This window comes from Neobacillus sp. (assembly GCF_031988165.1).
GTDB classification, from domain to species: Bacteria; Bacillota; Bacilli; order Bacillales; family Cytobacillaceae; genus Neobacillus; species Neobacillus rhizosphaerae.
Window position 1 is genome coordinate 1 of record NZ_DALZYO010000031.1, and the last position, 57,671, is coordinate 57,671.

The 57,671-nt window shown below is 38.7% G+C and carries 60 protein-coding genes (1 of these 60 running past the window's edge); 49 read left to right on the forward strand and 11 right to left on the reverse strand.

What is annotated here, in order from left to right:
• Positions 1-83 precede the first annotated feature (83 nt).
• Positions 84-728 carry an HAD family hydrolase gene (locus RTR43_RS17620; protein WP_312473534.1) on the reverse strand — a complete coding sequence of 215 codons (645 nt, stop codon included), beginning with the start codon at positions 726-728 and terminating at the stop codon, positions 84-86.
• Between the two features lie 176 nt (positions 729-904).
• Here RTR43_RS17620 and recQ point away from each other — a divergent pair, with 176 nt between their 5' ends.
• The 3 genes from recQ to RTR43_RS17635 all read left to right on the forward strand — a co-directional run bounded on the left by recQ (position 905) and on the right by RTR43_RS17635 (position 5,587).
• Positions 905-3,034 (forward strand): DNA helicase RecQ, encoded by a 2,130-nt coding sequence (gene recQ / locus RTR43_RS17625; protein WP_312473535.1) that lies wholly within the window; start codon positions 905-907, stop codon positions 3,032-3,034.
• 107 nt (positions 3,035-3,141) lie between these two features.
• Positions 3,142-3,927: an ABC transporter ATP-binding protein gene (locus RTR43_RS17630; RefSeq protein WP_312473536.1), complete on the forward strand. Its 786-nt coding sequence runs from the start codon at positions 3,142-3,144 to the stop codon at positions 3,925-3,927.
• Positions 3,928-3,931: 4 nt separating this feature from the next.
• Positions 3,932-5,587: a hypothetical protein gene (locus RTR43_RS17635; protein WP_312473537.1), complete on the forward strand. Its 1,656-nt coding sequence runs from the start codon at positions 3,932-3,934 to the stop codon at positions 5,585-5,587.
• Positions 5,588-5,853: 266 nt separating this feature from the next.
• Here RTR43_RS17635 and RTR43_RS17640 read toward each other — a convergent pair whose 3' ends face one another.
• The gene (locus RTR43_RS17640) at positions 5,854-6,642 is read right to left on the reverse strand and encodes a formate/nitrite transporter family protein (protein ID WP_312473538.1); all 789 of its coding nucleotides are present in this window, start codon (positions 6,640-6,642) and stop codon (positions 5,854-5,856) included.
• Between the two features lie 217 nt (positions 6,643-6,859).
• On the opposite strand from RTR43_RS17640, the gene yfkAB reads away from it, so the two are divergent.
• The 22 genes from yfkAB (at position 6,860) to RTR43_RS17750 (ending at position 27,954) form a co-directional block, all read left to right on the forward strand.
• The gene (gene yfkAB / locus RTR43_RS17645; protein ID WP_312473596.1) at positions 6,860-7,969 is read left to right on the forward strand and encodes a radical SAM/CxCxxxxC motif protein YfkAB; all 1,110 of its coding nucleotides are present in this window, start codon (positions 6,860-6,862) and stop codon (positions 7,967-7,969) included.
• Between the two features lie 429 nt (positions 7,970-8,398).
• Complete coding sequence (locus RTR43_RS17650; protein ID WP_312473539.1) at positions 8,399-8,923, forward strand: PadR family transcriptional regulator; 525 nt, start codon at positions 8,399-8,401, stop codon at positions 8,921-8,923.
• Positions 8,924-8,927: 4 nt separating this feature from the next.
• Complete coding sequence (locus RTR43_RS17655) at positions 8,928-10,658, forward strand: MFS transporter (RefSeq protein WP_312473540.1); 1,731 nt, start codon at positions 8,928-8,930, stop codon at positions 10,656-10,658.
• Between the two features lie 40 nt (positions 10,659-10,698).
• Positions 10,699-11,037, forward strand: a complete 339-nt coding sequence (locus tag RTR43_RS17660; RefSeq protein ID WP_312473541.1) for a YrdB family protein — start codon at positions 10,699-10,701, stop codon at positions 11,035-11,037.
• A 117-nt stretch (positions 11,038-11,154) separates the two neighbouring features.
• Positions 11,155-11,922, forward strand: coding sequence for a threonine/serine exporter family protein (locus RTR43_RS17665; RefSeq protein ID WP_312473542.1), 768 nt, complete (start codon positions 11,155-11,157; stop codon positions 11,920-11,922).
• 9 nt (positions 11,923-11,931) lie between these two features.
• The gene (locus RTR43_RS17670; protein ID WP_312473543.1) at positions 11,932-12,378 is read left to right on the forward strand and encodes a threonine/serine exporter family protein; all 447 of its coding nucleotides are present in this window, start codon (positions 11,932-11,934) and stop codon (positions 12,376-12,378) included.
• A gap of 184 nt (positions 12,379-12,562) precedes the next feature.
• A complete protein-coding gene (locus RTR43_RS17675) occupies positions 12,563-13,312 on the forward strand; it encodes a C39 family peptidase (protein WP_312473544.1) in 750 nt (249 codons plus the stop codon).
• 967 nt (positions 13,313-14,279) lie between these two features.
• A complete protein-coding gene (gene bcaP / locus RTR43_RS17680) occupies positions 14,280-15,695 on the forward strand; it encodes a branched-chain amino acid transporter BcaP (protein WP_312473545.1) in 1,416 nt (471 codons plus the stop codon).
• Between the two features lie 214 nt (positions 15,696-15,909).
• The gene (locus tag RTR43_RS17685; protein ID WP_312473546.1) at positions 15,910-17,151 is read left to right on the forward strand and encodes an ATP-binding protein; all 1,242 of its coding nucleotides are present in this window, start codon (positions 15,910-15,912) and stop codon (positions 17,149-17,151) included.
• Positions 17,152-17,333: 182 nt separating this feature from the next.
• Positions 17,334-18,494, forward strand: a complete 1,161-nt coding sequence (locus RTR43_RS17690) for an HD-GYP domain-containing protein (RefSeq protein WP_312473547.1) — start codon at positions 17,334-17,336, stop codon at positions 18,492-18,494.
• 149 nt (positions 18,495-18,643) lie between these two features.
• Positions 18,644-19,825, forward strand: a complete 1,182-nt coding sequence (locus RTR43_RS17695) for a hypothetical protein (protein ID WP_312473548.1) — start codon at positions 18,644-18,646, stop codon at positions 19,823-19,825.
• Positions 19,826-19,974: 149 nt separating this feature from the next.
• Positions 19,975-21,057, forward strand: coding sequence for a hypothetical protein (locus RTR43_RS17700; RefSeq protein WP_312473549.1), 1,083 nt, complete (start codon positions 19,975-19,977; stop codon positions 21,055-21,057).
• A complete protein-coding gene (locus RTR43_RS17705; protein ID WP_312473550.1) occupies positions 21,044-23,233 on the forward strand; it encodes a molybdopterin oxidoreductase family protein in 2,190 nt (729 codons plus the stop codon). The genes RTR43_RS17700 and RTR43_RS17705 overlap by 14 nt, the downstream gene beginning before the upstream one ends.
• On the forward strand, positions 23,234-23,794 hold the full coding sequence (locus RTR43_RS17710) for a 4Fe-4S dicluster domain-containing protein (RefSeq protein ID WP_312473551.1): 561 nt from the start codon (positions 23,234-23,236) through the stop codon (positions 23,792-23,794).
• Positions 23,795-23,806: 12 nt separating this feature from the next.
• Positions 23,807-24,331 carry a Rieske 2Fe-2S domain-containing protein gene (locus tag RTR43_RS17715; RefSeq protein WP_312473552.1) on the forward strand — a complete coding sequence of 175 codons (525 nt, stop codon included), beginning with the start codon at positions 23,807-23,809 and terminating at the stop codon, positions 24,329-24,331.
• A complete protein-coding gene (locus RTR43_RS17720) occupies positions 24,321-24,512 on the forward strand; it encodes a hypothetical protein (protein ID WP_312473553.1) in 192 nt (63 codons plus the stop codon). Before RTR43_RS17715 ends, RTR43_RS17720 begins: the two co-directional genes overlap by 11 nt.
• Positions 24,505-24,816, forward strand: coding sequence for a hypothetical protein (locus tag RTR43_RS17725; RefSeq protein WP_248736416.1), 312 nt, complete (start codon positions 24,505-24,507; stop codon positions 24,814-24,816). The genes RTR43_RS17720 and RTR43_RS17725 overlap by 8 nt, the downstream gene beginning before the upstream one ends.
• Positions 24,803-25,084 carry a hypothetical protein gene (locus RTR43_RS17730; protein WP_312473554.1) on the forward strand — a complete coding sequence of 94 codons (282 nt, stop codon included), beginning with the start codon at positions 24,803-24,805 and terminating at the stop codon, positions 25,082-25,084. Before RTR43_RS17725 ends, RTR43_RS17730 begins: the two co-directional genes overlap by 14 nt.
• A gap of 43 nt (positions 25,085-25,127) precedes the next feature.
• Entirely contained in the window at positions 25,128-25,781 is a 654-nt protein-coding gene (locus RTR43_RS17735) for a sensor histidine kinase (protein ID WP_312473555.1), read from the forward strand.
• A 20-nt stretch (positions 25,782-25,801) separates the two neighbouring features.
• Positions 25,802-26,455 (forward strand): response regulator, encoded by a 654-nt coding sequence (locus tag RTR43_RS17740; protein WP_312473556.1) that lies wholly within the window; start codon positions 25,802-25,804, stop codon positions 26,453-26,455.
• Between the two features lie 15 nt (positions 26,456-26,470).
• On the forward strand, positions 26,471-26,920 hold the full coding sequence (locus RTR43_RS17745) for a GAF domain-containing protein (RefSeq protein ID WP_312473557.1): 450 nt from the start codon (positions 26,471-26,473) through the stop codon (positions 26,918-26,920).
• Positions 26,921-26,934: 14 nt separating this feature from the next.
• Positions 26,935-27,954, forward strand: a complete 1,020-nt coding sequence (locus RTR43_RS17750; RefSeq protein ID WP_312473558.1) for a PAS domain-containing sensor histidine kinase — start codon at positions 26,935-26,937, stop codon at positions 27,952-27,954.
• A 124-nt stretch (positions 27,955-28,078) separates the two neighbouring features.
• Here RTR43_RS17750 and RTR43_RS17755 read toward each other — a convergent pair whose 3' ends face one another.
• Positions 28,079-29,734 (reverse strand): glutamine--tRNA ligase/YqeY domain fusion protein, encoded by a 1,656-nt coding sequence (locus RTR43_RS17755; protein WP_312473559.1) that lies wholly within the window; start codon positions 29,732-29,734, stop codon positions 28,079-28,081.
• Between the two features lie 197 nt (positions 29,735-29,931).
• Here RTR43_RS17755 and RTR43_RS17760 point away from each other — a divergent pair, with 197 nt between their 5' ends.
• From RTR43_RS17760 to RTR43_RS17770, 3 genes are all read left to right on the forward strand, one after another.
• A complete protein-coding gene (locus RTR43_RS17760) occupies positions 29,932-30,918 on the forward strand; it encodes a Gfo/Idh/MocA family protein (RefSeq protein ID WP_312473560.1) in 987 nt (328 codons plus the stop codon).
• A gap of 209 nt (positions 30,919-31,127) precedes the next feature.
• Entirely contained in the window at positions 31,128-32,144 is a 1,017-nt protein-coding gene (locus RTR43_RS17765; protein WP_312473561.1) for a 4Fe-4S binding protein, read from the forward strand.
• Between the two features lie 270 nt (positions 32,145-32,414).
• The gene (locus tag RTR43_RS17770) at positions 32,415-32,780 is read left to right on the forward strand and encodes an SCP2 sterol-binding domain-containing protein (protein ID WP_248736408.1); all 366 of its coding nucleotides are present in this window, start codon (positions 32,415-32,417) and stop codon (positions 32,778-32,780) included.
• 210 nt (positions 32,781-32,990) lie between these two features.
• Here RTR43_RS17770 and RTR43_RS17775 read toward each other — a convergent pair whose 3' ends face one another.
• On the reverse strand, positions 32,991-33,347 hold the full coding sequence (locus RTR43_RS17775; RefSeq protein WP_312473562.1) for a hypothetical protein: 357 nt from the start codon (positions 33,345-33,347) through the stop codon (positions 32,991-32,993).
• A 270-nt stretch (positions 33,348-33,617) separates the two neighbouring features.
• Between RTR43_RS17775 and RTR43_RS17780 the strand changes: the two genes are divergently transcribed.
• Positions 33,618-33,866 carry an amino acid decarboxylase gene (locus RTR43_RS17780; RefSeq protein WP_312473563.1) on the forward strand — a complete coding sequence of 83 codons (249 nt, stop codon included), beginning with the start codon at positions 33,618-33,620 and terminating at the stop codon, positions 33,864-33,866.
• On the opposite strand, the gene RTR43_RS17785 is transcribed toward RTR43_RS17780, so the two are convergent.
• Entirely contained in the window at positions 33,863-34,567 is a 705-nt protein-coding gene (locus RTR43_RS17785) for a Crp/Fnr family transcriptional regulator (protein ID WP_312473564.1), read from the reverse strand. The genes RTR43_RS17780 and RTR43_RS17785 overlap by 4 nt on opposite strands.
• 160 nt (positions 34,568-34,727) lie before the next feature.
• On the opposite strand from RTR43_RS17785, the gene RTR43_RS17790 reads away from it, so the two are divergent.
• From RTR43_RS17790 to RTR43_RS17815, 6 genes are all read left to right on the forward strand, one after another.
• The gene (locus RTR43_RS17790) at positions 34,728-35,174 is read left to right on the forward strand and encodes a flavodoxin (RefSeq protein ID WP_312473565.1); all 447 of its coding nucleotides are present in this window, start codon (positions 34,728-34,730) and stop codon (positions 35,172-35,174) included.
• 23 nt (positions 35,175-35,197) lie between these two features.
• Positions 35,198-35,407: a heavy metal-associated domain-containing protein gene (locus tag RTR43_RS17795; protein WP_312473566.1), complete on the forward strand. Its 210-nt coding sequence runs from the start codon at positions 35,198-35,200 to the stop codon at positions 35,405-35,407.
• Positions 35,408-35,618: 211 nt separating this feature from the next.
• Positions 35,619-35,918: a DUF5658 family protein gene (locus RTR43_RS17800; protein WP_312473567.1), complete on the forward strand. Its 300-nt coding sequence runs from the start codon at positions 35,619-35,621 to the stop codon at positions 35,916-35,918.
• A gap of 101 nt (positions 35,919-36,019) precedes the next feature.
• Entirely contained in the window at positions 36,020-37,165 is a 1,146-nt protein-coding gene (locus RTR43_RS17805) for a DEAD/DEAH box helicase (RefSeq protein ID WP_312473568.1), read from the forward strand.
• Between the two features lie 279 nt (positions 37,166-37,444).
• Positions 37,445-38,908, forward strand: a complete 1,464-nt coding sequence (locus RTR43_RS17810) for an amidase family protein (protein WP_312473597.1) — start codon at positions 37,445-37,447, stop codon at positions 38,906-38,908.
• A gap of 56 nt (positions 38,909-38,964) precedes the next feature.
• On the forward strand, positions 38,965-39,099 hold the full coding sequence (locus tag RTR43_RS17815; RefSeq protein ID WP_312473569.1) for a hypothetical protein: 135 nt from the start codon (positions 38,965-38,967) through the stop codon (positions 39,097-39,099).
• Between the two features lie 126 nt (positions 39,100-39,225).
• Here the strand turns inward: RTR43_RS17815 and RTR43_RS17820 are convergent, their stop codons facing one another.
• The 3 genes from RTR43_RS17820 to RTR43_RS17830 form a co-directional block, all read right to left on the reverse strand.
• Positions 39,226-40,755 (reverse strand): FAD-dependent oxidoreductase, encoded by a 1,530-nt coding sequence (locus tag RTR43_RS17820; protein WP_312473570.1) that lies wholly within the window; start codon positions 40,753-40,755, stop codon positions 39,226-39,228.
• Positions 40,756-40,883: 128 nt separating this feature from the next.
• Complete coding sequence (locus RTR43_RS17825) at positions 40,884-41,030, reverse strand: hypothetical protein (protein WP_312473571.1); 147 nt, start codon at positions 41,028-41,030, stop codon at positions 40,884-40,886.
• A gap of 99 nt (positions 41,031-41,129) precedes the next feature.
• Positions 41,130-41,504: a DUF1360 domain-containing protein gene (locus tag RTR43_RS17830; protein WP_312473572.1), complete on the reverse strand. Its 375-nt coding sequence runs from the start codon at positions 41,502-41,504 to the stop codon at positions 41,130-41,132.
• Between the two features lie 109 nt (positions 41,505-41,613).
• On the opposite strand from RTR43_RS17830, the gene safA reads away from it, so the two are divergent.
• From safA to RTR43_RS17900, 14 genes are all read left to right on the forward strand, one after another.
• Positions 41,614-42,228: a SafA/ExsA family spore coat assembly protein gene (gene safA, locus RTR43_RS17835; protein WP_312473573.1), complete on the forward strand. Its 615-nt coding sequence runs from the start codon at positions 41,614-41,616 to the stop codon at positions 42,226-42,228.
• 151 nt (positions 42,229-42,379) lie between these two features.
• Positions 42,380-42,727, forward strand: a complete 348-nt coding sequence (locus RTR43_RS17840) for a lmo0954 family membrane protein (protein ID WP_312473574.1) — start codon at positions 42,380-42,382, stop codon at positions 42,725-42,727.
• A gap of 20 nt (positions 42,728-42,747) precedes the next feature.
• Positions 42,748-43,392: a PspA/IM30 family protein gene (locus RTR43_RS17845; protein ID WP_312473575.1), complete on the forward strand. Its 645-nt coding sequence runs from the start codon at positions 42,748-42,750 to the stop codon at positions 43,390-43,392.
• 108 nt (positions 43,393-43,500) lie between these two features.
• On the forward strand, positions 43,501-44,235 hold the full coding sequence (gene liaF / locus RTR43_RS17850; protein WP_312473576.1) for a cell wall-active antibiotics response protein LiaF: 735 nt from the start codon (positions 43,501-43,503) through the stop codon (positions 44,233-44,235).
• Positions 44,232-45,278: a sensor histidine kinase gene (locus tag RTR43_RS17855; RefSeq protein WP_312473577.1), complete on the forward strand. Its 1,047-nt coding sequence runs from the start codon at positions 44,232-44,234 to the stop codon at positions 45,276-45,278. Before liaF ends, RTR43_RS17855 begins: the two co-directional genes overlap by 4 nt.
• The gene (locus tag RTR43_RS17860; protein WP_312473578.1) at positions 45,271-45,903 is read left to right on the forward strand and encodes a response regulator; all 633 of its coding nucleotides are present in this window, start codon (positions 45,271-45,273) and stop codon (positions 45,901-45,903) included. Before RTR43_RS17855 ends, RTR43_RS17860 begins: the two co-directional genes overlap by 8 nt.
• A 149-nt stretch (positions 45,904-46,052) precedes the next feature.
• A complete protein-coding gene (gene efeO / locus RTR43_RS17865; protein WP_312473579.1) occupies positions 46,053-46,901 on the forward strand; it encodes an iron uptake system protein EfeO in 849 nt (282 codons plus the stop codon).
• Between the two features lies 1 nt (position 46,902).
• Complete coding sequence (gene efeB / locus RTR43_RS17870) at positions 46,903-48,183, forward strand: iron uptake transporter deferrochelatase/peroxidase subunit (protein ID WP_312473580.1); 1,281 nt, start codon at positions 46,903-46,905, stop codon at positions 48,181-48,183.
• A 30-nt stretch (positions 48,184-48,213) separates the two neighbouring features.
• Positions 48,214-49,989 (forward strand): FTR1 family iron permease, encoded by a 1,776-nt coding sequence (locus tag RTR43_RS17875; RefSeq protein ID WP_312473581.1) that lies wholly within the window; start codon positions 48,214-48,216, stop codon positions 49,987-49,989.
• Between the two features lie 99 nt (positions 49,990-50,088).
• On the forward strand, positions 50,089-51,420 hold the full coding sequence (locus RTR43_RS17880) for a polysaccharide biosynthesis protein (RefSeq protein ID WP_312473582.1): 1,332 nt from the start codon (positions 50,089-50,091) through the stop codon (positions 51,418-51,420).
• Positions 51,421-51,518: 98 nt separating this feature from the next.
• Positions 51,519-52,037: an RNA polymerase sigma factor gene (locus RTR43_RS17885; RefSeq protein WP_312473583.1), complete on the forward strand. Its 519-nt coding sequence runs from the start codon at positions 51,519-51,521 to the stop codon at positions 52,035-52,037.
• A gap of 40 nt (positions 52,038-52,077) precedes the next feature.
• Positions 52,078-53,817, forward strand: a complete 1,740-nt coding sequence (locus tag RTR43_RS17890; protein ID WP_312473584.1) for an aromatic amino acid hydroxylase — start codon at positions 52,078-52,080, stop codon at positions 53,815-53,817.
• A gap of 548 nt (positions 53,818-54,365) precedes the next feature.
• Positions 54,366-54,689, forward strand: a complete 324-nt coding sequence (locus RTR43_RS17895) for a PadR family transcriptional regulator (RefSeq protein ID WP_312473585.1) — start codon at positions 54,366-54,368, stop codon at positions 54,687-54,689.
• Between the two features lie 5 nt (positions 54,690-54,694).
• Complete coding sequence (locus RTR43_RS17900) at positions 54,695-55,534, forward strand: DUF1129 domain-containing protein (RefSeq protein ID WP_312473586.1); 840 nt, start codon at positions 54,695-54,697, stop codon at positions 55,532-55,534.
• 200 nt (positions 55,535-55,734) lie between these two features.
• On the opposite strand, the gene RTR43_RS17905 is transcribed toward RTR43_RS17900, so the two are convergent.
• From RTR43_RS17905 to RTR43_RS17915, 3 genes are all read right to left on the reverse strand, one after another.
• Positions 55,735-56,370: a Bax inhibitor-1/YccA family protein gene (locus RTR43_RS17905; protein WP_248737604.1), complete on the reverse strand. Its 636-nt coding sequence runs from the start codon at positions 56,368-56,370 to the stop codon at positions 55,735-55,737.
• 50 nt (positions 56,371-56,420) lie between these two features.
• Positions 56,421-56,810, reverse strand: coding sequence for a large-conductance mechanosensitive channel protein MscL (gene mscL / locus RTR43_RS17910; RefSeq protein ID WP_312473587.1), 390 nt, complete (start codon positions 56,808-56,810; stop codon positions 56,421-56,423).
• Between the two features lie 132 nt (positions 56,811-56,942).
• On the reverse strand, positions 56,943-57,671 hold the 3' portion of the coding sequence (locus RTR43_RS17915; RefSeq protein ID WP_312473588.1) for an aminopeptidase. The gene runs 504 nt beyond the window's last position; the window shows 729 of its 1,233 coding nt (coding positions 505-1,233); the start codon falls outside the window, past its right edge; its stop codon occupies positions 56,943-56,945.

A 57,671-nucleotide genomic window follows, 5' to 3' on the forward strand; every position in this document is an offset into this window, starting at 1 on the left:
TGCCAGTCGGCGAGTTTACATTTATCTCAGTCGAAGCGCTCCAGTCCATACGCCGCTAAACGGACGCTTGCGCCTCTTGTTCCTTATTTGCTTTTTTTAAAGCTAAAATCAAAAAATGATTCAGAACGAACAGCCTTTTCATGAAAGTTTAAAAAGGATGTAACCTGATTGGGGATAACAATGCATTCCATCCCAGCCTCAATTGCTGCAAGTGCTCCATTAAGCGAATCTTCAATTGCCAATGCCTCTTGTGGTTCCACTTGTAATTCTGCTAAAGCCTGTATATAAAGTGCGGGATCGGGTTTAACTTTAGCTACATCTTCTTTTGTTTTTATCACCGAGAAATAATCCCAAAGATCAAATTGTCTAAGGAATCCTTCCACCCATTCCCTAGATGAGCTAGAAGCAAGTCCAATCTTATATCCAAGTTCCATAGCTTCATCTAGTTTTTCTTTTACTCCTTCACGAACCTCTAAGATTCCCTTTTTTGCTAAAAAGCGATCAGTTGCTAAATTCTCTATTTCTTGTTTATCAATCTTCCTGCTGGTTTGGTTTTCAATGTATTGAAAAAAACCTTCATCTGTGGTTCCGATACATTTTGCAAATTCCTCAAGCGGCAATTCAATTTCATATGTTTCTTTCAGGATTTCCTGATAAACTTCAAACCAAATCGTCTCCGTATCAATAATGGTTCCATCAAAATCAAAAATCACTGCTTTAATTGTCATATTTTCCTCCATTCTATAACACTCTTAATCTTTCAGAGGTATCTTTAATAATAAGAGTTACAACACAATAATCTTTAACAAAACCTAAAAAATCGAGGTATAATATAGTTAAGTTTACTAAAGCTATCTTAGCACAATTACATACATTTATCCCTAAATTGAAAGGAGAAACCATCTTGTTTGAAAAAGCACTCCCCTTACTAGAATCCTATTTTGGCTATAGTGTCTTCCGGAAGGGCCAAGAGCAGGCCATCCATTCGGTAGTAGCTGGCCAAAATACCATTTGTGTCATGCCGACTGGCGGCGGAAAATCGATTTGCTATCAAATTCCAGCCCTTATCCTTCCAGGTACCACAATTGTCATATCCCCTCTCATCTCATTAATGAAGGACCAAGTAGATGCCCTCACTCAAATTGGTATCCCAGCGACATTTATCAATAGCTCCCTAAATTTTAATGAGGCAACTGAAAGGATGCGTGAGGCAAAGCGGGGAAAATATAAATTACTCTACATTGCACCGGAACGTTTGGAATCGTACGACTTTCTTGAAGATCTTAATCAGATGGAAATCCCCTTAGTCGCTGTCGATGAAGCTCATTGTATTTCACAATGGGGCCATGATTTCCGTCCAAGTTATCGCCATATCCAACAAATGATCGATAGCTTGCCGCAAAGGCCGAATGTGCTTGCTCTAACGGCGACCGCGACGCCAAGAGTCCGTGAGGATATTTGTCATCTGCTAAATATTGATGAAAGAAATACGATTATCACTGGATTTGAACGGGAAAACCTTTCTTTTTCAGTCATTAAAGGACAGGACCGGGTGAAGTATCTTCAAGATTATCTTAAAAAGAATGACAAAGAAGCAGGGATTATTTACGCGGCAACTAGGAAAAACGTTGACCAGCTCTATGAAAGGCTCCGGAAGGAAAACATCAATGTTGCTAGGTATCATGCGGGGATGGGGGATGTGGACCGTGCTCGTGAGCAGGAACGATTTTTAGAAGATAAAGCTTCAGTCATGGTCGCAACCTCTGCCTTCGGGATGGGGATTGATAAATCCAATATCCGCTATGTTCTTCACTACCAACTACCGAAAAATATGGAGAGCTATTACCAGGAAGCCGGCCGTGCCGGTCGTGATGGACTAAAAAGTGAATGCATTCTGCTTTATTCCCCTCAAGATGTGCAAATTCAACGTTTCTTAATTGATCAATCGATAGATAGAAGCCGGATCACACAAGAGTTGGAAAAACTGCAGCAGATGGTGGATTATTGCCATACGGAAAACTGTCTACAGGAATTTATTTTAAACTATTTTGGTGAAGAAGAAACTGAGCCTTGTGAAAGATGTGGAAATTGCACGGATTCCAGGACAAGGATTGATGTAACAAAGGAAGCACAAATGACAATGTCCTGTGTCATTAGGATGGGACAGAGATTTGGAAAAACACTCATAGCCCAGGTGCTGACCGGCTCAAAAAATAAAAAAGTAACCGAGCTAGGATTTGATCGGCTTTCAACCTATGGAATCATGAAGGACCAAGGGGCGAAGGAGGTCAGTGATTTTATTGAATTTTTAATTTCTCAGGAGTTAATCGCGATTGAACAGGGGCAGTTTCCTACTCTTTATGTTTCCCAAAAAGGAAAAGATATTTTACTTGGCAAGGAGCAAGTCTTTCGTAGAGAGACAGTCCAGGTTAAACAGGTTTCGAAGAATGATCCATTGTTTGAAGAATTAAGAGAAGTGCGGAAGCGGATTGCAGAAACAGAAAAAGTGCCACCATTTGTAATTTTCTCTGATGCGGCGCTTAAGGATATGTGTGCCAAGCAGCCGAAAACAAATGAAGAGTTTTTACAGGTCAGCGGTGTTGGGGAACATAAGCTGAATAAATATGGACTTGAATTTATTCAAGCTATCCGTGCTTTTTTAGAAGGTCACCCAGATTATCAGAGCGAAATCCAAATAGAACCGGCAATACCGAAAAAGACAGCCAAAAAAGCGGTAACTGATTCCCATTTGGAGACATTTGTCTTCCATCAAAAGCACTTATCTATAAAGGAAATTGCTGAACAACGTGAACTCGCTATCAGCACCGTGGAAAGCCATTTGCTCCAATGTGCCCAGCAAGGATTAGATGTCAACTTCTCTAGCCTTGTTCCAAGTGAGTATATTCCTCTTTTAGAAAAGGCGGTGGAAGAAGCTGGGCGTGAACGCTTAAAACCAATTAAGGAACTTCTTCCAGAGGAAGTCAGCTATTTTATTGTTAAAGTTTATCTGTATTATTTGAGTAAAAATAAATAAAGCGGAAAATGGCTGGACAAAACGTCTAGCCATTTTTATCGACATACTTTTATTAGTAATCTAGGTAAAATATGCTAATATTAAACTATCAAATAAGATAGAAGGTGATGGTCATCAAAGAGGTAGTTCTATGTCTACGGGATTTAAAAAAGAATTACGGGACCAAAAATGTATTAAAAGGGATTGATTTGACGGTCCATCGCGGACAAATAATCGGTTATATTGGACCGAATGGTGCCGGTAAAAGTACAACGATTAAAATTTTGCTTGGGCTTGAGGGGGACTATTCCGGCAAGGTTGAGATTTTTGGCGAGGAAGTCACTGAAAAGAATATCGACTATAAAAGAAAAATCGGCTATGTACCGGAAATTGCCGAACTCTATGATAATCTCACCGCAATGGAGTATTTAACCTTTATTGGGGAATTGTATGGACTTGACCTTCAAGAGGCGGATGAAAAGGCTCAAAGGCTGATGAAAGTTTTTGGCTTAGAAGAGGTGTACCACTCGCGAATCGCTTCGTATTCCAAAGGGATGCGGCAAAAAGTCCTCATTATCTCCAGTTTATTACATAACCCAGACCTGTTATTTTTAGATGAGCCGTTGAGCGGACTTGATGCCAATAGTGTCATGGTCTTTAAAGAAATCCTAGCTGTTCTCGCTGCGCAGGGAAAAACGATATTCTATTCTTCACATATCATGGACGTCGTCGAGAAAATTAGTAATCGGATCATCTTAATCAATGATGGAAAAATTGTCGCCGACGGCAGCTTCAATGAGTTGAAGGAGCAAAATAAAGAAGGTACATTGGAACAAATCTTTAATCAGCTAACTGGTTTTGATGAATATAAGGCGCTGGCAGAGGAATTCGTCGCCATTGTTCAAGAGGTATAAATGGATGAAAAACTTTCAAACGCTTCGATTCCTAGATCTATTTCGTCGACTTTTTGAGAGCTTCGGCATCAATTACGCCGTGATGAGAAAAATTTTAGCGGTTAAACTTACGATGGATGGGCGGAGAACCCCAACAATATTTAATCAGCAGGGCAAGAAAAAGAAGAAACCAGAAGAAAATGGGTTTATCAAGTCGTTAGGAATGTATGTATTGATCAGTTTGTTTCTTATCCCGATAGTGATCTTTGGTGAGAACTATCTATATCAGATGAGTATCTTTTTTGGAATTGTGATGTTTATGGTGATGACGTCCATGATTTCCGACTTTTCCAATGTTCTTCTCGATATCAAAGATAAGGGAATACTTCAGACAAAGCCCGTTGATAAAAAAACAATCAGTGTAGCAAAGACGGTTCATATTTCAATTTATTTATTTTTTCTTACTGCGGCTATTTCTGGAGTTCCGATTATTGCAGGGACCCTTAAACATGGCATTTTATTCTTAGTTCTAGCATTGTTAAGTCTTATTTTTGTCAATTTATTTATTGTTGTTGTAACGGCGCTTATTTATTTTTTCATCCTTCGTTACTTTGACGGTGAAAAACTGAAGGATATTATCAACTATGTCCAAATTGGTCTATCCGTTTCAATCGCAATCGGTTATCAGATTTTGGGGAGAGCCTTTAGTTTTGTCGATATGAACATTACTTTTTCTCCAAGCTGGTGGCAATTCTTTATTCCACCCATTTGGTTTGGTGCGCCATTTGAACTATTTTTAGGTCACAATACAAGCGTGTATCTAGTGAACTTTTCACTATTAGCATTGATTGTCCCAGTCATTGCCACTTTGGTCTATATTCGAATGATGCCTTCATTTGAAAGAAACCTGCAAAAACTAACGAATAATAGCGGGAAAAGCAAACGTAAGGACCGTAAGTGGAAATCCTGGCTCACTAGTGTTATTTGCCGAAGTAACGAGGAAAAGGTATTCTTTCGCTTCGCTGATAACATGATGCGAAACGAAAGAGAATTCCGGTTAAAGGTTTATCCTGCTCTAGGATTGTCGCTAGTTTTTCCGTTTGTCTTTATGTTTAACGCTATTCAAATGAATTCCTATGCTCATATGGTTTCGAGCAAATGGTATCTAGCGATATATTTTAGTAGTTTGATGATTCCGAATGCGATTACGATGCTGAAATACTCCGGGAAATATAAAGGGGCTTGGATATATAAAACCTCGCCAATACAAAACTTAGCACCGGTTTATAGTGCTGTGTTAAAGGTATTTATTGTTAACCTTTTTTTACCTGTCTATCTCATCTTAAGCATGATCTTTGTCGGTATCTTCGGGATAAAAATTATCGACGATCTATTGGTTGTTTTTGTGACTGCCATTCTTTACACCGTTATTTGCTCGAACTATCTTAAAGGGACATTGCCATTTTCTGAATCATTTGAGGATGCCCAGCAGAGTGGGGGACTAAAAGTACTCCTTGCCTCACTTTGCATCGCCGTTTTCACAGGGATCCATTTTGCAGTCACGTTTATTCCATATGGAGTGACCATTTATTTAGTCCTGGTTCTTGTCGCTACCATTTTTGCTTGGAAACTGGCCTATAAGACGGTGTGGAATTATAAAAATAATGAAATGGAATATTAGGATGGCTCTTATTCGGTGAAAATCTCAATGTGACTGCTATTTAGATGGAACGCGTGGTAGGGCATCACACATCTGAAATATTTTTATTTTTAGGATATTCATAGTATTTGTCGATATTCTGCTGGATTTGTTGATATTTCCCAGGGAATTTGTCGATAACCTCGTAATAAATATTGAGAGATAGCATTTCGACACAGATGTTACAATTACAAAGAACAAAACGCATGGGAAAACTTAACCATGCGTTTTGTTTGTGTTAAAAATTGTTATTCATGATCGTCCTCCAAAAACGGCTTATTTACATAATAGTACATCATTCCCATAAAAACTGAGCCACCAATCAGGTTGCCAATCGTAACAGGGATAAGGTTATGGATCACGCCACCCCAGGAAATCGTTCCAGGATGGTTTAAGACTAAGGCGATGGCGAAGGTACACATATTTGCGATGCTGTGCTCATACCCGGAAATAAAGAAACAAAACACAAACAACATCATCGCAAACATTTTTGGGCCATCTCCTTTTAATCCCATAGGAAGAAAGAAAGCCATACAAACAAGCCAATTACAAAGGATTGCTCGGAAAAAGAGTTCCGTCGTTGGAACTTGCATTTTCTTTTCCACAACACTTAACAAAAAGCCGTTAACGGATGATTCAGCGAAAAGACCGGTTGTAAAAATAATAAAAGCAAAGACTGCAGCCCCTAATATGTTCCCTGCATAACTAGTAACCCATAGCTTAAAAACCTCGGTCCAGGTTAATTTCTTACGAAGGGCGGCATACGTGTAATAGAAGGTATTTCCGGTAAACAAATCTCCGCCGCCGTAAGCGATTAAAATAATGGCAGCCCCAAAGGTAATTGCCGCCATCGGATAGGCGAGCGGGGAGTGGACAAGATAAAAGAAATTACCAGTTTTAAATGCGACAATGACACCAAACCCAATAAACATACTCGCAAGCATCGATCGTAATAGATAACGGAGGATGCTTTGCCGAAATATTTTCACTTTTTTTGCAGCTAATTTTTCTACTTCACCTAAGGATTGCATTTCCATCTTGTTTAACCACCATTCATCGTATAATCAATTATCTTACTATCAGTAGGGGATGAACAAACACCCTTAGGTGAAAGTTTCCCTTTATCCCCTTTGAATAATCATGTTGTTGTTTTCATATGTTGTTTATATAACAGTTGAAATTAGCGAATACTTCCTAAATCAGCTATAATAAAAAGGTTTTTATTACTGAGTTTAAGGAGTTTTGAAGTTGAAAATGGAAAAAATCACCCCTTCATTTGATCCCTGGGAAGCATATTTGGATATTGAGCAATATGGAATGTCCAAGCTTACCAATATTGAATTCACCACAACCACACTTTGTAATATGCGCTGTGAGCATTGTGCAGTAGGCTATACGCTGCAGACTAAGGATCCGACGGCGCTCCCACTACATCTCCTATTACAAAGACTAGAAGAAATTCCTACTCTTCGTTCACTAAGCATTACCGGAGGAGAACCAATGCTATCCTTATCCTCCGTGAAAAACTATGTAGTGCCGATTTTAAAATATGCTCATGAACGAGGCATTCGGACGCAGATTAACTCCAATTTAACCCTTGATTTAACTCGTTATGAGTTAATTGTTCCATATTTAGATGTTTTACATATATCACACAATTGGGGAACAGTCGATGATTTTGTCGAGGGTGGCTTTGCCAGAATGGAAAAGAAACCTGATATCGCACAACGAGAAAAATATTTTACTAGAATGATAGAGAATAGCCGCGAGCTTGTTAAAGCAGGGGTGATGGTGTCGGCTGAAACAATGTTAAACAAACGAACATTTCCTCATTTAGAGAAAATTCACCGTCAGATTGTGGATGAAATGAATTGTCAGCGCCATGAGGTTCACCCGATGTATCCTAGCGACTTTGCCAGCAATTTGGAAGTTTTGACATTAGAGGAAATTCGCGAAGCCATTCACCACTTGATGGATATAAGGAATGAAAATGTATGGATGCTGTTTGGAACACTACCATTCTATCCTTGTAACAGTAAACAAGAAGACTTAGCCCTGTTAAAACGGCTTTATGAGAGTAAAAATGTAACCGTAAGAAATGATCCAGATGGGCGTTCCCGGTTGAATGTGAATATTTTTAATGGTGACATTATCGTGACTGATTTCGGTGATGCACCACCACTAGGAAACATTCAAACTACCAATCTTTTATCTGCCTATGATACTTGGCAATCATCAGCGCTAGCAAAAGAATTAAGTTGTCACTGTCCAGCTGTTTCTTGTCTGGGACCGAATATATTAGTGAAAAACAGCTATTATCAAGATGTTGATTTTAGCAAACGACAAAACAAGATTAAAAAATAGAAAAAGCAGGGCCCACCTGCTCAGATTGTCGAGAAAGTGTATATTTCTCGGCAATTTTTTTATAATGGATTGGACCTGCTAACTGGCCTGTTGATTTCCGCTCTGGGCACTCGCTTTCCGCGGGGAGGTCCCGCAGGAGTCGAGTGCCCTCCGCTCCAATCAACAGGGTGGCAAATCAACCTAAAGAATTGCAACACACTTTTTCAAACCTGGCTAAGTGTGTCGCAATCTTTTTTATATTTTGGCATGCTGCTGTAAGGAGAGCCTGTTCACAATGTGAATAGGTCTTTTTTTTTCCTGAATAAAGAGATGGATTCTTGCCTCCATCATTGCGCATTTGGAAGACTGAAAAAAATATCCAAATTTATATTGACAATGTTTATATTAACAATGATAATATAAACATAAATGATATGAGGTGATGATGTAATGAATATCCAGGATGTAATCCTTGGCTTTTTATATGAGGAGCCGATGAGCGGCTATGATATTAAACAAATGATGGAGAACTCCGTGTCATACTTTTTTGATGCTTCCTTTGGAGCTATATACCCCGCTTTAAGAAAGATGGAAAAGGAAGGGCTAGTGGAAAAGAAGGTCATCCAGCAAGAAGGAAAACCGAACAAAAATTTATTTGTGATTACGGAAAGTGGAAAAGAGCAATTTCAACAATATCTATACAGTCCAGTTAACCCAACCGTAACAAGATCTGATGTCCTCATCCGCATCTTTTTTGGTCGGTTTACCACCAAAGAAAATATTGTGAAGTGGTTAGAAGGGGAACGCGAAAAAAGCCAGTCCATGTACGATAACTTAATAAGTGTCGCGGAAACGTATCCCAATATGGAAACATTCAAAAGGTTTACACTGGAGTTTGGCATTCGCCAAGCCAAAATGATCTTAGGGTTGATCGATGACGAATTAGAAAAATTAAACAAACAAGCAGAGGGGTAATACAATGAAGGGGATAGGCGGAATGAAAGTTGTATTGTTAATGTGCTTAGGGATTTTTGTTTGTATGCTCGACTCGACGATAATGAATATTACGTTGCCAGCCATTCAAGACAACCTGCATACATCATTGGAAACGAGCTCGTGGATGTTGAATGTATACACGATGACGATTGCCGTGTTAGCAATTCCGATGGCAAGGTTTGCGGAGATGTTTGGCAGACATAAGTTTTATATCGTTGGATTGTTTATTTTTGGCCTAGGGTCTGCCCTATGCGGGTTGGCGACCAGCGGGGATTTTTTAATCGCTGCCCGGTTCATTCAAAGCTTTGGTGCAGCGATTTTAATTCCATGCAGCATGGTCATCGGAATTGCCGCGATGCCGCTTGAAAAAAGAACAATCCCCTTAACACTGCTAGGTGCAACACAAGGTTTAGCTACAGCATTAGGGCCGACGGTTGGAGGAATCATAACAGAAAAACTAAGCTGGCATTGGGTTTTCTATGTCAATGTTCCAATTTGTTTACTAGCTATTGTCGGTGCTTTCCTTATTCTAACGATCAAGAAAGAAAGTCGAGTAAAATCAAAAATAGACTGGTTTGGCTTGCTTTTCTCAATATCGGCCATTTTTCCACTTAACCTTGTGTTAATCAAAGGGAATACCTGGGGCTGGGTAAGCAGTCAAGCCATTATTTGTTATCTTGTGACTGCTGCTTCCATCGTTCTCTTTATTGTAGCTGAGAAAAAGTCTCTAGCGCCAATGGTTAACTTAAGTCTCTTTAAAGATCGCTTGTTTACAGGCTCTGTTGTAACAGTGACAACAGGTTTTATCTTTCTCATCGGTGTAATGGTCCTGCTCCCTCAGTTTTTAACTAACTTCCAGCATAAGACGGAGCTTCAAGCTGCTCTGCTTGTTACACCGGTATCCGCATCTATCTTTATATTTTCCAATTTTGCCGGGTTACTTTCGAGAAAGATTGGCTATACAATTCCGGTTATGATGGGCTTTGGAATTATGGGAATTGCCTATTACTTGTTACACAATTTAAATATTCATAGTACTTCAAAAGAAATTATCCTCTTGTGCAGTTTGCTTGGCTTGGGCTTTAGCTTTGTGATTTCTTCGGCTACGATGGCGAGTACTTCCTCATTTGAAGGGGAGATGCTTACAGCCTCCCAAGGAGTTTTTTCGATGTTAAGGCAAGTTGGTGTCGTCTTAGCTGTTGCCATCTTTGTTGCAGGACTAACCAATAATATTAAGGATAGAAAACAAGAGGTGATCCATTTCGCCGCCCAAAAGCTTGAGAAGCTGGATGTCCCACAATCTGCAAAACAGACAATTCTTGCTGAAACGAAAAAATCAATAAATAAAGAAAAACAGTCCGCCAATGCTCATTCACCGCTAATCACAAATGCCGAACGCCAGCAAATTATTGATAGAAACTTTCAAACAGCACTTGCCGCTATCCCCGAAGGACAAAGGGATACTGTCAAAGAACAAATCCATCAAAAGGTTGAAAAGCAAGTGCAAGAGGACATTGCCAAAAAAGGACAATTGGTTAAGACTTATGGAAACCAGGTCGCAACCTATGCCGAAAAAACCATTTCCGCTAGTTTTGCTGACCTCTATAAAGCAAGTATTCCCTTTCTAATCATTTGCTGCTTTACTGGAATCATTTTTAGAGAAAGAAAAAGGAAGTCTGGTGTACCTTTTGTGTATACTTCCGTTGTAGAATGAATAAAGAAAATATAGACGAATGATTAAGGATGAGGGGCTAATGGAAGCTATAAAAATGATTAACTTGGGTGTTCGCTTTCTTTTAGAAATTCTCGCACTTGTGATTTTCGGATATTGGGGTTTTCGCATTTCACAGGGAACGATGATGAAGATAGGATTAGGTATCGGAACCCCTTTATTAGCAGCTGTCGTATGGGGAATGTTTGGGTCTCCGAAGGCTCCATATTTATTAAGTGGAATCCCGTTTCTTTTATTAGAAATCATCATTTTTGGATTACCTGCTATAGCCTTGTATTTTACCGGGAAACATGGGCTGGCCTTTATTTATGGCCTGATTACAATTATTAATCTGGTGCTATTGAAGGTATGGAAGCAATAAAAATAAACAGCTTGCATCCGTTAAGGATGAAGCTGTTTATTTTTTTCATAATTGCTTTACCCCTTTGTTTTGATTTAAACTAAGTATCAAATGTAGAATTAATGTGGTGAGGTATAGATGGGAAACCAAGTTGAACAAACATATGATATCATGGAGATTTGCCTGCTAGCTGGGAAAATTATGCTGCAATGCGGCGGGGAGACCTATCGGGTTGAAGATACGATGATGCGGATTGCCGCTTCCTATGGTATTGAAAAAACACATAGTTATGTTACACCGACTGGAATTATTTTTTCAGCGGAGAGTAATGAGCCGACGAAGACCAAGCTAATTAGAATTTCGGAGCGCTCAACTGATTTGAAAAAGGTTGCTATGGTAAATAGCATATCAAGAAGTATCAGCAGCGGTGAAATCAAACTTAAACAAGCAATGGAGCAATTGAAAGAGATTGATTCCATGAATCTAACTTTTCCCTTTAGGATTCAAGTGGCAGCTGCATCCTTAGCAAGCGGCTGCTTTATGATTATGTTTAAAGGCGGATGGAATGATTTTATTCCAGCGATGATTTCCGGAGGAGTTGGCTTTCTTAGCTTTGTTTACTTTCATCGCTTTATCCCGATTAAGTTTTTCTCGGAGTTTTTGGCATCGTTTGTGATTGGGCTGCTGTCGTTTATTTTTGTAAAAACGGGAGTGGGTCATCAAGTAGATAAAATTATCATCGGTTCGGTAATGACCTTAGTTCCTGGTCTATTAGTGACTAATGCTATCAGGGATTTAATGGCGGGGCATTTAGTCTCAGGGTTATCTAAAGGTGCGGAAGCCTTTTTAACGGCCTTTGCAATCGGGGCAGGAATTGCCGTCGTGGTATCATTTTTGTGGAAATGAGGTGGAATTGTGGCTCTTATTGCACAAGCAATAACTAGCTTCCTTGCTACCGGTGCCTTTGGAATTATTTTTAACGCACCGAAAGAAACATTGGTTAAATGTGGGCTGATTGGAATGGGCGGCTGGGTAATCTATTATCTTCTCGAAGGCTATACAAATAATGCCGTGTTTGCCACATTGTCTGCCACGGTTTTTATTGCGGTTCTTAGTCAAGAATTAGCGAAATTTTATAAAACGCCTGTGATTATTTTTAGTGTCGCAGGCATCATTCCGCTTGTTCCGGGCGGATTGGCATATGATTCAATGCGTAATTTTGTAGAGAACGATTATAATACTGCAATTGGACTAGCAGCAAAAGTACTTATGATTGCAGGAGCAATTGCCTTTGGACTGGTCTTTTCAGAGGTCATTAATCAAGTGATTCGAAAAATTACACAAAATAAGGTACGAACATAACCATTTCCCCTCTTAGATAAGGGGATTTTTTGTTAAGCAAAACTTAAGGAAAAACAGTTATCATCTAAATGGAAATGGTTTACCTTTCGTGTGCTGCTATTTTTTGATATGGTTAATAAAGTGGTAGATTATTATTACTCATGAACATTAAATTCAAGTATTTAACAAAGAGGTATATATTCAAATGAAAAAATTGTTAATGATCATCATTATTCTTATATTAACGGTTATTAATGCGAAATTGTTTTTAGAGTCGAAGGTCGATCAATCGAATCCTCTAAAAATGTTTAAAGCAGCACTATTAAAAACGCGAGAAGTATCAATCGTACATAAGGAAAATCCAAGTTTGCCTGATCATATATTGCTTGATGTTCCGTTGCTAAATCAAATGGATGATCCATTGCTTTACAATGGCTGTGAGGTTACCAGTTTGGCGATGATTCTCAACTACCATGGGGTAAAAGTAACAAAGAACGAGTTGGCTAATTATATTAAAACCGTTCCGTTAACCTATAGTGACGGAAAAAAGGGAAATCCAAATGCCGGCTTTGTAGGGGATATGGCTCAAGGACCGGGGTTAGGTGTCTACAATGGTCCAGTATTTTCACTGGCACAGAAATATGTCGGGGATAGAGTAGTCAATTTAACGAATCATCCGTTTTCCGATTTATTAAAAGAAGTGGGTCAAGGGCTTCCAGTATGGATTATTACTACAACCAGCTATACTCCTGTTTCTGCTTTTCAAACGTGGGATACCCCACAAGGAAAAATAGACGTGACCTTCAGTGTACATAGTGTGGCAATTACCGGCTACGATGAAGACTATATTTATGTAAACGATCCGTATGGGACGAAAAATAAGAAATTGAACAAGGAAAGTTTCATTAAAGCGTGGGAGCAAATGGGCAAACAAGCGATCGTAATAAAAAAATAAGAAGACGACACGCTTTGGGATTTAAAAGATTTTTTCGGCAAAAATGGGCGAAGGCAGAGGAATGAATATCCCTCTGCCTTCTTAGCTTCTCGATTCAATTTTAGAATCCTTATAGTAACTTGTGAATGGTTGGATTGCTACATGACAAGGAAGTAACCTTTTAACATTGATTCCTGTCTAGCTTCAGCGCCCAACGACTAATGTAGGTCGCTACACGGGTGCTTACACAATTCCTGTCAGCCATCGCAAGGTAAAAACTTATATATTGTAATTGTTATAAAAACAAGTTTGCCGCGGTTATTCTTCCACCTGATGGTTTTATACCTAAACGACGTAAGCCCTACCTCTCTTACATCCTAACGGCTCCGAAGCCGATCCAGTGTGAATAAGTTTTTATTTTAAAACATAAGCAGAATGCCAGAAAAAATTCTTACATTGCGTTATCTCTCTAATTACAAGTTACATATTGTAAAGCAAATACTTATATTACAGGACATTGGAAATTTTGTCAACTATTATTTGGAAAATATTTATTGGTTTGTGATAAGTTAATTTTCAGAAAGCCAACCTATTTCGGCTTAATTTGTGCTGTCTATATTTCGTAGGTTCAGCAGCACCAATGTTTTAAGTTCCATTTAGATTCAAAATTGTAGTGAGTGATCGTTAATTTATTGTAAATACCTGTGGATTTTGTCGTTGTTACCAATGATTTTGGTTAGTCTGAATAACATTTCGAAAAGCGAAATTATTTTTCTAAAATAATATTATGGTGATGATAATTAAATAGGTCGTTGTATCTAGAACAGTTCTTTAATTTTGAATCTAATTTGTTTGGGTATATGTTGAAATAATTTTATTTTTGAAAAAATTGTTGCTTTTTTTCGAAAATGATTATATTATTTCGATATAGAATTTATAGTTTTTATTTTCAGAATATTTTGATTTTACCTCTAGGGAGGATTACACAATGAACCTATTTAGAAAGAAATCGATTCAGGCACTCATTCAAGAAGCAGGGCAAAAAGATGTTACCTTGAAGAAAGAGTTAGGTGCCTTTGATTTATCCATGCTTGGTATTGGAGCGATTATTGGAACGGGTATTTTCGTTCTCACCGGAGTGGCGGCAGCGGAACATGCAGGACCTGCACTTATTTTATCCTTTATTATATCTGGTTTAGCCTGTGTATTTGCAGCCCTTTGTTACGCTGAATTCGCCTCGACTGTTCCAGTTTCGGGAAGTGCTTATACCTACAGTTATGCTACATTTGGGGAATTGATTGCCTGGATATTGGGATGGGATCTAATTCTCGAATATGGACTGGCTTCATCTGCTGTTGCTAGTGGCTGGTCAGGTTATTTTCAAGGACTACTTGCAGGCTTCGGTATTCATTTACCACAAGCGATAACAAGCGCCTATGATCCTGCGAAGGGAACGTTCATTGATGTTCCGGCCATCATTATTGTCTTTATCATTACCTTCCTTTTAACCCAAGGTGTGAAAAAATCAGCACGGTTTAACACAATCATGGTACTTATTAAGTTGGCCGTTGTTGTATTATTTATCGGTGTTGGTGTTTGGTATGTGAAGCCTGGAAACTGGACTCCCTTTATGCCATTTGGTTTTTCAGGTGTGACAACCGGTGCTGCGACAGTATTCTTTGCTTATATTGGCTTTGATGCCGTATCCACTGCAGCGGAGGAAGTAAAGAACCCGCAAAAAAATATGCCCATCGGCATCATTGCTTCACTGCTTGTGTGTACAATCTTATATATTGTCGTTTCGGGTATTTTAACTGGAATTGTTCCTTACCAACAGCTTGATGTGAAGAACCCAGTAGCCTTCGCCCTTAACTATATTCATCAGGATTGGGTTGCTGGTTTAATCTCACTAGGGGCAATTGCCGGTATCACAACGGTATTACTTGTGATGATTTATGGACAAACTAGACTTTTTTATGCCATTAGCCGTGATGGGTTATTGCCAAAGGTTTTTTCAAAAGTAAATAAAGAAAAGCAAACTCCAATGGTAAACTCGTGGATTACTTGTTTGCTAGTCTCAATCTTTGCTGGATTAGTACCGTTAGGTAGGTTAGCTGAACTAGTAAACATTGGTACACTGTTTGCGTTCATGACGGTTGCCATCGGAATTTTGTTTCTTCGGAAAAACAATCAAGCACCAAAAACAGGCTTTCGAGTTCCGTTTGTCCCATATATTCCGATTCTTGCTTTCTTATTCTGCGGCTATTTAGCTTTACAGCTCCCGGCTGCATCATGGATTAGCTTTTCAGTGTGGCTCGTAATTGGGCTGTTCGTGTACTTCGGTTATGGCCGTAAGCATTCAACGTTGAATACACAATTAGATCAGTTTAAAAATGTTAGCTAAAACTCGTGTAGTTTAAAATATCTAACATTAAATGTAAAAGACTTGCCTCAAGCAAGTCTTTTTCTGTGGGAATTTATCGAAATATGTCGAAAATCACAGGTTTTTCTTTTTTATTGTCAATTTTTATGAAGAAAAATGATAAGATAGTAGGAGGATGTTTTGTGAATATTTTCAGATAATTCGTCATTAGAACTAGGCCAAGGGAGCAATTAATATGAAAGTAAGCAGCAATAGCCCTAAATTAATCTTTGAAGAGAAAAAGGCGATTAAACTATTTTTATGGTTATTTTATGTCCTTTTTTTCACCTACGATATATATTTTTATAATATTTTGCCTAAATATACAGATTATGGGGGTAGTAAAATTCCTAATGGTGGTTTGGGCATATGGATATATATTTTGATACTATGCTTATTGCCAGTGTCAATATATTATATCAAAAAGGGAAACCCATATTTTGTTAAATATTTTATCCTATTTAGCTTTATCTTTATAGATGTAATAGATAATATTATTAAATATTTTGGAACAACAACTATTTTTGCTTCAGGGAATATTGTCGAGCTTTTATTTGTCTTTTTTTCACCCGTATTTGTTAATAAAAAATATTTTTGGACCGTTACATTAGGGATTATTGGAAAGTACATGCTTTTAGGGATTGTACTGCATGATCCGGATGTTTTACCACCTATAGTAATAACTGTCATCTTATCTGCCATTGCATCGATTCTTTTAACCCGATTTTTCTCGTATATTAATTCCTTAACATCTGTCTATGAAGAGCTTCACCAAAAAGAGAAGCTAGTTGTTATTGGGCAAATGGCCGCAGCGATTGGCCATGAAATACGTAATCCTCTTTCTTCATTAAAAGGTTTTACACAGCTACAGCAGGAGCGAAATCCAAATGGCAATAATTTTTATCCAATCATGATTCAGGAAATTGATCGGATCAATAGCATAGTTAACGATTTGATGTACCTTGGGAAACCAAGGGATATCAAATTTGAAAAAGCGAGTATTGAAGAAATAATTGCCTATACACTTTCTATAACGCAACAACAGGTTGATCGGGAAGGGGTCACAGTCGAAACCATAATCGCTGGTCCATTACCACCTATAGATTGCGAAGAAAAACAACTAAAGCAAGTATTTATTAACTTGATAAAAAATGCAATCGAAGCAATGCCAAACGGTGGACAAATAAGGATAAAGGTTGAGGTTTCAGCAGAGGGCAAACTATCAATCTCTATCGAGGATGAAGGGTATGGGATTTCTGAGGAGAATATCGCCAATCTAGTAGAACCATTTTTTACTACAAAAAAAGATGGAACAGGACTGGGATTAATGGTTACCAGTCAAATTATTAAGGACCACAATGGTGAGTTGAAAATAGATAGTAATATTGGAAAAGGAACAAAAGTCCATGTTACCTTACCATTAACACAAAAAATATAAGCAATAATTTTAATCTACAAATCTACAAAATTCATCAAAATAAAGGGTTTCCTGGGCATTCTAGATGATATATAATGTAGAAGAATAAGGAAATTTATAGAATTTTGTTTAAAATGATGAAATACTGTATAAAAAAGACCAATTTTTGTTTGGAAAATTGTTAGATGCACCTGGAGGATTATATGATACCACATGAAGAGCAGCGAACTGTCAAATGGTTTCTTTTGTTTTTTTATATTATTTTGTTAGGCTATGATGCTTTTTATTATTACATTGCACCAGGATATATAACGCACAGAAAGATTGGTTTACCCAGCAATTTTTGGTATCTAAATTACATTATATTAATCATATTGATACCGGTTATCTATTATTTTAATAAGGTGAATAAGCAGTCTTGGATAAAATATGTATTTTTTATCAGTTATTTATTTACTGCTTTCACTGTTGATATTTTATCCTATTATGGAAGTGAAACTACCTACACCAGTGGGAATTTGGTAGAAGTATTTTTGATCTTATCATTACCTCTTTTTTTAAATACTAGATACTTTTGGATAGTGAGTATAGGAGTTGCTACAAAATACCTTTTTACTGGAATAATTTTGAATACTTCCTATGTGATCATGCCAATTTTATTGATTGCTATTTTATCAAGTATGTCCTTCTTTTTATTAGTTCGTTTTCAAGGTTATGTCCGGGCGATTAGCATCTCCTATGATAAACAATTGGAGGGAATAGTAAAAGGGGTTATTGCCACACTGGAACTGAAAGATACGTATACAAGGGGTCACAGTGAAAGGGTAGCCAAGTATGCTTTGTTATTGTCTCAAGAAATTGGAAGATCTTCAAAAGAAGAACAAAAATCATTTTATTATGCTTGTTTACTACATGATGTTGGTAAAGTTCATATTCCTGATTCAATATTAATGAAGCCTGGTAAACTGACTAAAGAGGAATTTGAAATCATTAAATCTCATCCAGTTGTTGGTGCTGAGGCAGTTGAAAATGTGGAAGGGATAAAGGATTATATTTGTGTCATTCGCTCCCATCATGAGCGTTGGGATGGAAAAGGCTATCCTGATCAATTAAAGGGTGAAGAAATTCCCCTACTTGCCAGAGTGACTTCTATTGCTGATGCATTCGATGCAATGACCTCTTCCCGCTCCTATCGAGCAGCAATGCCAGTTGACGAAGCCTATCAACATATTATTGAAGGTCAGGGTTCCCAATTTGATCCTATGTTAGTAGAAGACTTTAAGAAGGTTTTCCCAACATGGGTAAAATTTCATGAAAAATATTCAATGACAAAAAAATGGGAAATGCTTAAGGAGGTGGAATAATGAAAATCCGTAAGTTAAAGACAGTAAAAACAACTTGCTGGTGGTGTCCTTGGTTAGGAATAAAAGAATAATAGAGTAAAAGATAAGGATGCTAGCGTGATGCTGGGCATCCTTTATTAATCTAAAATAATAAATTAAAGGGTGTTGAAATGAGTATAACACTTGATTCACGTCTTTCTTTGGTGCAAACTGAGATTCGCAAGGATAAAAAACATTATATTGTAGAAGAAAAAGCTTCTGGTGAGTTCTATGAGATGCCTGTGGTTTGTATTGATGCCATCCATTTAATCAACAATGGGAATTCATTGGGTAAAATTGAAGAGCTATTGAAAGAAAAATATCCCAATGAAGAAGTTGACCTTATCGATTTTGCGGAGCAACTTCTTGAGATGCAAATGATTGCTGAAATAGATGGGGTGAAAATTGAAATGAAGGAACAAGCTAAGGAAACCTTGGGCTTTTTATGGATATCTCCGAAACTCGGAAAATTCTTTTTTAATAAGTTTGCTTATATAGTTTATTGTGCGTTCTTTATTGTGAATTTGTTACTTCTCATATCCCATCCGTCATTATTTCCAAATTATAAGGATATATTTATCTTTGATCTTATGGTGTTGAACATTCCAACATGGTTTGTTTTGACTATTTGTTTAATATTAATCCATGAATTTGGACATGTTTTAGCGATGAGAGCGCAAAATCTCCCAACTAAATTGGAAGTTGGCCACCGTTTACTCCTTGTTGTTTTTGAAACGGATATGTCGACTGTGTGGAAACTTCCTTCAAAGGATCGAAATATATTATATCTGGCCGGACTTTGTTTTGATACAGTTATTCTCTCACTTGCCTTAATTAGTCAGCTAATCTTTGCTGATGGCTCAGGAATATTACTGAGTATCATGAATGTGGTGGTGTTAGATACATTCATTCGCATGTTATATCAACTTTGTATGTATATGAAAACAGATTTCTATTACGTGTTTGAAAATGTATCTGGTTGCTATAATTTGATGGAAAATGCCCAGCAAATGATTAGAAAATGGCTTCCGTTTCGACCATCCGTTTCAAAGAGCGAGGTTGTTTTCGCTGAAGAAAGAAAGACAGTCATCCTCTATTCTATTTTCTATTTTGTTGGTGTATTTTTGACCATGGGACTATTTGTAATATATTATATCCCGCAAGTATTGTTTGCTTGGAAAATGGTTCTCCCAGGTTTTTCAGAAGGATCGGCATCTATTCCTTTTTGGGATGCTCTGCTTTTCTCCATGCAAATCCTAATTGGATTGCTGCTTTTACTCTACTCTTGGCGGAAAAAATATATCCATGGTTAGCTTTGTGACGGAACTTTGTCTAAATATGAATTTCTAAGGGTTTTTCCCCCCGATGATAGGGGAGTTCCCCTATATAGATAACACTACTGTTTTTCTTACAATGAAGATAAGAAAACGGAAGTGTTATTTTTTTTAAGGAGGAGCAGGAAATGCAGGCTAATACTTCAACAACTAAAAAAACTGGAAACTCAGTCAATGATGCCTTTGCTTCACATTTTGCTAAATCAATGTTTCTAACGGTTGCTGGACTAGTGATTCTAACTTTTATCGGTACAAGAATGTTCACCCACGTCGACTTGAATTTGTACGGATATATGATCGGAACAATCGTTTTTATCGGTGGATTTTTCTATAGGTTTATCGCATGGGGCGAAAGACCGCCAACCAAAGTTTTTATCAAAAAGGGCTTAAAACTGCTGTTTAAAAAAAGCACGCCAAAAACAGCAGTCAACCATTTAGCAATTTACGATTTCATCCGCAATCGCGGAGTTTACCGCTGGGTTCAGCATATCTTAATCGGCTGGGGCTGCGTCCTTGCCTGCTTAGTAACGTTCCCATTAGTGTTTAGCTGGATGTACTTTACAATGGAAGACAATGGCTACTATACCATCGTGTTATTTGGAATGAACGTCATGCACGTAAAAGCAGAAGGAATAATCGCCTGGCTATCCTATAATGCCTTAAATATTGCAGCAATCATGGTTACGGCGGGTGTTTGTATGGCACTATATCGCCGCTTGAAAAACATGCAGGCAAGAGCGGAGCAAAAATTTATGTACGATTTTCTTCCGCTTTATCTACTATTATTCATTTCGATAACTGGACTTTTACTTACCTTCCAGAACGTTGTGCTACATGGTTGGATGCAGCCGCAAATGTCGTTAATTCACCAATTTTCAGTAATTGTAACGTTAATCTACTTACCATTCGGAAAGCTTGCTCACATTCCTTTCCGCCCAATGAGCGTCCTTGCAAGAAATTACCGCGAACATTACGGAGAAAAACATATGAAGGAATGTAAGGTGTGCGGTGAGCACTTTGTATCATTGGAACAATCAAACGATGTCATTCAAGTATTGGGTGTCAACGAGATCGAATTTAATATGAATGATGGCTTTAATCTTGCTGAATTGTGCCTGCCATGCCGCAGAAAATATCGAATTGCTAGATTCTCAGGATTCGCAACCCACCAAGTGAAGGTTAAGGAGGCAAACCAGAATGCAAAGGGATAATTATAAGAACGAAAGAGATAAATATTTTAAAGAAATCGAAAACTTAAACCATCCCAATGAAACTTTAGTCAAGACGCACTGTAGTTATTGTGCCATGCAATGTGGGATGAACCTAAGGGTAAATACAAAGACAAACAAGATTATTGGGGTTGAGCCTCGATATGATTGGCCGGTCACGTTAGGAAAGATGTGCCCAAAAGGAGTTACTGCTTACCAACAAGTAAATAATAAAGATCGGTTATTAAAACCGTTAATTCGTGATGATCAATCATTAAAAGGTACGAAAAATGGCTTCCGTGAAGCGAGCTGGGATGAGGCATACGAGCTTATCGTAAAAAAATTCACCGAGCTTCAAAAGAATTATGGGAAAGATTCATTATCAGTATATAGCGGTGTTTCAATGACAAATGAAAAGTGTTACTTAACGGGGAAATTTGCTCGTGTTGGACTCCAAACACGCTACATTGATTATAATGGCCGATTCTGTATGGCAAGTGCAGCAGGTGGTTTAAATCGCTCATTAGGTATAGATAGAGGTTCAACAATTCCATGGACGGATGTACATGAAACCGATTGTATTTTTCTTGCAGGAAGTAATACCGCGGATTGCCATCCGACGATGATGTTCCGGGTTTGGGGAATTCAAGAACGGGGCGGCTATGTGATTGTTGCTGACCCAAGGGAAACGCCAGTTGCCAGAAGAGCTGATCTCCATCTTGATTTAAAGCCTGGTACAGACCTTGCACTTGCCAATGGGATTGTAAATTTACTAATCCAAAATGGCTATGCTGATGAAGAATTTGTAAAAAATCACACAAATGGCTTTGAAGAAACAAAGGAGCTAGTAAAAGAATTCACGCCAGAATATACAAGTGAGATCACAGGTGTGGCACCAGAAAAAATTATCCGCGCGGCCGAATTGTACGGAAAAGCACCGAATGCGATTGTTATGTTTGCCAGAGGGATTGAGCAACAAATTAAAGGGGTAGATAACGTTTCTGCCTATACCAATATGGCACTTGTTACTGGGAAAATTGGTCGTGCTAAATCGGGTGTTGCGACCATTACTGGACAAGGAAACGGTCAAGGGGGACGTGAGCATGGACAAAAAGCTGATGCACTTCCCGGATACCGTAAAATAGCGAATCCTGATCATGTAAAATATGTTTCAAAGGTTTGGGGCATCGAACCGGAAGAAATGCCAAAAGAGGGTGTGTCTGCATTCGAAATGTTCGGATTAATGGAGCAAAAGACCATTCGTGCTTTATACCTATTATGTTCAAATCCTGCTGTTTCTGCACCTGATCAGAATTATGTGCGTGAACAGATGAAAAACTTAGACTTCATGGTATGCGTTGATTTTTTCCTTTCAGAATCTGCTGAATTTGCAGATGTCGTGCTCCCTACAACCACTTGGGCGGAAGATGAAGGTACCACAACAAATGTAGAGGGAAGAATCATCAAGATTAACAGAGCACAAATGCCGCTTGGTGAATCAAAGCCAGACTGGCAGATTCAAATAGAAATTGCAGAGCGCCTAGGCCGAGGAAAATATTTTTCCCATTTAAAAACGTCCAAAGACATATTTAATGAGCTTCGTGTCGCTTCTAAAGGTGGAACGGCTGATTATTACGGCGTAACCTGGGAAAAAATTGACAAGCAAGACGGCGTGTTCTGGCCTTGTAAAGATGAATCTGATCCCGGAACACCGCATTTGTTCTTAGATAAAAAATTCAATCATCCAGATGGAAAAGCAAAGATTCTCGCATTGCCAGACAGACCTTCAGCAGAAGAACCGGATGAAAAATACCCATTGCGCTTAACAACTGGACGGGTCGTCTATCATTATTTATCAGGGAATCAAACGAGAAGAATTCAATTCCTTCGTGATATGTGCCCGGAACCATTCGTAGAAGTTCATCCGGAAACAGCAGAAAAATACAGCATTGAACATGAAGAATACGTTCGTCTCTATACTCGTAGAGGGGAAGCAACCTATAAAGTGAAAATTACAGAGGCCATTCGGAAGGATACCGTGTTTGTTCCATACCACTGGGGTCATGAAAAATCTATTAATCTATTGACAATCGGTGCACTTGATCCCTATTCAAGGATGCCAGAATTTAAAACTTGTGCAGCGCAGATTGAAAAAATGAAAACAAGGGCGGTGCAGTAAATGAAGAAGAGGCTATATTTAGAACTTGAAAACTGTATAGGGTGCCGTTCCTGTTTGGCTGCTTGTACACAGTGCGGTGGGCATGAGGAACGTAACCGTAACTATGTGTACGATGTGAACCCATTTGTGAACCGTCAAACGATGCCTCTCATGTGTCTTCACTGTGTGAATCCAGCGTGTGCGAGAAGCTGCCCCGCTCAGGCCATCCAAATTCACGAAACAGGAGCTGTACTTTCGGCGCTTGTGGAAAAGTGTATTGGCTGTCAAAACTGTACGATTGCTTGCCCATATGGGATTCCGAAGTTTGATACGGAACAAAATTTAATGTATAAATGTGATCTATGTATCGACCGCTCGAAAGACGGTATTCCACCAATGTGTGCGAGTGTTTGCCCAACAAACACGTTGCAATGGTTGACAGATGACGAAATTGAAGCAAAACAAAAGCAATTCAATCTTGATAATGGCAAATGGGTAACAAGCCTGCCATATTTAGAAGGCGAAACAAATGTAAAAGTGAATCTCCCTGGTATCCTACAGGGCGTCACTAAATTGTTTTAGGAGGGATTAAAGATGACAGATAAAAATAATAAAATCCCGTTCAATGAAGATAACTATACACATAATATAAATCGCAACAATGAAAGAAAGCTTGACCGCCGAGGTTTCATGAAAACACTAGTTGGTGCAGCCGGAGTATTTGCTATTTCCTCATTGCCATGGGGGGCATTAGCAGCAAAAGAACTTACAGGTCTCGGTGACAAAAAGTATCCAAAGCAAAAAATTACCGAAGAAAAGTCCCTGGCAATTGGAGATGCCGTAGATTTTGCTTTTCCAGGAGAACATGATAGTGCGATCTTAATCCGCCTCTCAGAGAAAAAATACGTTGCCTACCAAAATGCTTGTACCCATCTTCGCTGCCCTGTTTTCTGGAAAAAGGATGAAGGTGAAATGCTTTGCCCTTGTCATCATGGGAAATTTGATGTGAATACGGGTGAACCCATTGCTGGTCCACCAAGACGTCCACTTCCGGAAATTTATGTTAAAGTAGAAAATGGTACGGTTTATGCTGTGGGGGTGAAACGTTATGAAGCGTAGTTACGTACCTGTAGCTCTCCTACTTGTCGTTTTGATGCTGAACATTATTTTTACGCAGTATATGGTCCATCAATATTTTTATGAGAATTACACAAATACTATTATTGCAGCTGTCATCAACGTTATTTTATTTCCGGTAGCATTCGTTATTTACAAAAAAGGTGTGAATGTCAATGACTAGTGAAACCTATATTGATTTTTGTTTCGTACGGCCAGAATCAGGCGGCTTTGCAGCTGAAATTGACGAGTTATTGAAGAACACCTTTGCGAAGAAACGGTTAAATTGGTTTTTAGAAGAAAAAGCAATCGAAGGTGCCGAGATGGTTGTTGCAGAAATTAAAGGAATGAGCGATTGGTTTTCTGAAGAAGAGACCATACAATACATCGAAGAGCATGCAGGAGAGAAGTTTTGGGAGTATTTGCAGGGCTACAAGATGTTCATCTATCCTGTCGTGAAGGGATGCAATAGCTGTGGAACCCATTAACTTAGATGATGTAAAGCGATTCGTAGGCATACCTGTAGAAATTTCGATTCAAGATCAGGATGGCGGAGATCAGGCCCCAGCAGTAAAGAAAACAATAAAAAAAGTTCAACCTTGTCCTGACGGAACCCATATTCGCTTTTATTTCAACGATATAAATTTTCTGGCCGTCCCATTGATAAGTCTTGTGAATGAATTTAAAGGACAATGGTCAGCATTTGACCAAGAAAGTGGTTTAACCTATATAATAAAAGAGATTCAGGTTTTTTAAAGAAAAGCCTGTTTTTTTTTATAAAATGGAGGGGGTGAATGGAATGGAGCGTATACAACCTAAGGAACAGATAAGCTCCTATATTATCCAATCACAGGAAGAAGAAATTAAGCGGATTTCAGAGGAACTACATGAAGGTGTCGGACAGAACCTATATAGTATTTTAACAGGATTACAGTATGTCAAATCTGGTGTCAGCGAGCCGAATATGAAAAATTATCTTGAGGAAATGGAACAACTGATTGAAAAAACGATCCAAGAAATTAGACTTCTTTCTGTTGAACTGCATCCTCCTGCCCTAACAACGCTTGGGTTACTTCCTGCTGTGAAAAGCTATCTTACGTTATATACCTCGACATTTGGAATTTTGGTGGATTTAGAATCAACTGGTGAGGAAAAAGTGCTACCGGAAAAAAACAGTATTGCTGTGTTTCGGGTATGTCAGGAAGCACTAACAAATATTGTGAAGTATGCGGATACATCAAATGTGAAAATGAGCTTTATATGGACAGAGGATAAGCTAGAAATAACTATCAATGATTTTGGTAATGGATTCCAACTTGAGGAATATACAGATGACAATTATGCATCAGGTATTGCAGCGATGAAAGAAAGAATGCTTCTAACTGGCGGAAAATGCCTGATTTCCTCTAAGATAGGAGAAGGAACCTCTATTGAACTGTCCCTACCTTTATAGGACGTAAAGGAGAGTTGAAATTGATAAAAATCCTATTGGTTGATGACCATGCTGTTGTTAGAATGGGCCTTAAAATGTTGCTAAATACAAATCCAGAAGTGGAAGTGATTGGTGAAGCTTCTGAAGGCAATGAAGGAATAAAAAAGGCATTAAAGTTAAAGCCAGATGTCGTAGTGATGGATTTAAGCATGCCTCACGGTAAAGACGGGTTGTCGGCGACCACTGAATTGAAAAAGCTGATGCCAGAGATTAATATTCTTATTTTAACGATGCATGATGATGAGGAATACCTCTTCCGAGCGATTCAAGGCGGGGCTTCGGGTTGTATTTTAAAAAGTGCCCCACACGATGAATTGCTGGCGGCAATTGAATCGGTTGCTGCAGGAGATGCCTATCTTCATCCTTCAGCACAGAAGCGATTAATGGAGGAATATTTGGCTGGTGTCAGGCATGATGGTAATGATAGGTACAATCTTTTGTCAGACCGGGAAAGGGAAGTTTTAACGCTGATTGCCAAGGGATACTCAAACAAAGAAATTGCAGAGCAACTGGTCATTAGTGTGAAAACTGTAGAGACCCACAAAGGAAACTTGATGGAAAAATTGCAAATGAAAACCAGACCTGAGCTCGTGGAATATGCCGTTAAAAAGGGGTTATTAGGTTATGATATTTAAGGGGAATCACATAGGATGACAGAGTTAAGGGAATTGCAAGAGGTTATCGATGTTTGCTCCGAGCTAAAGGCTGTGGCCTGCTGCGATTTTGTCGGGCTGGCCATTCAAAATAAAGTAGGCCCTGATGTCAGATGGCATTATGCAACAGGCAATTTAAATGATAAATACAAAAGAATAACGGTTCGTTTCGGAAAAGGAATTGCCGGAAAAATCATTTCAAGTGGAAGCCCAATGATGATGACAGATTATCCAAACGATATTTTTGGGAAAATGACGGATTATCCGATTGCACTTGCTGAAAAACTTGTATCCTCTTATGCAGTTCCTATATTTTTTAATCATGTTCCAAAAGGGGTCTTGCTTGTCGGGAAAAGGGAAAAATATTCCTTTAGCGAAGAGGAGCAGGAAAAGGTAAAGGCGTCTGCTCTATCCTTGGAACAGATTTTAAAGAAGCATTTATTGTGATGCGGGGGATGGAAATGGATGTTGATTTTCAACAAATGAAAAATGAACTGATAGATTATAAATTTGCCCTCGATACCTCATCAATTGTTGCCATCACCGATTCGCAGGGCATGATTACATATGTGAACGATCAATTTTGTCAGATCTCTAAATACTCTCGGGAAGAACTAGTGGGCAACGACCATAGAATCATAAACTCAGGTTACCATCCAAAAAACTTTTTTAAAGACATGTGGATAACGCTTGGGTCAGGGAAAGTATGGAAGGGTGAAATCCGCAACCGGGCAAAAGATGGTACGTACTATTGGGTCGATACAACAATTGTTCCTTTTTTAAGCGAAAAAGGGAAACCTTATCAGTACTTGGCGATTCGCTATGAAATTACCGAAAGAAAACGTGTAGAGCAGGAATTACAAAAAATGATGACAACCATCATTGATGTACAGGAAGAGGAACGAAAGCGTCTGTCGCGAAATTTGCATGATGGAATTGGGCAAAATCTTTATAGCCACTTAATCACGATTAATCGTTTGCTGTCTGAAATGGATCATCCATTGCTACAGCAAATGCAAAAGGAAGCCACACAACTAATTGAGGAGATTCGTGAAATCTCATGGGAGCTGCGCCCATCTGTTTTAGATGACCTTGGTTTAGTACCAGCCATCCGTTCTTATTTATCCCGTTATTCAGACCATTATAATATCGATGTTTATTTTGATTGTGTCTTAAATCGCCGTCTAAATATCAGTATAGAACTGACCATTTATCGGATTATTCAAGAGGCACTAACGAATATCCGGAAATACGCAAATGTTTCTACAGCAACGGTCACGGTAAGAGAGATGGACAATGTGGTTAGGGTATTGGTAGAGGACAAAGGAATGGGATTTGACCGGGAAAAGCCATCCCTAGGTGTCGGACTTTTCAGCATGGATGAACGGGCTCGCTCAGTCGGGGGAGAGCTCATGGTTACTACTTCACCTGGGAAGGGAACAAAAATTATTTTAGAAGTGCCGTTTTCAGATGAGAATTAAGAAAAGCGCAAGCGCCCTGGTCAGCGACGTAAGGGCTGGACAATTCTCAAAGTCGAAAATTTTACACTTTCTAATCTTTTAAAAAAGGGTTTCAGGCACTATTTGGTGCCTGAAACCCTTTTTTTTATATTTTAAACGAACTCTTTAAGGAAACGATTCGGTTAAAAACAAGCTTATCTACTGTCGTGTCTTTTGGATCAACATTAAAGTAACCGTGTCTAAAGAATTGAAATTTCTCCTGCGGTCTGCTTTCTCTCATGTTTGGTTCAACAAAACCTTGTAGCACTTCTAATGATTTTGGATTTACATGATCAAGGAAAGTTGTCCCCTTATCACTGTCATCTTCTGTTTCGTCCAAAATAAGCGGTTCATATAGGCGGAATTCAGCTGGAACCGCATGTGTTACTTCTACCCAATGAATTGTTCCTTTTACTTTGCGTCCAGTAAAGCCAGTACCACTTTTGGTTTCCGGGTCGTATGTGCAGCGCAACTCGACAACCTCCCCGTTCGCATCCTTGACGATTTCTTCACATTTAATGAAATACGCATTTTTAAGGCGAACCTCATTGCCAGGGAATAGACGGAAATATTTTTTGGGCGGATCTTCCATAAAATCATCTTTTTCGATATAAATTTCACGAGAAAACGGAATTTTCCGCATCCCCATTTCTGGATTTTCTGGGTTGATTTCAGCATCAAGTAATTCAATTTGGCCTTCTGGATAATTGGTGATGACCACTTTTAAAGGGTTAATCACACCCATTGTCCGCGGTGCTTTAAGTTTCAAATCTTCACGGACAAAGTGTTCGAGCATTTGCGAGTCAACAGTACTGTTGTTTTTAGTAATCGCTGTTTCACTAACAAAGGTACGAATGGATTCAGGGGTAAACCCTTTTCTTCTCATCCCGGAAATGGTTGGCATTCGCGGGTCATCCCAGCCATCAACAAACCCTTCGTCTACCAATTGTTTAAGCTTTCGTTTACTCATAACCGTATTGGACACGTTTAAGCGGCCAAACTCAATTTGCTGTGGTGTGTTCTCCATTTCACTTTGTTCCACAACCCAATTATAAAGGGGACGTTGATCCTCAAATTCAATCGTACAAATCGAATGAGTGACACCCTCAATCGCATCTTCAAGTGGGTGGGCAAAAGCATACATGGGATAAATGCACCATTTATCGCCCGTATTATGATGTGTAGCATGGGAGATTCGGTAGATGACAGGGTCACGCAAATTAATATTTGGTGAGGCCATATCAATTTTTGCCCGCAAGACCTTTTGACCGTTAGCGAACTCACCGTTCCTCATCCGCTCGAATAAATCAAGGTTTTCCTCAATGGATCGCTCGCGGTATGGGCTATTCTTCCCTGGCTCTGTCAGCGTGCCGCGATATTCACGGATTTCGTCAGCAGTAAGATCATCTACATATGCCAGTCCTTTTTTAATTAAAAGAACAGCTTTGTTATACATTTCCTCGAAATAATTGGAGGCGAATAATAAGTCATCCCATTCAAATCCCAGCCATTTTACGTCTTCTTTAATGGAATTTACATATTCGATATCTTCCTTTGTTGGGTTTGTATCGTCAAAGCGTAAATTGGTTTTTCCGTTAAATTCATCGGCTAAGCCAAAATTGATGATAATTGATTTTGCATGTCCAATATGTAAATATCCATTTGGCTCTGGAGGGAAACGAGTTACGATTTTGCTGTGATGACCTGATTCCAAATCTTTTATCATAATATCTTTAATAAAATTTGATGTTTGATTGTCCACACTTTTCAACCTCTTTCATCTTATCTACTATTAATAAATAACATAAATATTGATATTTTTCCATTGTTCCCAACAATTCATCAGTAAAACACCCCAAGTGTGGAATTATTTAGTTGATTTAAAGATAAAAATGGTAAGGAAGGCTGAAATGGACTAAAATATTATTTTAAAGATGTATACATAGAAAGGGGATTATTATGATTAATTATGCCACAGTAGGAACAGGATTGATAACTGAATCCTTTATCCAAGCAGCAAACTTTAGCGGATTCTTCCATTTAGTTGGGGTTTATTCGCGGACAGAAGACAAGGCCAAGCAGTTTGCTGATAAAAATAACGCTCCCCATTATTATACCCATTTAGCAGACATGGCGAATAGCAAAGAGATTGAAGCAGTTTATATTGCTTCCCCTAATTCTGTCCATTTTGAGCAAGCGTTAACTTTTTTGAAAAATAAAAAGCATGTCATTTGTGAAAAGCCGATTTTTTCAAATACAGCTGAATTAGAGATCGCTTACCGGACAGCTGAGGAGAATGGTGTTTTTTTGTTTGAAGCGATTCGCAATATCCATACACCTAATTACCAAATATTAAAAGAAAAACTCCATATGGCCGGAGAGCTTAGAAGTACAATCCTTACTTATATGAAGTATTCCTCCCGCTATGATCTATTTTTACAAGGGGAGGAACCAAATATTTTCTCAGCGACTTACTCGGGTGGTGCGCTCGTTGATTTGGGCGTTTATCCGCTTTATTTGGCAGTTGGCTTGTTTGGCGAACCTCAAAGGGTAACCTATCACCCTGTCCTGTTAAGAAGTGGTGTCGACGGCAGTGGCACACTTGTATTACAATATGATTCCTTTATTTGTACCATCCTTTGTTCGAAAATATCAGATTCGATGATTCCATGTGAAATACACGGGGAAAAGGGTACCTTTGTCCTTGATGATGCAGCACCAATTTCGAACATTAAATTCATCGACCGCCATTCAAAAGAAAGTCAAATCTTGAGTGTGGAGCAAGAAGAACAAGACATGGTCTATGAATGTATAAATATTGCCAAGATCATTGAATCAAAAAACGTTCAAGAATATGAAGAATTAAAAAGTTGGAGTAAGTTAGTACTAAGGATTACTGAAGAAGTTAGGAAAGAAAATAATATTTTATTTGCATCAGAAAAATAAGAAACTGTTTCTGTTAGTGTTTTTAAGGGTTGATCCAAGTTTTGTATTAACCGTTTACACGTTTGAAAGGACAATAATAAATGAATATTTGACAGATTTAAGTCATCAATATGACATTTCCTTGAATTGGATCTTTGCAATGATCTAAATCACTTACCTTGATTTTTCCCTTCTTTATAGTAAAAGTAACGAAGAATGGAGGAATCGTGATGAAATCAGTAGCGTGGTACAAGAAACAATTGAAACGTAAGCCGGTTCAAACCACAAGATATGTCGTTCAAGCCATGTTTCTTTTGTTTTTACTATATGTAGGATTTCAGTTTTATCAATTTTATCAGCATTTTGAAACGCTCGGAAAGACGCCTTTCGTCGAAAGACCATCTGCAGTGGAAGGTTTTTTGCCAATCAGTGCCTTAGTTGCTCTGAAGGTTTGGCTGACGAGTGGGGAATTTGATGCCATTCATCCCGCTGGGCTTGTCTTGCTTGCATTTTTTATTGGAGCAGGCTTTCTTCTTCGTAAATCCTTCTGCAGCTGGATTTGCCCTGTAGGTACAGCTGGAGAATTGATTGGATGGCTTGGAAGAAAAATTTTTAAAAAGAATTTTGAGCTTCCACGATGGCTGGTTTGGTTATTAACACCTATAAAATATGTTTTGCTGCTGTTCTTTGTAGCTATGGTTATTCAAATGGATATCTTCAGCGCCAAAAGCTTTCTCGTGGATCCCTATAATAAGGTTTCCGATGTAAAAATGCTTTTGTTATTCCTAAATATTGGCGGCTTTACTTTGAAATTTGTCATTGTCATCTTTATTCTATCTTTATTTTTCAGAAACTTTTGGTGCCGGTTCCTTTGCCCATATGGTGCTTTGATCGGTCTTGGCAGTATTTTTAGAATAACAAAAATACAACGTAATGAAGATACCTGTACATCTTGCGAAATGTGTACAAAGGTTTGCCCGCAAAGATTGCAGGTTCATAAAATTGAAAAAGTCAATTCACTTAATTGTTCCGCCTGTATGTCATGTGTGGAAGCCTGCCCTGTTAAGGATACGCTAAATATGACGGTTGCCAATAAAAAGGTAAATAAATGGTTTGTTCCAGTAACCTTCTTCGTCCTGTTCTTCGTTATTATTGGGATTGCAAAAATGACAGGCCACTGGGATACCATCATTTCTTATAAAGAATGGAAAGAATTGATTCCAGATGCACTATATATCGGTCATTAGGTCATTGTCCAATTAGCAGCCATTTACCTGGCTGTCTTTTTTTTAGCCGAAAGCTTCCTGACCATAGCCTTCTCAATTTAAAAGCTGTGCATTCAAGTACTACTCCTCATGAACCTCCCTTCGGAGCTCACTTATCCGTGAGCTTTTTCACAAATTAGGTAATATTCGAAAATGTTCGAAAAATATTCATTGTAAGATACGGATAGGTATTAGTATCATGTTAGTAAGGGAATTGCTTTAGTTTTTTACATTTCAAGGAGGAGTTAATCCATGGCCAAAAAAGTTGATGAGTATTCTTTAGCAGACCTAATGATAAGAATTGAAGAAATTTTCAATGAAAATCCGGGACCGATTCAAGGCTTTGAAGCTATTGTCCAATATGACATTCACGGTGAGGCGGAAGGTACATATCAGCATTATTTTCATGATGGAAAATTAACGATTAAGGAAGGAGTAGAATCTACTCCTACTGTGACGATGGCATTATCGTATGATAACTTCAAAAAATTTCTATTAGGAAAACAAAGTGGCACCATGGCATTATTGACTGGAAAAGTAAAGGCAAAAGGCGACATTAGCAAGGGAATGAAAATAGAAACCATACTTCGTAAATACAATATAAGAGAACCATTTTAAGCTTCGTAGCTGCGAAGAAGTAATTCACATAAATCATATTGGATCTAGAAAAATAGCACATTCTTATGAATGTGCTATTTTTATTCTAAATACTTATTATTTTCATCCAGCAAAGATATTTTCAAAAAACCTATTTTTCATATAAATAGTAAAAAAGTAAACTGGGTGAACGAGTTGTTTGGATGAGATAGAGGTTTAGCGAAGTCTCTTTTAGACTTGTTTCCTTCTAAAGATTAACCAGTAGCTTCCGAAGCCGACGATGATTATTAGACCGACAGTAACCGGTACAACGTAGTCTTTAAATGAAGGATTTACTGTATTAGCCTTTTTTGTATGTGAAGATGCAGGGTTTCTACCTTTATCGGACTGATCCGTTGCTGAACCTTTTGGTGGTGCATCATTCTTTGAAGCTGTTATCACTAAGGATGATGAAATTTGTGGATGCGTTTGTGGAAGTACTGAACCTTCTTTTTTAGAAGAATCCTCTATATGTGATTGGGCAAAAACATTTGTCCCTAATAGAAAGAAAAACAGAGAAGCGATAAGCGACATTTTTTTAAACATCATTTTCAACTCCGTTACATTGTAATCTTATAGTTGTTCATTTTATCACCATTTGCTTCTGCATATATCGATTTACCGCCAATGTTCACAAAGCTTTCGAAATTACAATTTTGCAAAAGCCACCCTGATTTTTAGAGGAGAGCAGGAACCACAGTAATTAGAGCTCTATTTTAGTGGCTGGAAATCTAAAGCCAAGTTGATATAAATCAATTTCTTTCGGAGAGGAAGGTGATAGAATGAAGCATAAATTCTTAGCAAAGGAGAGCAGAAATTATGTTTGAGATCGTTAATAAAAAAGCCGTGATGGATATCCGCGAACGAGTGGCTAAGGGGGAACACCCACGACGGGAAATTTTAAATTTTATCAAAGCCGCACCAGTAGGCACCATTTTTGAAATCCATTTGCCCCACCGTGGAGAGCCGCTTATAGCCAATTTACAATCATTGGGATTGAATGTAATCGTCAACGAACTGGATCCAATGCATTTCCGGCTTATGGCCGTCAAATTAGACGAGCTTTAATCCAATTCTGCTATCTGTTTAAGTTGGTCCAATTCCAGAATCTGAATTTTTCTGCGGCCGTCCATAACAATCCACTTTTGGGACATAAACGCTAACAGCTTCCTGCTGACTGATTCTGGGGTTGTGCCGATATAGCTGGCTAAATCCTTTTTCGTTATTGGCAATGTAAAGGCCTCGTTGCCTGCATTCATTTTCTCATGAAAAAGAATAAGTGCCCTTGCTAGCCGCTGTTCTACTTCCATCAGACTCAAAAATCCCACTGACTCATCCGCTTCATACAAACGGTCATTAACGGCTAGTAAAAAGCGGTAAGCCAACTCCGCATTATTCTCCATCGTTTGCAGAAAATCCTTTTTATCGATAGAGCAAATCACCGTTGGAAACCCGATAGCTTCCGCATTTATATAGTGTTTTTCATTTTTCAAGATTGAAAATAACCCAAAGAAATCCCCTGGAAACAACAAACGGACAATTTGTTCTTTGCCTTCTACAGACATTTTTGTCAATTTAATTAGGCCTTCATTAACCACAAATAGTTTTTCAGACTGCTCTCCGACCCGAAAAATATATTCCCCTTTAAAAAATTGGTTGCTCCTTGTTACTTTTTGCAGCAATTGTAGGTCTGCCGCATTCAACCCTTTAAATACCGGAACAGATGTGATGCATGAAGATTGGTGAGAACAACAATGTTCACAGCCCATTCTTAACCCACTCCCTATTTGTCAGTCTATAAGCTTAATATTATCTGCTTTATGGACGCTATGTAGTGATTTTAATCAATTCATTGTTTTCTTGATGCAGATCAAGGTTAATGAGAACGATTCCCATTATGATGAAAGAAAAACAAGAGGTGAGTTGCTGATGAATGCTGCTTGTTTAATTGTATACGCGAGCATGACAGGGAATACGGAAGAGATAGCTAACTTAGTTGGTGACGGGATACAAGCGGCAGGTGGTTCTGTCGTGGTAAAGGATATTCTCGAGGTAGATGTAGTAGATCTTCAAGACTATGACGGTATTCTATTGGGAGCTTATACTTGGGGCGATGGGGACTTACCGGATGAATATCTCGATTTCTACGATGAAATGGACCGATTAAATTTAACAGGAAAAAGGGCTGCAGTCTTTGGCTCATGTGACTCATCCTATGAACATCGCGGCAGAGCTGTTGATATTTTAACAGAAAAATTAGCTGAATTAGGTGCAGAAGTCGTTCTGGATGGTATAAAAATTGATCTTGCTCCAACTGCGGCGGAAAAAGAACAATGTATGAAATTTGGTCAATCCTTTATGGAAAAATCGTTTTGAACTTTAGAGGGGAGTTTTATTTGATGAAGATGATTGAATTAGCATTAAATGAGGTGGCCTGCTCTGGATGTATAGGAAAAATTAAACGCGGCATGCAAAAATATTGTGGTGTGGAAACAGTGAAGATATTGTCTGGAAGCGGAAAAATTCAAATTAGCTTTAATGAAAAAATGATTCAATCTGAGGTAATAAAGCGGAACCTGTATAAATTAACGTTCCGAACATTTGATTAACATGTGCTACTCATGAAGAGCAGTTTTATTGGAAAAATCGTTCATTATTAAGGTTGTTTTTGTGCGTTTTAATGTATAATATTAATATTGGAAATATGTGGCTGCCTAAAAGCGGCCATTTATTTTTAATAATGTTCTTAATAAACTACGTAATTGTAGGCTGGAAAAAAGAAATTTTGGATGTACTGATAATATGAAACGAGGAGAAACCATGAGACTCTGTTTATTCCTGGTTATGGCAGGTGTGTTGGATGCCATCCTGACCCATATAGGGCTTGCTTCGGGTGTTGTTGAGGAAGGAAACCCAGCAATGAAATTAGTGATTGATCAAAGCTGGTTCTATTTCTATATGATTAAAATTTGTTTGCCACTCATGCTGCTCGGTTTGTTTTACCTTAGGCCATTAAAAGGGTGGAGTAGAAAGCTATTGGTTTCTACCTGTGTCCTTTATTTCTCCGTTCTTGTGTACCATATGGTCTGGATTGTTCTCTACTTTAAAACTTCATCATGATTCCTATTCCTAACTAGACACCCTAAGGTTAATACGATAGTATCAATAAGATATCGAAAAACAAATAATAAGAAAAAGATATTGAATTAAAGGAGTACAAAATGTTAAATACGTTAAAGCCTTATTTGCAGGAAGCGTGGGAAAAATCAGGGTTTCAACATCCTACTTCTATTCAAGAAGCAGCTGTTCCAATAATTTTAGATGGAAAAGATGTGATTGCTGAATCACCGACAGGTACCGGTAAGACACTCGCTTATTTACTTCCATTGTTAAATAAAATCGATGACAAACTTCCAGCCTTACAAGCAGTGGTGCTCGCTTCTTCACAGGAGCTAATCATGCAGGTCTATCAAGAATTTCAGAAATGGTCGGAAGGAAGCGCCATAAGAGGCACCTCCATAATTGGTGGCGCCAACGTAAAACGCCAACTGGAAAAATTGAAAAAGCGCCCTCAGGTGATTTTTGCTACACCAGGACGGTTGCTTGAGTTGATTAAGCAAAAAAAGGTAAAAATGCACGAAGTGAAAATGATTGTTTTGGACGAAGGAGATCAGCTCCTTATCTCTGAGCATCTTAACACTGTTCAAAGCATTGTCAAATCAACGATGAGTGACCGTCAAGTCGTGTTATTCTCGGCAACGATGAAACCTGGAATAGAACAGCAGGCGATGGGGATTACAAAGACTCCGGAGGTCATTCGAATTGAAAAGGATGAGGTGGCCTCTTCCGGAGAAGTAGAGCATATTTATTTTCTTTGTGAACAAAGAGATAAGATTAAGCTATTAGAAAAAATTACTCGTTTAGATGATAGTAAATCGCTTGCATTTATCAATGACATTGGTGAAATCGAAGTTTTTAAAGAAAAGTTTCATTTTAAAGAACTTTCAACAGGTATCCTGCATAGTGACATGAAGAAGTTAGAGCGACAAGCAGCATTAAAAGCTTTCCGTGATGGAAAAATGAAAATGCTGATTGCTACAGATGTTGCGGCTAGAGGCCTTGATATTCAAGGGGTTACCCATGTTGTTCAGATTGACTTTCCAAAGGATATTTCTCAATATGTACACAGGTCTGGTAGAACAGGGCGAATGGGAGCGAATGGAACCGTCATCTCACTTGTGACCGAAAGGGAAGAAAGAGAATTGAAGCGCTATTGCCGGGAATTAAATCTTCCGCTTCATAAAAGAGTTTTTTATCAAGGTAAAATTATTGCTGAGGAACAAAGAAGTCAAAAGTTAAAACGATAAAGTAAGACAGTGGCGGATATCCCACTGTCTTTTTGTATGGGAAACGATGCGAAGCGTCACAAAAAAATATCAGTTTATCTTTTAGGAGTGAAAAACAAACATTTACCACATTGAATTAGTGGAGTTCAGCTCTGCACACTCCACCATTATTTTCTGGGTGTACTTTTTACATTCCATTCATTTCTATGCTCGGTTAAGGTGTGTAACTTAAGTTGCTTTTTTTAAAAAGGAATTTCTAATTTTTTCTTGAATTGTATAGGAGAAACGGAGGTAAGAATGATGAAAAATCCTAAATTAAAAAATTTGCATGATGAGTGGCTTGAGGAAATCACCATCAGCCAGATTCAGGAAAAAATGGAGAGTGGCGAACTCACAGCTAAAGAACTAGTCCTCATGTATTTACATAGACTTTCGGTTTTTGATATTCCTCTCCATTCCATTCTTGAAGTCAATCCTGACGCTTTGCAAATAGCTGAAGCACTTGATGCTGAACGGAAAGAATCAGGACCACGGAGCCAGTTGCACGGAATTCCCATTTTAATAAAAGATAATATTGATACTCACGACAAAATGCATACAAGTGCCGGTTCACTTGCACTAAAGGATTCAATTGCGTTACAAGATTCCTTTGTGGCAGAGCAATTACGTAAAGCAGGCGCAGTCATTCTTGGAAAAACCAATATGACAGAGTGGGCGAATTTCATGGCGATTGGAATGAAAAGCGGCTATAGCTCACGCGGCGGCCAGGTTCTTAATCCGTATGGACCAGGCAAATTTGATGTTGGCGGCTCAAGCTCAGGCTCTGGCGCTGCGATTGCTGCCAATTTTGCCGCGGCAGCAGTCGGAACGGAAACATCGGGTTCCATTTTAAATCCTGCTTGTCAAAATTCGTTAGTTGGCATCAAGCCTACTGTGGGCTTAATTAGCCGAAGAGGGATTATTCCTATCGCTCATACTCAGGATACGGCTGGTCCAATGGCTAGAACGGTTGAAGACGCTGCCATTCTTTTGAATGCTTTATGTGGAAAAGATGATCACGACCCCATCACCAAAACCAACCCGTTCAATGGATTTGACTTTACGGAGTTCCTTTTGAAAGATGGTCTGAAAGGAAAAAGAATTGGTTTTGTATTGGAAGGATTTATTGAACGTTTAAGTAAGGAAAAGCAAAATGTTGTGGCTGCAGCATTAGAAGTATTGAAAACGTCAGGAGCTGATGCCATTGAAAATGTTGAAATTCCCTCGGCCAAAGCAGCGTGGAAATATGATGTTTTAACGTATGAATTTAAACCTGACCTAAATGCATATTTAAGTCAATTACACCCTTCTATTGCGGTAAGAACATTAGCTGACCTAATCGAGTTTAATAACCAAAATGAAGAAAAAATGTTGAAGTACGGGCAGGCGGTGCTGATGGAATCAGAAAAAACGAGCGGAACCTTAACCGATGCTGTATATGTCGAAGCACTGGAATTTGACCTATATCATGCTACACAGCAAGGTATTGACTTTGCCTTAGAAAAATATGACCTGGATGTTATCGTTTTTCCAAGCGATGAAGGTTCACATATCAGCGCTAAAGCTGGTTATCCATCGATTGCTGTCCCTGCAGGTTACACGGCGGAGGGTGAGCCGGTTGGAATTACTTTTGCAGGAACTGCTTTTAGTGAACCGCTCTTAATACAAGTTGCCTATGCTTTTGAGCAACTAACAGGCTATCGTAAGGTACCTGTCCTAGAATAGGTTTACTTGTTTTCACCCATACTATCAGTGAATTTCTTAAAAAGGAGATGGTAGCTGTGGGAAAAACGAAACTAGGCAATGCCAATGCCCAGCGTAACAACAATACGAAAAAGCCTATGAAATCAAGTTCGGAACTGGTGGAATTTTCAACTGGGGAAGATTTAAAACGAAACCGTCCAAACAGTAAATAAAAAGGTAACGCCTCCTACTGAGTAAGGAGGCGTTACCTTTAAAAATAAATGACTCAATGGATATTCATAAAAAATTAGTTGATATCGTTTAAAAATCTGTTGTTATCTTTTAAACAGCCCAAAATTCTACTCCTCTGCAAGTAATTCCAGCGCTTTTTTCGCAGGACCTTCAATGACATCACCGGAATAGGCATACCGTGAACCGTGGCATGGGCAATCCCACGTTTTTTCAGCACGATTCCATTCACATTCACAGCCAAGATGGGTACAAGTGGTATCAACAACATACAGCCTTCCATTCTCATCCTTGTAGGCACCGGCTCTCTTTCCGTTAAACATAACAACGGAGCCTTCTCCTACTTGCAAATCTTCTGGGGCCTTGTCCGTATATTCAAGCTTGCCTTTAATCAAGTGTTTGGCAACATCGGCATTGGTTGTGATGACACTTTTTAAATCCGGGTCAGCCTGGAAGCGGGATGGGGAATATAGCTGCTTGTATGGGTTATCCCGGTCGAGAACATAATCGGTCAATAAGTGGCCGGCGAGGATTCCAGTGGTCATGCCCCACTTTTTATAGCCAGTTGCTACCAATATATGGTCCCGTTCTGATGTGATAGGACCAATAAATGGAACCTTATCAAGGGTAACTAAGTCCTGTGCGGACCATCGATAATCATATTCCTTTATTCCGAATACATCTTCAGCAAATGCCTCGAGTGCTTCAAAATGTTTAATCGTATCTATCCCTTGTCCTGTTTTGTGATTTTCTCCGCCAATGATAATTAACTTTTCGCCGTTAATTGGTGTAGAGCGAATTGAGCGGGTGGGAGTGTCGACACTGATATACATCCCTCCCAGGTAGTCCTTATCGGTTTTAATCCCAATTGCGTAAGACCTGTCCGCATACATCCTCGAAAAATAAAGCCCCGGCCAATCATAAAATGGAAAATGAGAAGCTATGATCACGTGATTGCAGCTGACTCTTTGGCCGGATTTGGTTACTACTTTTGGCTGGGTATCATCATCCTCGATGTCAGTAGCAGTAGTATTTTCAAATACAGAGCATCCGGCCTTCACAGCCTCGTCCAAAAGTGATTTTAAAAATTTTAATGGATGAAATTGGGCTTGATTTTGCATCATTAAAGCTGCTTTTACTGGAATATTAAATGGGATTGTATCCTTTAAGGCACCATCGATTCCTAGAGTTTTATAGGCTTCCCATTCTGTTTTTAGCTTTTCAGTATATTCTTCAGTCGTTGCATACATATAGGCATCTTCTTTACTGAAATCACAATCAATCCCATTTTCCTTCACCTTATTCTCGACGAATTGAATGGCATTCATATGTGACTCGAAATAAAGGCGAGCCTTTTCTTCGCCAAAATGGTTAATAAATTCATCATAAACTAGGCCATGCTGTGCGGTTACTTTTGCCGTTGTATGACCGGTGGTACCATTTAACACGCTGCCAGCATCTAGCAGGGCAACCTTTAGCCCCTCTTTTGAAAGCAAATAAGCAGCGGTAATTCCGGTAATTCCGGCGCCTACGATCGCGACATCGAAAGATAAATCTTCGTTTAATTTATCGAAGGAAGGTAATTCGATTTCACGCCAGTACGTTTTCGGGAATTGTGGAATTTTTTCAGATGAACTCATATGTATTCCTCCAGTTATAAAATGAACTCATGTTTAATTTTTCCTAAAGTGTGGAAATAATGTGAAAAAGGTAAAAAAAGAAAGAACCCAGATTAATTCGGGGTTCAAAAAAAATGAATAGATGTCCATTATTCGTCCTTATCACCGTTTATTTTGTCAATTCGGACAGCATCTTCTGAATCAAGGGTCCCTCTTAAAAAATGAAAGATTGTGCCACCTACGAATCCAAGGCAGAGAAGAAAACCAATGGTTGTAACCCACCATACAGCCGCCATTCCAAAATCCCCCTTTTTTTAAAAAGCACAAGAGCTTGAGCTTTTCTAATATATATGCGTTCGGGGGATAAATTTTTCCGTTGATTCGCAGCTTTTGTTTTACTCCTTTTTCTTTAGGTTTGAGAAGTAATCGACTTTTTTAATATTGACGCCAACAAAGGTTTCAATAATGGACTGACCGCCGGCAATCGAGAAAATCAAAATAAATACGAAAGTAACCTTCGGGAAAAGTAAGTATGCTCCACCCAGTAAAATAGCGCTCCAAACGCCGGCACACCAATAGCATTTCAATAGATAACCAACCATCGATGTCGGGACTTCCTTTGTTTCAGTGCCAGCATCTGTTTCAACCTTCACTTTTTTCACAAACGGCTTGCGGATAAATTCGGTTATTTTATCAAAAACGATTAAATGGGTTAAACGGTAGCTAGCTAAAATTAACATGATATAGGTCATCCATGAAATATCTCTCACATTTTGCTCCTCCGAAATCTCTGCTAAGGGACAGCAAAAATTAATTTTTTCAGTTCCCTGTATATTTTGAGCTTGAAATCAAAAATATATATTCGGAGGAGGCGAAAAAATGAAAAAATCTTTTTGGATTAGTTTTCTGTCTTTACTTTTTCTTTTTTGCATACCAAGTGTTTCTTTTGCCCAGCAAATATACACCGTTCAGCCAGGGGACTCGCTTTGGAAAATCGCAGTCAGATATCAGGTGGGAATTTCGGAGATAATTCAAGCAAACCCACAATTTAAAAATCCTAATTTGATCTATCCAGGTCAAAAAGTAACCATTCCTGACCTAGGCGGGGTTAAATCAATTGAAAGTCAAGTGATCCAGTTAACCAATCAAGAACGGGCGAAAAATGGTCTGAAACCATTAACTGCAGATTGGGAACTTTCAAGGGTGGCCCGCTATAAGGCTATGGATATGCGCGACAAAAACTATTTTAGTCATACGAGTCCAACTTACGGAAGTCCATTTGATATGATGAAGAACTTTGGGATTAGTTATCGTTCGGCAGCTGAAAATATTGCCGCAGGGCAAACTACACCGGCATCAGTCGTCCAAGCTTGGATGAATAGCTCTGGTCATCGTGCTAACATTTTAAGTGCGCAATCCACCTATATTGGGGTTGGCTATGCACAGGGCGGCTCACAAAGATATTACTGGGTACAGATGTTTATATCTAAATAAGGCATAAAAGGGTCAGTTTCCAAGCTATTTGCTTGAGGGACTGACCCTTTCTACGTCCCCAGACCGATATGAAAATCAAGCTCAAGCGCAATTATGAAAAGCGAGGGAAAAAGGTAAGATGAAATTAAGAAAAGAAAGGAGTGAAAACAAAATGAAAAAATTTGGTTTACTGTTAGTAGGCGGGATTGCAGCTGTCATCTTGCTTTCAACAATCGGTCCGATGGTGGGCTTACTCGTTAGCTTGGTGCTCCTGTACTTCATATTCAAACAGTTTTTAAAGGCTGAAACAACTGGAGGAAAAATTGGTCTTGGTATCATCGGGTTCATCGTCCTTATGGCCTCTATACACAATGCACCAGCCATTATTGGTGTCGCAGCAGCATATGTGCTCTTCCTTGTTTATAAAAAATGGAACCAGAATAAGCACACGAAAATCAAAGAAGAAACTGATCCATTCGTCAATTTTGAAAAACAATGGAATGAATTAAAAAATTATTAAGATTAAAGGAGAGAATAACGATGACAAACTTATTTACAAGAATCAAAAACACGATTACTGCCGATTTACACGAGGCTCTTGATCAAAAGGAAAAACAAAATCCAATTGCCTTACTGAACCAATACCTTCGCCAGTGTGAACAGGAAACAGAAAAGGTTAGAAAGCTGTTAGAGCGTCAATATACGTTGAAGGATGAATTTACTAGAGAATACCACCAAGCCAGCGAATTAGCTGACAAAAGGAAATACCAAGCGGAAATTGCTTCGAAAGCAGGAGAAACTGAGCTAAACCAATTTGCGTCAGCTGAGTATCAACAATATGCGGACCGTGCACAGCGCCTAAGTGCTTCTCTTGAACAAGTAAAAGAGCAGCTAAGTGAATTAGAAAGAAAATATGAAGAAATGAAGCACAAGCTTAAAGACATGAATCTTCGCCGGATGGAACTAATGGGGCGCGAAAATGTAACACGCGCCAACGTTCGCATCAACCAGGTACTCGATTCCAATACTTACTCAGATAAATCTTACTCAAAGTTTAAAGACATTGAAAACTATCTGGACCGCTTAGAGCACCAAATGAACAGTTCTTTCTACCGAAGTACCATCGATGCTCGGGTAGCGCAATTAGAAAAAGAAATGAAATTGGAAGAAAGCAAGTCCATTTAAATTCAAAACATGGTATTCTAAAGAAGGCGTAGTGTTTCTGCGCCTTTTACCTATCTAATATTATTCATACAAAAAAATCCAAATTCCATAAAAAGGGAGGGTGAGCCAGTGTTTAAAAATGCCAAAAATGATTATATAGGATGGCTGGTCTTAATCGGTGTAGTTATCCTGCTATTGGAGATTTTATTTTTCAACAGAGGGCTTATATTCTCTCTTTTTATTTCTGGCGGGATGATTTATCTTGGCCGTAAAAAGGCTGGTAAAAAGATGGGGAAGATCCTTTTCTTCGGGGGAATCATCTTTTTTATTATAAGCATTTTAAATATGATGACATTTAAGTTTTTATTGTTAGCCATTTTACTGCACTTTTTTATCCAGTTCTTAAATTCTAAAAACAACCCGAAGAAAATTACCCCAGATATCAACAAACCTGGACCAATCCAGCAAGAAGAGACAATGGTTCAAACGAAGCCACTGTTTGAAAATATTTTCCTAGGCCAGCAAAAAACTCCTTTTGGTGTTTATGAGTGGAATGATGTAAACATTCAGACTGGAATTGGCGATACCACTATCGATCTTAGTTACACAATGCTGCCGGAAGGGGAAACAGTGATATTTATTCGCAATATCATTGGTAATATTCAAATTCTTGTGCCATATGAAATTGATGTTAGTATCCACCATTCATGTGTGGTAGGTTCGACAACGGTATTCGGTAATCATAATTCGAAAATATTCAATCAAGTTTTTCACTTGAAAACACCAAGCTATGAAAAGTCCGAGCATAAAGTAAAAATCTTAACCTCGCTCGTCGTGGGGAATTTAGAGGTGAGCCGGATATGAGTACAACCCAGCGGCAAATTGTCTGGAGTCTCGCCTTTTCCTTCCTCATCGCCATCATTGTTGGGACCGTTTTTATTCTCGTTTTCCGGATTGGCTGGTCAGAGTTATGGAATCGCCATTTCATGGATATTCCTATTGTGATTTTTGTTCCTGTCTTTAGCATTGCGATAGGGATTTTACTTGGAGGGATTTCAGGTCTTTTCTGGCGAAAACAGTTCCTAGCGATTGAGCACTCTCTGCACCAATTAGAGGAAGGCAGACAAACAGAAGTGAAAGGGAAGCCTGCGATTACAGAAATGCAAATCATTGCTGAGCGGATTGAGAAAATTGGGAAACAGATGTCGGAGCAGGCAAAGCTTTCACAACGATTAGCAACCGAAAAAGTAGAAGACCAGGAAGCAAGGATTCAAGAGATTATTGAACAGGAACGGAACCGTCTCGCCCGTGAATTGCATGATTCTGTCAGTCAGCAATTATTTGCGGCATCAATGATGATGTCAGCCATCAATGAAACAAAAGAACAGACCGAAAATGACAGGGAGTCAAAGCAATTGAAGCTGGTTGAAGAGATGATTCACCAATCACAGCTTGAAATGCGTGCACTTCTTTTACACTTGCGACCTGTTGCCTTAAAGAATAAAACCCTCCAAGAAGGAATTGAGGAGCTATTAATCGAATTATCTCAAAAGGTAACAATGGATATAAACTGGAAAGTGGAAGCTTTTCCTTTAGATAAAGGAATAGAGGATCATCTTTTCCGGATTCTGCAAGAATCTGTTTCGAACACCTTAAGACATTCAAAGGCAAATAAGCTAGAGGTTTTGATGGTCAAACGGGATGACCTTGTCATTTTAAGAATTGTCGATGATGGAGTTGGCTTTGAAGTAAACGAAATGAAGGCTGGTTCTTACGGTATGCAAAATATGCATGAGCGAGCTGTTGAAGTGGGCGGCACGTTAAAGGTAATTAGTGTGAAAAATAAAGGAACAAGGCTAGAAGTGAAAGTTCCGGTAATGATTAATGGAGATGGTGCCAATGATTAGGGTAGTATTTGTTGATGACCATGAAATGGTTAGAATTGGGGTTTCTTCCTATTTATCGGCGCAGCCGGATATTGAGGTTGTTGGGGAAGCGGATAATGGAAAAAAAGGTGTGGAACTTGCACTTGAACTCCGCCCAGATATCATTTTAATGGACCTGGTAATGAAAGAGATGGACGGGATTGAAGCGACAAGACAAATAATCGACGCGTGGCCTGAAGCAAAGGTGATTATTGTAACAAGCTTCTTGGATGATGAAAAAGTATATCCTGCACTTGAAGCCGGAGCAACCAGCTATATGCTGAAGACCTCGAAGGCTGGTGAGATCGCCAATGCGGTCCGAGCTACATACCATGGCCAATCCGTTCTTGAACCTGAAGTAACCGGAAAAATGATGGTAAAAATGCGTCAAAAACACACACATCTGCCACATGAAGACCTTACGAGCCGGGAACTGGAAATATTACTGCTAATGGCGGAGGGCAAAACCAATCAGGATATAGCTGATGATTTATTTATCGCACTGAAGACCGTCAAAACCCATGTTAGTAATATTTTAAGCAAACTAAGCGTCCAGGACCGAACCCAAGCGGTCATTTATGCTTTTAAGCATTCGTTAATAAAATGAACCTCAGAAAAAGGCTGTCTAAAAAGTATTTTGGATAGCCTTTTTTATTTTTTTAAAAAAAATCAAAAATACAATTGAAAATACTTCTCAATTATTGGTATGATATAAATGAAAATGATTATCATTATTATTCGGGGGTATACATAAATATGAAATTAATAAAACTGTCTGGAATTTTATTATTATCTAGTAGCCTACTATTTGGATGTGCCAATACGGATACAACTTCCACAACAGAAAAAGAAAAAACAACAAAGAATGTTGCAGCCGATGCTCTAAAAGGGGTAACGGATGAATACCGTAAGTATGCAATCGGAGAAATTGAGGAATTTGTAAAAGCAACGGAAGCATTTACGACAGCCGTTAAAAACGGTGAAATCGATAAAGCAAAAGCACTATATGGACCAGCGCGAATGCACTATGAACGAGCAGAGCCAATTGCCGAAGTGTTTGGAGACCTTGACCCTAAGATTGATGCACGTGAAGGGGATGTACCGGAAGCAGAATGGGGCGGCTATCACCGAATTGAAAAAGGATTATGGGACGAAAACACAACAAAGGGATATGAACAGTATGCTGAGCAGCTGATGAAGGATGTGAATCTCCTTCGGGCTAAGGTAGATACCGTTGAAGTCACACCGGATATGTTAATTACGGGAGCAGTCGACCTCTTAAATGAAGTATCTACTTCAAAAGTGACAGGGGAAGAGGATCGTTATTCCCATACCGATTTATATGATTTTGTCGCGAATGTCCAGGGGGCAGAAAAGATTTATCAGCTTTTAAATCCAGCATTGAAGGAAAAAGATACGGAGCTTTCCAAGGAAATTGGAGCCCGCTTTGATGAAGTTTATAGCTTGTTAAACAAGCATAAAAAAGATGACGGCTATAAATCTTATACTGATTTGTCAAAAGAAGAAGTAAAAGAGTTAAGCCAAGCTATTGATGCACTAGCTGAACCGCTTTCTCAAATAGGAATTGTAACGGAGGCGTCCTAATATGGCGAAGAATGAAAGCAGCTCAGATTCTCAAGGAACGATATCACGAAGGGATATGTTAAAAACAGCCGGGGTTGGCGGCATAGGTGTGCTTATTGGGGCTTCAGGTTTAGGTGGCTTGATGTCTATCACAGAAAGTAAGGCCTCCAGCACAGGGGCGAAAGAGGTTGTTTCGTATTACGGAAAACATCAAGCCGGAATTACTACAAAAACGCAAAATAATGTTTACTTCGTCGCATTAGATGTGACAACTTCCAAAAAAGAAGACTTAGTGAAGCTATTTAAAGAGTGGACAATGGCGGCAGCCTTAATGTCAGAGGGGAAGCCTGTTGGAGAGCTTTCCAGTAATGAATTCCTTCCGCCAAAGGATACGGGGGAGGCTGCTGGTCTTTCAGCTTCCAATTTAACGATTACCTTTGGTGTTGGACCAAGTCTTTTTGTTAAGGATAATCAAGACCGGTTTGGTATAAAACAAAAACAGCCGAAAGAATTAGCCGATCTTCCTAAGTTCCCGCTTGATGCATTGGAAGAGGAATGGTCAGGAGGAGATCTATGTATTCAAGCTTGTGCAGATGATTCACAGGTGGCTTTTCATGCAGTAAGAAACTTGATTCGAATCGCAAGGGGCAAGGCTATTTTGAGATGGGCACAGCCAGGGTTTCAGCGGACAAAGCAGGCTGATGCAAAAGAGGGTACACCAAGAAACTTGTTTGGCTTTAAAGATGGAACGGTAAATCCCGATGTGAAAAACGAAAACCAGGTAAATGAGCATGTCTGGGTTCAGCAAGGTGATGGCCCAAACTGGCTGGCAGGTGGAAGTTATCTAGTCGTACGAAGAATCCAAATGTTTATCGAAGTCTGGGATCGTACTAATTTAAAGGAACAGGAAGCCACATTTGGCCGATACCGTGCCAGCGGGGCACCACTTGGACAAAAAGATGAATTTGAAAAACTTGATTTGAAACATAAACAAGCAAATGGCAGCTATTCAATCCCTGGTGATTCTCATACACGATTATCGCATGGCAATGGTTCTGAGCAAATTCTCCGCAGGGCCTATTCTTACTCCAATGGAATGGATCCGAAAACAGGGAGCTTTGATGCAGGGTTACTCTTCTTATGTTTCCAGCGGACGCCAAGTAAGCAATTTATTCCGATTCAAAAGAGACTCTCGGAAATGGATAAGCTGAATGAGTATACTTCACATCGTGGCAGTGCTATGTTTGCATGTTTACCAGGAACAAAACAGGGCGGTTTTATAGGAGAGACACTTTTTAACTAGTGTTTTTCCTTTCATAGAGGAGAGAGACAAATGCAACGTATGATTAAGATTGGGAAGCCATTTATTTTAATGATCACGTTATTCGTTTTGTTACAAACAGTTCAGCCAGTAGCTGCAGCAGAAAATCATGATGAGCTTTTCGTCCTTATTGGCGATAGTTTGATGAAAGCAAAGGATGGGGAACAGACCATTGTAGCGAAAAACATGGAACAGTTTGCAAACGAATGGAAGTCAATAAAGAAAGCTGATAGTAAACAGGCAATTAGGGTTGACAAGCAACTAAAAGAGGTTCAAAGATTATTAGCCAAAGATAATATAGAAAAAGAGGCACTATCAAAAAGTCTTTCCTTCCTTTCAAGTGCAGTTGTACTGTATGACAAAGAACAAAACCCCGCAGATAAAGCAAAAGGCAAGGAGCAAGTAAAGCAGCTAATTCCATCAATCAACCATTTTAAAGAATCGCTTAATAAAGAAAATGATGCGGGTTTAAAGGCTCAATATCAAAAATTGCTGAATCAATGGACAGCTTCGGAAAAAATAGTCCATGATGAAAGTATTGCTTCATATGGAAACATTGAAAAATACATGGCACTGATTCGCATTGCTATTACACAGGAACCGGCAGATATGGAAAAGGCCAAGCAAAACATAGACCAATTGACAGTTGAGGTAGAAAACTATTTGGCTGGAAATGGTTCGAAACAGCTCAAAGGGGACTACTCGCTAACCGACCTATCCACATTGTTAAGCAAAGCAGAAAAGCTAATTTCACAAAAGGATTACAAAAGTGCGAGTGATCAATTAAATGAAATCCTAACAATATGGCCAATGGTCGAAGGGGATGTTCAGACAAGGGATAGCAAGCTTTATAGTGATATTGAAACAAAGATTCCAACCGCTATTAGTCTCTTAAATTCAAAGAATGTGAAGGCCGAGAAAGCTAGCGCCATTGTTAATGAAATAAGTTCAAGGCTCGCTCCGTTAATGAGCAAAACCAATTATTCTTTATGGGATGCAGCGCTTATTTTATTACGTGAAGGATTAGAAGGTCTATTAATTGTCGTGACATTAATTGCCTTTTTGAAAAAAATGGGCCAATCATCAAGACAAAAGTGGATTTGGTTTGGGGTGGTCGCGGGTATTATCGCCAGTGCCATTCTTGCTATTATCATTAACATTGTATTTTCACAAATCGTGGCAGCTTCAAGCAGAGAATATATCGAGGGATTAGTCGGTGTTATCGCGGTAGTGATGATGCTGACAATAGGGGCGTGGCTTCATAATAAGTCGAGTATCGTTCAGTGGAATAAATACATTAATCAGCAAATGCAACAGGCAATTGCCAAAGGAAGCCTCCTCTCCTTTAGCTTGATAAGTTTTCTTTCTGTTTTCCGTGAAGGGGCAGAAACGATTATCTTCTATGCTGGTATTACCCCCTATATTAGTTTAATGCAGCTGGTTCTTGGTATTATATTAGCGATTATCATTTTAGTCATCGTTGGTTTTGTCATCATTCATTACAGTGTAAAAATACCGATTCGCTTATTTTTTAAAGCTGCGACGATATTAATTTACTTTTTGTCATTTAAGATTCTTGGCATCAGTATACATGCCTTGCAGATTTCAAAAATGATTTCGACCTCTACGGTTGATGCTTTTCCATTTATTGACTGGCTCGGGCTATATCCAACTTGGGAAACCTCGCTTGCCCAATTACTATTACTAGCAGTGATTGGTTTCATGACCATCTTAGTAAAAAAACACGATGGAAAACAGATCAGCACGACAAAGGTGGAAAAGGGCTAATGCAGCCCTTTTTTTCGTTGGATGAAAATTTTCCCTACTATTCACGGTACTTGTCTCATAGATTAATAAAAGTGAGAGAGGAAAAGAGGGAATTAGAAAGTGGCTATTTACTACAGAGGGATTTTCTTTTTAGCGGGGTCTGCTTTTTTAGGTGAAGGTATTGAAATCCTGGTGAATATGATCCTTGCTCGCGAGTTGGGGTCCCATGGGTTAGGGCTATATATGTCCATTTTGCCAACGATATTTTTGATTGTCTTGTTATCAAGTTTTGAGCTGCAAGTGTCGATTTCTAAATTCATTGCCGAAAGAGAGGAACGTTATCACCGGAATATTCTCTATCATGCGATTTCGATTACGATTATTTTTACGTGTGGCCTATTTTTATTAGCCACCTTGATAATTCCCTTTATTCCGGTTTTCAATACGTATCATCCCTATGTTAGATGGTTCGTCATGATTCTTATTCCCGTCATTTCTTTTACTTCTGTTGCCAGAGGGTATTTCATGGGGAAGCAGCAGATGGGGAAAATTGCGGTATCCAACTTTTTAAGGAAAGTGATTCAGCTTGGGGGATTGTTTGTCTTGTTTCGCTTCTTTGCCTTTGATGCAGAGGAAGCATTGTTAATCGCCATTGGCACATTGATTGGCAGTGAAATTGTCGTGTTCCTTTATTTAATCTACATGTTTATTATTCAATTTCAACAATTAAAACGACAGCCGTTTTCCAATATGAATCGGAAGGTAGTTCGGAAGAGTTTAATGGCGGTATCCATTCCAACAACAGGTTTACGCTTGTTTTCAGCGTTCACGGGTGCGATTCAGCCATTCGTAATTAAGGCGGCTTTGGTACACTCTGGAATGACCGGCGTACTCGCAACCGAGCAATTTGGGATGCTGATGGGAGTAGCTATATCAATTGGCTTCTTCCCGGCATTTATTGCCCACTCGTTAATGATTGTCCTCATTCCAGCCGTGTCGAAAACCTATTCTCAAAAGGATTATTCAACCTTGCAAAAAATGCTTCAGCAGGTAATGAAGCTTACCCTTGTATATGGCATTGCAGCCGTCACCCTTTTCTACTTCTTTGCACCTGAACTTACGTCGTTATTTTTTAAAACCGGAACATCGGCAGTTTTCCTCCAATTACTTTGGCCATTTTTCTTATTTCACTTTTTTATCATGCCGATGCAGGCTTTTTTGATCGGCCTTGACTTGATAAAGGAGGCATTTATTCATATCATTTGGTCGACTATCATCTCTTTTTCGCTCATCCTCTGGCTTGGTTCCTCACCGGAATGGAGAATGAATGGCGTTATTATTGGGATGAATACTGGCTCGGTTTTATTAGCGCTTATGCATTATTTAACGATTTGTAAGAAGATTGGTGTTTCCCTTTTTATGAAAGGCATGATTCAAAAAGCAACGGAGTGATCAGGAATAAAAAAATGCTTGGAGAGTGTAGGGGATGAGCAAGTCCTTTCCGTCTATTAATATGAAGATTATTTTTACAGAAGGGAAGGATAATTAAAATGCGTGAAGGATTTACACAATCATTTGAAGAATTAGTGAATGAATATGGAACTTCCATTTTTAAATATATTTTTTCGTTAGTCAAACACAAAGAACTTGCGGAGGATCTTTATCAGGAAGTTTTACTATCTGCCTATTTAGCATATCCTTCAATAAAGGAGCAAAGTAAATACAAAAGTTGGCTTTATACGGTTGCCGTTAATAAATGCCGAGATTATTGGCGGAAAGAAAATAAGTCAAAGGATTTTTGGAAGGAAGGGGTTTATTCGTATTCAGTATCGTTTGAACCCGCTTCTATTCCTGAAGAGGAAGTCCTACATAAATTTTCTGCGGAACAAATGGCTGAAAAGGTTAACCTATTACCCGAAATATATCGCTATCCTATTTATCTTTATTACTATCAGGATTTAACTCTAGTTGAAATAGCGAAACAAAGCGATCTGCCAATGTCGACGGTAAAAACAAGAATGAAACGGGCAAAGGATCGGTTGCGTCCGAAAATGCTGTCACTAGCTTGATGCTCCATCTTCAATATTTTTTGAAAAGGGGAAGATTCAGATGACTGGAAAAGCAACAAAAAGGTCCATGGCACATTTACAGCCATTTATTTCGAAGCAATATTACCATCACTATACGCCAATCGACCATGCCGTTTGGCGGTTCGTCATGAAGCAAAATCATTATTTCTTGAAAAAGATTGCCCATCCTGCTTATGTCAATGGTTTAGTAGATTCAGGAATCAAAACCGAATCCATTCCGAAAGTAGATGACATGAATACGAGTCTAGCAAAAGTCGGCTGGGGGGCTGTGACCATCGATGGGTTAATCCCGGGCTCTGCCTTTTATGGTTTTTTAGCTAATCGCATTTTACCGATAGCAACGGAAATAAGGAAAATCCAAAATATTGCCTATACACCTGCACCTGATATGATCCATGAGGCAGCAGGACACGCTCCAATATTATTAGATGAATCGTACCGTGAATTTGTTAGGAAAATTGGCGAAATGGGTGCCAAGTCGATTTCAAGTAAGGAAAAGTTGGACGTATTTAAAGCGGTCCGCCATTTAACGATTGTTGCTGAGGATCCACATTCGACTCAAATGCAGGTGAAAGAGGCAGAAAGGCAAGTGGCTGAAGCGCGAAAGAAGGTTAAAGGTCTATCAGAAGCCGATCAAGTGTCACGGCTATTTTGGTGGACAGTGGAATATGGATTAATTGGCGAGCTGGAAAGTCCAAAAATTTATGGGGCCGGTTTACTTTCGTCGGTAGGAGAAAGCCAAAGCTGCTTAGCGGATGATGTCAAGAAAATTCCTTTTTCTGTTGAAGAGTGCGTGATGACCCCATATGATGTTACCAAGCCACAGCCGCAATTATTTGTTTGTAAAAACTTTGAGGAATTAGTAGCGGCCATCGATCACTTTGCTTCTACCATGGCATTTCGAAAAGGCGGAACGGAAAGTCTTGATAAAGCACTACATTCTGATAGTCTAGCAACAATGGCATTTTCTTCTGATTTGCAAGTAACCGGCACATTAGCTGCAATTGTAAAGGATGGAAACGGGGAAGCTGTTTATTTCCGTACAAAAGGTCCGACGGCATTAGCGATCGAAAATAAGCAATTGCCGGGGCACGGTAGAGAAACCCATCGTAAGGGATTTGGAACGCCAATAGGCCGATTAGAAGGTAATATTATTCTAGAAGATTGCTCAAAAGAACAATTACGGGATTTTGGGATTATCGAAGGAAAGGATGTCCATTTAACCTTCCAAAGTGGAGTGAAGGTTGAGGGAATCGTTACTAACATTTTGTTGTCCACAGAAAAGCCAATCATCATCTCGTTTAAGGACTGCCTAGTGACATACAGAGATCAGGTCCTTTTTGATCCGTCTTGGGGGACGTATGATATGGCAGTTGGTGCAGGCATTACTTCTGTATATGCTGGTGCTGCAGATACAGATGCCTATTTTGAGTTCGAGCCAAAAGAAGAAATAGAGGAAATATCGGTGCAGCAGAGTTGGAATGAATTAGAGAATCTATACGAAGAAATACGCAACTTGCGCGAGGGTGCTAAATGGAATGAACATAGTTTATTCCAAGTTAATGATGTTTTAGCCGTTTTAGAAGACCAATATCCTAGTGAATGGTTATTACGGCTGGAAATAATAGAGCTATATCAGATGCATGATGAAAATAGTCCTAATCTTGCTCTTCTCGTAGAGAGGCTGCAGAACACTGACTGGGAACCTTCTGTTAAACAAATGATCCAACGCGGGTTAACCTTAATTCATAACAGTTGAAAAAAGGAGCTTGGAAATCGAGGGCACTGAAAAAGTACCTATTAAATTAAAGGCACTTTTAAACTTGGTTGTTGATTTGCTCTCCAGGAGCTTCGCTTTCCGCAGGAGCCTCGCGCCTTCCGCTCCAATCAACAGTGTTAAAAAATCAACAATGACCTTTAACATATCCAAAGGAAAAAAGGTATAATACCTCATATTCAGAGGGAATTATACCTTTTTTCCTTTATTATTATCGGCTCAATTTCAAACGGGTGGATACTATGATACAAAATCAACAATCAATGATTTTCAGTCCATATATGGATATTTGTGAGTTAGTTGTTCCGAAAGATAATCTTTTGAGTAAACTTAACGACTACGTTATACCAACTTCCTTATATTTTCTCATCAAACTATTTATCCAAAAACAACGTTTATAGCATTCTTTTGATTAAACTTTATTTTGAGCCAACAAATAGCTAGAATCCAACTAGTATGTTTTACAAACTAGTTGTTGTATGATACAGTATGTTTAACTAGTATGCATTACAAATTAGTGAGGTGAGTAAATGAAGGAGACGCAATTATTAAAGGGCGTACTTGAAGGTTGTGTGCTATCTATTATTAAAAAACAACAAGTATACGGTTATGAACTTGTACAAATGATGCGTAATTATGGGTTTACAACAATAGTAGGTGGAACGATTTATCCTCTACTGCAAAAGTTAGAAAAACAAGGGCTAATTAAAAGTAACGAGCTCGCTTCACCAGATGGACCCAATCGAAAATACTTCTTTATTACACCTGAAGGAGAAGAACAATTAGAGGGTTTTGAAGAACAATGGAGTTCATTGATTGTAAAAGTGAATCGGATTTTGGAAAGTGGAGAGTGAATGGGATGAAAAATGATGTAGCTAAACAATTAGTGGAGCAAAATAACAATCTTAGAGAACAGCTATCCCCAGAAAATAAAGTGTACTATGAAGATATTCTGGTGTATATGCGAACATTTGGATTTTTCTATGAAGAATTAGAAACAGAACGACATTTAATGACGATATTACAAGATATTTTAGAAGCGCAAAAGCATGATGAATCGGCAGAAGAGTATTTCGGTAAAAATCCGAAAGAAGTCGTCGATCAACTGACAAAGCAATTTGATAAACCTTCATGGAAATCGATTTTTAAAATAAGTGGTTGGATTTTTTTAATCAGTACGTTTTATACCATTGTCGGTAGTTTTACAGCACCAACATTACAAGTAAATGTATTTGTTATATTGTTGAATGGGATTTTTTCAGTTGCATTGGTTTATGGCGTCCTTAAATTGTTACATCTGAGTATTTATATAAAAAAACAATTACCTAGGTTAATTAAATTTTTCGTAGTTTGGATAATGGCAATGATTCCATTTTGCTTATTTTTCCTTATTCAGCTTTATACACCGAAACAAGGTATTGTAAAAATTGGTGCCCCATTTGATTGGATTGCCATTCTTGTTATATTAATCATGGCAATTGTTTATGTTATATTCAAAAAGAAACGAGAATTCTATGGAGGTCTTATTTTCGTTATCACTTTGGGGATTTTTGGTTTATTATTAAGGATTCCACAAACGAAGGAATTTTTCCAAGATGGTAAAAACCCAACTTTTGCCGTTCTTGGCATTATTTTAGCTGTTGCGCTCTTTGCAATAGCCCAATGGTTACTACTTCGAAAAATGAAAGATGAAAATTAGCTATGAATAAAATTTGTCCATTTACAATAAAGATGTACCATTTTAACAACCTTTAAATGAATGACAATACGTCAAATTAGAAACGACTCAAAAATCACGTTTTGGATTTTTGAGTCGTTTCTTTGGTTGGTTACATAGAATCTTTTTAAAAAATCCGAAGGATTTTCAGTGCCCTCTGGAAATCCAAGCTCCCTTTAATATTAGTCTTTACTTGAAAGAATCCCTAAAATACGAAGGATACTAATGAATAGGTTAATGAAATCTAAATATAAGTTTAATGCCATCAATGGAACTTCTTCTGCTCTTACACCGTGGTGTTTCATTCGGTTAAAATCAAAGAGAACATAACCACTAAAAACCAAGACACCGATAAAGGAATAAGCAAGCATGGCTGTTGAGCCTAATGGGGAGAAAATATTAAATATTGAAATCGCCACTAATGCAAGTAAGGCCGCAAGCAGAAATCCACCTAAAAAGGAGAAGTTCCTTTTTGATTTTGTTGCGTAAATAGCTACGCCTGTAAAGACAACTGTGGTACTGGCAAATGCCATGACAACTACATTTCCACCTACAGTAGTTAAATAGTGATTTACGATTGGGAACATGGTAATTCCAGAGATAAAGGTAAAAATATAAAGAAATGAATAAGAAATAGCTTTTTTCCGTCTAAAAAGGAAAGCAGACATAATCATAACAAATTCGAGAATGGCTAATGGCATAAATAAACCTTGTGGTACAAAGACTCCAGCCATTGTGCCTAGGAAGGCAATCGCCAAGGAAAGAGCAAACGTCCGTAAGACTGATGGTAAGAATTCCGTAGATGTTTGTGTATACATTTTTTTTCACCTCAAAAATATTTTCTTATTAAAGATATACGAAGAAGTGGTCAAGATGTTTCATTTTTTCTTAAAATATCTCTATCCTCTTTTAATAAATCCCGAATTTCAGCTAAAAGCTCTTCACTACGATCCACTTTAGCAACGACTGGTGCTGGTTCCTGTTTCTTTTTAAAACGATTAAGAAACTTCACAAAGAGGAAAATGGAAAAAGAGATAATAAAGAAATCGACAACTGTTTGAATAAATTGGCCATATTTTAAATCTCCATAGGCAAGTTTACTAAAATCTGCTACCCCGATTATCAATCCAACCAACGGCATAATTACATCGGCGACAAGCGAAGAAACAATTTTTCCAAATGCTCCGCCAATAATGACCCCGACTGCTAAATCAATGACGTTGCCTTTCATGGCAAATTGCTTAAATTCATTCCACATAAATGAATCCTCCAAAATTTTTCTTATTTTCTTAATTGTATATTGTATCCTTTACCAATGTTAAAATGCAATCACAATGTTTTTCAAAAGAAAAAAGAGCAGGTGATTCCTGCTCTTTTATTGGTATGTGTATTAAAACGCCCAGTTTCCGTTTCTAAATACAGGTTCACTTTTTCCATCGGAGGTAATTCCATCGATGTTCATTTCGGCGGAACCAATCATGAAATCAACGTGGGTAATACTTTCATTCAATCCTTTTTCCTTTAGTTCATCAGAGGCCATTTTCTTGCCGCCTTCAATACAGAAAGCATAAGCACTTCCGATTGCTAAATGATTGGAGGCATTTTCATCAAACAAAGTGTTAAAGAAAAGAATATTAGACTGTGAAATAGGTGAGTCAAAAGGAACAAGTGCGACTTCACCAAGATAATGAGAGCCCTCATCTGTTTCGACAAGACGCTTCAATATATCTTCGCCTTCCTCTGCTTTTACCCCAACAATTTTTCCATTTTCAAAGGTAATTGAAAAGCGGTCGATGATATTGCCCCCGTAGCTTAATGGCTTCGTGCTGGCAACTGTTCCATTGACACCCGTTCTTAATGGCACGGTGAAAACTTCCTCAGTCGGCATGTTGGCCATAAACTCAATGCCTTGTTCATTGGTACTGCCAGCACCCACCCAAAGATGTTTTTCCGGAAGCTCAATCGTTAAGTCAGTACCAGGAGCTGTATAATGAAGTTTCTGGTAGCTCTTTTCATTTAAATAACGGACCTTCTCATGAAGGGTTTCATCATGCTTTTTCCAAGCTTCCACGGGATTTTCAACATCTACACGCGTCGCTTTAAAAATCGCTTCCCAAAG

What these genes read in the sequence shown, in the direction of transcription:
- RTR43_RS17620 (WP_312473534.1), bottom strand. Translation starts at nt 728, where the DNA reads ATGACAATTAAAGCAGTGATTTTTGATTTTGATGGAACCATTATTGAT.
- RTR43_RS17630 (WP_312473536.1), top strand. Translation starts at nt 3,142, where the DNA reads ATGGTCATCAAAGAGGTAGTTCTATGTCTACGGGATTTAAAAAAGAAT.
- RTR43_RS17635 (WP_312473537.1), top strand. Translation starts at nt 3,932, where the DNA reads ATGAAAAACTTTCAAACGCTTCGATTCCTAGATCTATTTCGTCGACTT.
- RTR43_RS17640 (WP_312473538.1), bottom strand. Translation starts at nt 6,642, where the DNA reads ATGGAAATGCAATCCTTAGGTGAAGTAGAAAAATTAGCTGCAAAAAAA.
- yfkAB (WP_312473596.1), top strand. Translation starts at nt 6,860, where the DNA reads ATGGAAAAAATCACCCCTTCATTTGATCCCTGGGAAGCATATTTGGAT.
- RTR43_RS17650 (WP_312473539.1), top strand. Translation starts at nt 8,399, where the DNA reads ATGAATATCCAGGATGTAATCCTTGGCTTTTTATATGAGGAGCCGATG.
- RTR43_RS17655 (WP_312473540.1), top strand. Translation starts at nt 8,928, where the DNA reads ATGAAGGGGATAGGCGGAATGAAAGTTGTATTGTTAATGTGCTTAGGG.
- RTR43_RS17660 (WP_312473541.1), top strand. Translation starts at nt 10,699, where the DNA reads ATGGAAGCTATAAAAATGATTAACTTGGGTGTTCGCTTTCTTTTAGAA.
- RTR43_RS17665 (WP_312473542.1), top strand. Translation starts at nt 11,155, where the DNA reads ATGGGAAACCAAGTTGAACAAACATATGATATCATGGAGATTTGCCTG.
- RTR43_RS17675 (WP_312473544.1), top strand. Translation starts at nt 12,563, where the DNA reads ATGAAAAAATTGTTAATGATCATCATTATTCTTATATTAACGGTTATT.
- bcaP (WP_312473545.1), top strand. Translation starts at nt 14,280, where the DNA reads ATGAACCTATTTAGAAAGAAATCGATTCAGGCACTCATTCAAGAAGCA.
- RTR43_RS17685 (WP_312473546.1), top strand. Translation starts at nt 15,910, where the DNA reads ATGAAAGTAAGCAGCAATAGCCCTAAATTAATCTTTGAAGAGAAAAAG.
- RTR43_RS17690 (WP_312473547.1), top strand. Translation starts at nt 17,334, where the DNA reads ATGATACCACATGAAGAGCAGCGAACTGTCAAATGGTTTCTTTTGTTT.
- RTR43_RS17695 (WP_312473548.1), top strand. Translation starts at nt 18,644, where the DNA reads ATGAGTATAACACTTGATTCACGTCTTTCTTTGGTGCAAACTGAGATT.
- RTR43_RS17700 (WP_312473549.1), top strand. Translation starts at nt 19,975, where the DNA reads ATGCAGGCTAATACTTCAACAACTAAAAAAACTGGAAACTCAGTCAAT.
- RTR43_RS17705 (WP_312473550.1), top strand. Translation starts at nt 21,044, where the DNA reads ATGCAAAGGGATAATTATAAGAACGAAAGAGATAAATATTTTAAAGAA.
- RTR43_RS17710 (WP_312473551.1), top strand. Translation starts at nt 23,234, where the DNA reads ATGAAGAAGAGGCTATATTTAGAACTTGAAAACTGTATAGGGTGCCGT.
- RTR43_RS17715 (WP_312473552.1), top strand. Translation starts at nt 23,807, where the DNA reads ATGACAGATAAAAATAATAAAATCCCGTTCAATGAAGATAACTATACA.
- RTR43_RS17720 (WP_312473553.1), top strand. Translation starts at nt 24,321, where the DNA reads ATGAAGCGTAGTTACGTACCTGTAGCTCTCCTACTTGTCGTTTTGATG.
- RTR43_RS17725 (WP_248736416.1), top strand. Translation starts at nt 24,505, where the DNA reads ATGACTAGTGAAACCTATATTGATTTTTGTTTCGTACGGCCAGAATCA.
- RTR43_RS17735 (WP_312473555.1), top strand. Translation starts at nt 25,128, where the DNA reads ATGGAGCGTATACAACCTAAGGAACAGATAAGCTCCTATATTATCCAA.
- RTR43_RS17745 (WP_312473557.1), top strand. Translation starts at nt 26,471, where the DNA reads ATGACAGAGTTAAGGGAATTGCAAGAGGTTATCGATGTTTGCTCCGAG.
- RTR43_RS17750 (WP_312473558.1), top strand. Translation starts at nt 26,935, where the DNA reads ATGGATGTTGATTTTCAACAAATGAAAAATGAACTGATAGATTATAAA.
- RTR43_RS17760 (WP_312473560.1), top strand. Translation starts at nt 29,932, where the DNA reads ATGATTAATTATGCCACAGTAGGAACAGGATTGATAACTGAATCCTTT.
- RTR43_RS17765 (WP_312473561.1), top strand. Translation starts at nt 31,128, where the DNA reads ATGAAATCAGTAGCGTGGTACAAGAAACAATTGAAACGTAAGCCGGTT.
- RTR43_RS17770 (WP_248736408.1), top strand. Translation starts at nt 32,415, where the DNA reads ATGGCCAAAAAAGTTGATGAGTATTCTTTAGCAGACCTAATGATAAGA.
- RTR43_RS17775 (WP_312473562.1), bottom strand. Translation starts at nt 33,347, where the DNA reads ATGATGTTTAAAAAAATGTCGCTTATCGCTTCTCTGTTTTTCTTTCTA.
- RTR43_RS17780 (WP_312473563.1), top strand. Translation starts at nt 33,618, where the DNA reads ATGTTTGAGATCGTTAATAAAAAAGCCGTGATGGATATCCGCGAACGA.
- RTR43_RS17785 (WP_312473564.1), bottom strand. Translation starts at nt 34,567, where the DNA reads ATGGGCTGTGAACATTGTTGTTCTCACCAATCTTCATGCATCACATCT.
- RTR43_RS17790 (WP_312473565.1), top strand. Translation starts at nt 34,728, where the DNA reads ATGAATGCTGCTTGTTTAATTGTATACGCGAGCATGACAGGGAATACG.
- RTR43_RS17795 (WP_312473566.1), top strand. Translation starts at nt 35,198, where the DNA reads ATGAAGATGATTGAATTAGCATTAAATGAGGTGGCCTGCTCTGGATGT.
- RTR43_RS17800 (WP_312473567.1), top strand. Translation starts at nt 35,619, where the DNA reads ATGAGACTCTGTTTATTCCTGGTTATGGCAGGTGTGTTGGATGCCATC.
- RTR43_RS17805 (WP_312473568.1), top strand. Translation starts at nt 36,020, where the DNA reads ATGTTAAATACGTTAAAGCCTTATTTGCAGGAAGCGTGGGAAAAATCA.
- RTR43_RS17810 (WP_312473597.1), top strand. Translation starts at nt 37,445, where the DNA reads ATGAAAAATCCTAAATTAAAAAATTTGCATGATGAGTGGCTTGAGGAA.
- RTR43_RS17820 (WP_312473570.1), bottom strand. Translation starts at nt 40,755, where the DNA reads ATGAGTTCATCTGAAAAAATTCCACAATTCCCGAAAACGTACTGGCGT.
- RTR43_RS17825 (WP_312473571.1), bottom strand. Translation starts at nt 41,030, where the DNA reads ATGGCGGCTGTATGGTGGGTTACAACCATTGGTTTTCTTCTCTGCCTT.
- safA (WP_312473573.1), top strand. Translation starts at nt 41,614, where the DNA reads ATGAAAAAATCTTTTTGGATTAGTTTTCTGTCTTTACTTTTTCTTTTT.
- RTR43_RS17840 (WP_312473574.1), top strand. Translation starts at nt 42,380, where the DNA reads ATGAAAAAATTTGGTTTACTGTTAGTAGGCGGGATTGCAGCTGTCATC.
- RTR43_RS17845 (WP_312473575.1), top strand. Translation starts at nt 42,748, where the DNA reads ATGACAAACTTATTTACAAGAATCAAAAACACGATTACTGCCGATTTA.
- RTR43_RS17855 (WP_312473577.1), top strand. Translation starts at nt 44,232, where the DNA reads ATGAGTACAACCCAGCGGCAAATTGTCTGGAGTCTCGCCTTTTCCTTC.
- RTR43_RS17860 (WP_312473578.1), top strand. Translation starts at nt 45,271, where the DNA reads ATGATTAGGGTAGTATTTGTTGATGACCATGAAATGGTTAGAATTGGG.
- efeO (WP_312473579.1), top strand. Translation starts at nt 46,053, where the DNA reads ATGAAATTAATAAAACTGTCTGGAATTTTATTATTATCTAGTAGCCTA.
- efeB (WP_312473580.1), top strand. Translation starts at nt 46,903, where the DNA reads ATGGCGAAGAATGAAAGCAGCTCAGATTCTCAAGGAACGATATCACGA.
- RTR43_RS17875 (WP_312473581.1), top strand. Translation starts at nt 48,214, where the DNA reads ATGCAACGTATGATTAAGATTGGGAAGCCATTTATTTTAATGATCACG.
- RTR43_RS17885 (WP_312473583.1), top strand. Translation starts at nt 51,519, where the DNA reads ATGCGTGAAGGATTTACACAATCATTTGAAGAATTAGTGAATGAATAT.
- RTR43_RS17890 (WP_312473584.1), top strand. Translation starts at nt 52,078, where the DNA reads ATGACTGGAAAAGCAACAAAAAGGTCCATGGCACATTTACAGCCATTT.
- RTR43_RS17895 (WP_312473585.1), top strand. Translation starts at nt 54,366, where the DNA reads ATGAAGGAGACGCAATTATTAAAGGGCGTACTTGAAGGTTGTGTGCTA.
- RTR43_RS17900 (WP_312473586.1), top strand. Translation starts at nt 54,695, where the DNA reads ATGAAAAATGATGTAGCTAAACAATTAGTGGAGCAAAATAACAATCTT.
- RTR43_RS17905 (WP_248737604.1), bottom strand. Translation starts at nt 56,370, where the DNA reads ATGTATACACAAACATCTACGGAATTCTTACCATCAGTCTTACGGACG.
- mscL (WP_312473587.1), bottom strand. Translation starts at nt 56,810, where the DNA reads ATGTGGAATGAATTTAAGCAATTTGCCATGAAAGGCAACGTCATTGAT.